Origin of the sequence: Mesorhizobium sp. M0800 (assembly GCF_040320095.1) — a bacterium.
Taxonomy (GTDB): domain Bacteria; phylum Pseudomonadota; class Alphaproteobacteria; order Rhizobiales; family Rhizobiaceae; genus Mesorhizobium.
The window spans coordinates 1-57,671 of record NZ_JAMYOZ010000018.1; the positions used below are offsets into that span (position 1 = coordinate 1).

Sequence of the window (57,671 nt, forward strand, 5' to 3'; positions counted from 1 at the left end):
GACCGCGATCTGCATCCCGCGGGTTCCTTCCTTGGAGGCTTCCGGACGCCGGCCCCGGCGCACGGCGCCTCTCGCAGAAGGCCGGCATCCGCAATCCTTCACAGGAGCGGAAGCTTAGCAGGGGTCACGCCAGCGCCCAGTTAGCGCTACGAAGCAGACCTTCAGCCTGTGCCGGAAGCGGGGCCCGGCTTACCAAGTGGCATATCCAGGAAGCGCGTCCCCCTCCTCAGCTAGGCACCGTTTTCGGCTCTACGCTATACCTGCGCGACGAGCCCCTTCCTTAATCGCAGCGAGGGCCAGAGGATTGGTGACGGGATAGGTTCGGATGAAGTTCTCGACGGTGAACCTTGGAAACTCGACGGCAATCCGCCTGGCGATCGACTGCGCCTGCGCCGGCTCTTCGAGCAGCGCGTGACACAGGGCACGGAACATCAGAGTGACGGGAATATCCGGCGGACTTTGGCACAGCGACGACAGACTGTCGGCATAGCGACCGGCGACGAACCGCGCCCGGGCGAGCTGCGCGTAGTACCAACTCGGAGCCTGCGGATTGAGGCGAAGCGCCCGTTCGGCAAGAGCACAGCCTACTTCCGGATTTCCACACACGAGAGCTCGGCTTGAGGCAAGCATCGACAGCACATCGGCGTCATTGGGTGCCAGGGCCAGCGCCCGGTCGTATTCCTCTGCGGCCCCGCTGATATCGCCGTCAATGGCGCGGAGAGCGCCCATGTAAAGGCGCGTCATCGGATCGGTAGGATCGAGCGCCAGAGCCTTTTCCACGCATTCTCGCCAGCGCTCGACCGAAGCGGCTGAATCTGGCGTGAAGGCATTGAAGGCATCGACCGCATGTGCCAATCCCAACGTCATCCAGGCCCGCGCGAAGCCGGGGTCGAGTTCCACGGCGCGGGACAGCATGCGTATGGCTTCTGCCCTCGCATCGGTCGTGAATCTGTCGTGCAGTTCCACCCCGAGTAGATAGCAGTCGTAAGCACCCAGGCTCGAGGGAGGCTTCCGCCGAGCCACCTCACGCCCGAGATTGGCGAGCTTGCCGAAAGTGCCTGCCAGGGCATTGATGACGTTCTGTGTGATGCTGTCCTGCATGAGAAAAAAATCATCGGTCGACTCGTCGAACCGCGCCGACCAAAGGTTGGCTCCGGTCCGGGCGTCGACCAGTTGCACCGCGACGCGGACACGCTGTCCGATCGCCTGGAGGGTGCCTTCCAGCAGGTAATCGGCGTTCAGTTCCCGTCCAACCGAGCGTGTGTCGCTCGCCCGTCCCCGATAGGACTGCATGGTCTGGCGCGAAATGACCGCAAGGTCGGGATAGCGCGCTAGGTCGCCGATCATGTCGGCCGACAGGCCGTCTGCCAGCCGCGTCCAGCCGTCGTCGGCGCTCAGGTTTTCGAACGGCAAAACCGCAATTACCGGCGGCTTACTGTCGTCGCCGGAAGAAAGGCCTGGTTTGGCACCGACGATCTTGCCCGCAGTAGCGGGGTCGATCAAGACACGGTACACGCGAACCGGCTCGGCGATACTTTTCATTTTCTGCTCGCCGAGTGAGGCAAAGCCGATCGGCACCTTTCCCCTCACATGGTCGCAGGCGGTGGCGGAAATCGCGATTCCTCCAGGTTCCGCCAGCCCTTGCAGCCGATCGGCGATGTTCACCGCATCGCCGTGGATGTCGTCACCCTCAACGATAACATCGCCCAGATTGATGCCGATGCGGAAATCAAGCCGCCGTTCTGGCTGCGTGAGAACGTTCACCTCCGCCTTCTGTTGCTGGATTTCGACCGCGCAGCGTAGGGCGTCGACCACACTGTGGAACTCGACCAGCATCCCATCTCCCATGGTTTTCACCAGTCGACCATGGTGCGCAGCGATCCTTGGCTCGAATACTTCGTTCAGGTCGGTTCGGAAAAGCGCACGCGTACCCTCGTCGTCGATCTGGCTCAAGCGGCCATAGCCGACGACATCGGCAATCAGGACGGCTGCGAGATGACGTTCCATCCCCCAATCCTTCGCGGATTGTTACCCGCTTTCCAAGCTTACAGCAGGTCGCAGGTTGATGCCATTGCCGCCGCCCCTGAAAGACAGCTTTTCGGGTCTGTGTACCTTGCTGCATGAGAGCCCGAATGTCGGACAAGGGTCAGATCGCGTCATGCGACGCTCCCAACTGGATGACGGCAAAGGGTCGAACTCGGTCGTTCAGAGTGATTGGGTTTTGACCCAAGCATTTTGCAGCCAAGCGGAAAAACGCGTCTAGATAGAGCGGAATGCTCGGTTCAACTTGAACGCATCCCGCTCTAGCTGAAACGGCTCCCGATAAGTCGGCTCCACTGCTCGCCGGCAAGACCGTTCAGGAAGGCTTGCGAGTTCTTCATCGCGTCCAAAAGCTCTGGATCACGTGAATGCACCACCGTTGAAGCAACGGTCAGGAAAGCAATGCGTCGTCCAAGCATCGCCTCCAGAAGCGCAGGTTGAATACGTCCGCGCAGGCCGCTGACGCCGCGCGCGGCGGCGTGATCGATCAGGCAGTCAATCACCGGGCCCGCCTGGCCGGGGAGGGCGAAGATCTGCAGCACGCGACCAATTTCATACTTTCGTGCATAATAGGCGAAAGCGCCGACATTGGTGCCGACTGGTGACGTCACACAAACGTAGACAAGCTCGCCCAGATCCGGCTTTTGTGCCGCATCGGTCAGGATGTGGTCGAGTTGGTCTTCCGTCCATTCCGGGCGCAGGGCGAATTGAGCGGTAAACGGTTCGATGAGCCTGGCAAATGCGTGGCTGTCGATTTCGGATGTACGAAATGCTCCGTGGCCTGCTCCGTCCACCGCCACACCCGACCAGCGTCGTTCGCTGGACGTCATCCTTCTGCAGTAAAATCGGTCGACTGTACGCGCCAGCGGATTGAGCATTCGCGCAAGCGCCATGCGATTGGCGGAAAGGCTGAGCATGAAGGCCGCGGGGCGCATCACGCGGACCCAGTCAAGGCTGTATTGCGGCAGGACCACGCCGCGCAGCCGGGTCCACAATTTCACGGAAATATCGTTGGCCGTCTCGCTGAAGGAGATGTCCTGCGGACCATCCAGGTAAGCTTTCAGCAAGCGGGCGCCGGCCAGCGGGTCGTGCTCACGGTCCTCGACCATGAGCGAGCTACAGATGGCCGCGCGTAGTTGTCGGCCGTTGAACGTCATCGGCAGGACGTGGACGCCGACAAATCCGGAGACGCGACCGGCGTCGTTGACATGGACAAGCGACCGGAGGTTGTCTGCGCAACCGGGCGCATCCAGATAAAACCGTTTCATGTATTCCACGAGAGAGGCCGGCGCTTCGGTCCTCTCCTTCAACAGCACGCGCTGAAACATGTTCGCAACTGCCGGGAGGTCGGCGCCTTGCAAGGCGCGAATGACGCTCAAGCCCGGCTCCCGCCACCAAAGTCCCATCTACCGAGCTTCCGGGCCAGGGCGACGCGAGGCACGAGAACATCGGGCGCGCGTTCCAACTCGACGCCCATGAAGCCGTGCAACCTCGGCCAGTTGCGATCGCCCCGGTGACCGAACGGAGTGCTGAATTGCTGCGGCAAGGTGGAACCCTTTGCTTAACCGACGAAAAACCGGCGTCATTGCTGCTAGCAGATTCAGGTAAACCGATATTAAAGTCGTTGCTTTGAATGGTAGCGAACCGGGTTTGTCCGGCGCGCTCAGCGAACGTGGATTTATTACGCATTCCACGGCGAACCATAGCGGCTACCCCAAAGTTTCCGGCCGATCTAGCAAGAACGCTCGGGGGGCAGCAGCATGTGTCATCGGATGTGATCGGCCCTCGCCGGCGCCGTGCGGCAGTGACCAGTTGACAAGATCATCAATTTACATCTGACATGTTAGCGTGCTAACGCTACGCCCACATTGATTTCAACGGAGATCGCATTGGCTTCCCGCTTTGGTCTTTCGGTTGCCCTGACCACACCCTTCGACCCGTCGGGGCAGATAGCGCTCGCGCCGATGATCGCGCATGCGCGAGCCTGCCTTGGCGCCGGCTGCAGCAGCGCGACGCTGTTCGGCACCACCGGCGAAGGAGCCTCGGTCGGCACCGACGAGCGACGGATCGTCACCGAGGCCATGCTGGCTGCCGGTATTCCGCCACATCAGCTCGTCGCCGGAGTGCTGGTCGATGCAGCCGAAGATGCCGCCGATCAGGCCCGGCACGCTTTGCAGCGCGGCGTTCGCAACATTCTGCTTGCTCCGCCGAGCTACTTCAAGAATGTCGGCGAGGACGGGCTGTTCGGATGGTTTTCCGCCGTCTTCGCCGCACTCGGTCCGCTGGCGCGCGACGTCCTCCTCTATAACATCCCCTCAGTCACCATGGTGCCGCTCCCGCTTAGGCTGATCGGCCGGCTGCGCGCCGCTTTTCCCGCTGTGGTGGCCGGGGTGAAGGATTCCGGCGGGGACTGGAGCTACAGTGAGGCGCTGCTTGAGGCGCACGGCGATCTGGTGATCCTCATCGGCGACGAACGGCATCTGGCGAGAAGCGTGCGCCGCGGCGGACAGGGCGCGATTTCCGGCATGGCTAATTTTGTTACCGGCGAAATCCGGGCAATGGTCGAAAACGGGGGCGACGACCCACGCGTCGAAGACTTCGTGCTCGAATTGCTCAAATACCCGGTCACGCCGGCGGTGAAGGTCATGGTCGCGCGCAAGACCGGCGACGAGCGCTGGCTGGCGGTCCGCCCGCCCCTAGAGGCGGTCGATCCGCAGGGACAGCGGCAGCTTGCCGCTGCCTACGACAGGCTGTTTGCGACAGAGGCGGCCTGACCGACAAGGCCGGGCTGACCGACAAGGAAGCGAGCTGAAGTGGAAGACGGCAGCGAACCGATCACTCTCCGGGAGAAGGCCTATGCCAGCTTCACGCGGCATTTGCTGGCCCGCGATCTGCGGCCGGGGCAGTTCGTGTCACAGCGCGAACTGGTCGCTTTCACCGGGCTGCCGCTGGGTGCCATTCGCGAGATCGTCCCGCGTCTCGAGGCCGAGGGACTGCTGACCACCATCCCGCAGCGCGGCATGCAGATCGCGCATATCGATATCAATCTGATCCGCGAGGCGTTTCAGTTTCGGTTGTTCATGGAACGCGAGGCAGTGGCGCTATTCACGACCAGCGCTTCTGATGCCGAACTTGCTCGCATGCGGCGCGAACATGAAGAAATGCTGGCTCAAGCTCTCGGGCAGGCGCCGACGCCGGAAATGGAAGCCAAGGCCCAGAACATCGACTGGGCGATGCACGACACCTTCATCAATGCGCTCGGCAACGAGATTATCGCCAAGGCCTATCTGGTCAACTCGGTGAAAATCCGGCTGATCCACCAGGAGCGTTTCCGCATCGAGGGTCGTGTGGTGCCGGTGATGCGCGAACATTTGGCGGTCATCGAAGCCATGGAGAGCCGCAATCCGCAAAAGGCGGTTGAAGCGATCAGTCTGCATATCGACAATGCGCGCCGGCTGGCGCTCCAGATCTGAGGAAATATAGCCGCGCCGCGGTTCGCGGTGCATCCACAACGACAGCAACCGGGAGGAAGAAATGTCGTCCAATCTGTTCAACCCAACCAGGAGGCAACTCCTTGCCGGAACCGCGGCGCTAACCGCTGCCGGCCTTGTGGGGCTTCGCCCCGGCTTTGCCGCAGGCGTTGACTGGAAACGCTTTGCCGGGACGACGCTTGACGTCAATCTGGTGAAAAGCCCGCGCAGCGACACCATCCTGAAATATCTCGCCGAGTTCGAGGAACTGACCGGCATCAAGGTCAATGCCGAGGCAACGCCCGAGCAGCAGCAGCGCCAGAAGACGGTGATCGAGTTGAGCTCGGGCAAGCCGAGCTTCGACGTCGTGCATCTGAGCTACCACGTGCAGAAGCGCCAGTTCGAGAAGGGTGGCTGGCTGGCCGACATCGCCGGCTATCTCGCCGATCCGTCGCTCACCGACCCGGCGCTGGTCGAAAGCGACTTCGCCGAAGCCGGCATGCTGTTTGCCAAGGACGGCCAGGGCGTGCTGCGCTCGCTACCGTTCTCGGTGGACTACTGGATCCTGTATTGGAACAAGGAGCTGTTCGAGGCCAAGGGCCTCAAATACCCAGAGACCTTCGAGCAACTGGTGGCAGCCGCCGAAGCGCTGACCGACCCCTCGACCAATACATACGGCTTCGTCGCCCGCGGGCTCAAGAACGCAAACACGCCGGTGTGGACGTCGCTGATGCTCGGCTACGACATGACGCCGCTAGATGACAAGGGCAAGCTGCGCACCGAGGCTCCCGAGGCGATCGAGGCTGCCGCGCTCTATCAAAGATTGATGACCAAGTCCGCCCCTCCGGGCGTTACCGGGTTCAACTGGGCCGAAGCACAGTCGGCCTTCCTGCAGGGCAAGATCGGCATGTGGCTCGACGGCGTGGGTTTTGCCCCGCCGATGGAAAATCCGGAAAAATCGAGGGTGGTCGGCAAGGTCGGTTACGGCGTGATGCCCAAGGGTCCCAAGGCGCATGCCTCGGGCACCTTCGGCGACGGGATTGGCGTTACCGCCGCCAGCGAGAAGAAGGAGGCTGCCTATCTGTTCTGCCAGTGGGCGGTATCGCCCACCATGGGTGCACGGCTGTTGCAGGCCGGCGCCGGCGTTCCGTTCCGCAAATCCGTGCTGGAGGATCCCAAGGTGCGCGAAGGCGTCACCATGCCGGCAAGCTGGCTTGATGCCGTGGTCGGCTCGGGCAATATCAGTCGGCTGGCACTGCCGGTCATCATCCCGGTCACGGAATTCCGCGACATCTATGGCGTGGCGCTGACCAACATGATTGCCGGCGCCGATCCAGCCGCGGAGCTGAAGAAGGCCACCGAACAGTTCCAGCCGGTTCTCGACAGGAGCGAGCAGGGCTGATGTCGGCCACCACCCCAGAACAGACCGGGGTGACGATGCCGGTTATCGACGGGAGCCAGACGATCCGGCTGGCTCCCAACTACTGGCCTTTCGTTGTCCCCGCACTCGTCGTCGTCGGCGCCGTCATCGTTTTCCCCTGGGCTTTCACCCTGTGGATGAGCGTCAATCGCTGGACGCTCGGCCAGTCGCGGAGCTTTGCCGGTATGGAAAACTATCTCCGCCTGGCCAGCGACCCACGTTTCTGGGAATCCCTTGTTCATACGTTGACCTACACCTTCCTCTCGGTTGCAGCGCCGATGCTGCTGGGCACTCTGGCCGCCCTGATCTTCGATGCCAGGTTTCCGCTGCGCGGCTTGCTGCGCGGCGTCTTCGTCATGCCGATGATGGCGACACCCGTTGCCATCGCACTGGTTTGGACAATGATGTTCCATCCTCAGCTTGGCGTGCTCAACTACCTGCTGTCGCTGGTCGGCATCCCGGCTCAGGAATGGATATTCAACGCCAACACGGTCATCCCGTCGCTGGTTGCGGTCGAGACCTGGCAGTGGACGCCGCTGGTCATGCTGATCGTGCTTGGCGGGCTGGCCTCGGTGCCGCGCGAGCCCTTCGAAAGCGCCGAGATCGACGGCGCCAATGCCTGGCAGCAATTCCGCTATCTCACTCTGCCGATGATCGCGCCGTTCCTGATGATCGCGGTCATCATCCGCACCATCGATGCGCTGAAGAGCTTCGACATCATCTACGCGATGACCCAGGGCGGGCCGGGAACGGCGTCGGAGACCATCAACATCTATCTCTACAACACCGCCTTCTCCTACTACGATATCGGCTACGGCTCGGCCATGGCCGTGGTGTTCTTCATTGTCATCGTGGCCCTGTCGTTTGTCCTGCTGATGCTGCGCCAACGCTCGCAGTGGATCGATACGGAGGGCAAATAGATGAGTTCACGGCTGCTCAACCAGATCGGTCTGTTTTTCGCTGCCCTGGTTTTCGTCTCGCCGGCGATCCTGTTCTTCCTCTGGATGATCTCGCTGTCGCTGAAATTCGAGATCGACAACGGTGCCTATCCGCCGATCCTGATCCCCGAACGCTTCGCCTGGTCGAACTATGTAAAGGTGTTCGAGGAGAACAATTTCCTGCTCTATCTCTGGAATTCGGTTCTGGTGACCGGCACGGCGACCTTGCTGGCGCTGCTGATCGGCGTACCGGCCGGCTATGGCATCGCACGGCTCAAGGCTGAACGATCGGCGGTCGTCATCATGATCGCCCGCATGACGCCTGGGCTGTCCTATCTCATCCCGCTGTTTCTGCTGTTCCAATGGATCGGGATACTCGGCACGCTGTGGCCGCAGATCATCATCCATCTGGTGGTGACGGTGCCGATCGTGGTGTGGGTGATGATCGGCTATTTCGAGACCACGCCGATGGAACTGGAAGAGGCGGCCAACATCGACGGCGCCAGCTCCTGGCAGGTTTTCCGGCTGGTTGCCCTGCCCATCGCCAAGCCGGGCATCGTCGTCGCGTTCATCCTGTCCGTGATCTTCTCGTGGAACAATTTCGTCTTCGGCGTGGTGCTTGCCAGCCGTGAGACGCGCACACTGCCGGTCGCCGTCTACAACATGCTGTCCTACGAGCAGGTAAGCTGGGGGCCGCTCGCCGCGGCGGCGCTGGTGGTGACGTTGCCGGTGCTGATCCTGACCATGTTCGCGCAGAGGCAGATCGTCGCGGGGCTGACCGCCGGCGCCGTCAAGGGCGGCTGAGGGCGCGCCCTGACATCACTCTTTTTCCAGGAAAGATCCAATGGCATCGGTAACAATCAACAACGTGCAGAAGGCCTTCGGGGCCACCAAGATCATTCACGACGTCAGCGTCGACATCGCCGACGGCGAATTCGTCATCCTGGTCGGCCCGTCGGGATGCGGAAAATCGACGCTGCTGCGCATGATCGCAGGCCTTGAAACGATCTCCGGCGGCAAGATCGCCATCGGCGAACGTATGGTCAACAATCTGCGCGCGCGGGACCGGAACATCGCCATGGTGTTCCAGAATTATGCGCTCTATCCGCATATGACTGTTGCCGACAATATGGGCTTTGCCCTCAAGATCAAGAGGGCCGATCCGGCCGACACCGCTGGCCGGGTCCGGAAGGCAGCCGGCATTCTTGGCCTGGAAAAGTTGCTTGACCGCTATCCGCGCCAGCTTTCTGGCGGCCAGCGCCAGCGCGTCGCCATGGGCCGCGCGATCGTACGCGACCCACAGGTCTTCCTGTTCGACGAGCCGCTCTCCAACCTCGATGCCAAATTGCGCGTCCAGATGCGCGGCGAGATCAAGGCCCTGCACCAGCGGCTGGGTACCACGACGATCTATGTCACGCACGACCAGATCGAGGCCATGACGATGGCCGACAAGATCGTCGTGCTGCATGACGGCCTGGTCGAGCAGATCGGCGCGCCGCTGGACCTCTACGACCATCCGGCCAACCTCTTCGTTGCCGGTTTCATCGGCTCGCCCGCCATGAACTTCATTGCCGGCCGCATCGAGGAGGGCGTGTTCCGCAGCGCCGGCGGGTTGATCCTGCCGTTGCCGGAAGGCGCCCAGCCGGCGGATGCCGCGGGACGCGAACTCGTCTACGGCATTCGCCCGGAACATATCCGGGCAACCGGGCAGGGCGTGCCGGGCACGATCACGCTTCTCGAGGCGACCGGCTCGGAAATCTTCGCCAGGGTCGACTGCTCCGGTGAAGAAATCTCCTGCCTCTTCCGAGAAAGGCTTGCGCTCAAGCAAGGCGAAGGGGTGCGGATCGAAATCGACCGCGCCTGTGCGCATCTGTTCGACGCAGCAACCGGTCGGCGCATCTGACCCGATGGTTTGGTGAATGCGTGGTCGGCCTTAGGTCGGCAAGGCGAATTCACCGGCGAGTTCGATGGCGCGGCCTTCGCGGGCCGATCTCTCGGCGGCGAGACCCATGACGACGGCCCACCAGCCGTCTTGCAAGGTCACTTCAACCTTGCTCTGTCCGCGCACCGCAGCGGTGAAGCGGGCGTGCTCGAAATAGGTCGAACCGTTATGGTCGCCTGCCTCGAGCAGCCGGGGGTCGACGGGAATCTCCAGCAGTCGTGGTCCAGGCGGATTGCGCGGGCTGACGATCAACTGGGGCACTGGCGCAGGGCCAAGGTGGGTCGGCCAGAAACGGCCTGGTCCGGGCACCAGACATTCGATCTTTCCGTCGCCGCCGACAGCGCAGAGTTCCTCCTGGTAGCGGCTGCCCTCGGCAAACATGCTCAGTTCCAGCATGGCGCGCGCGCCGCTCGCGAAGTCAACCAGCACATAGCCATGGTCAAGGATATCAGGCCTCTCACCGCCGTAGCGTTCGTCGAGATGGTTTACGGCCTGTCCAGCGCTCGCCATCACGCGGACGGGGTCGGATCCGAGGATCAGCCGCATCAGGTCGAAGAAGTGGCAGCACTTCTCGACGAACGTGCCGCCGGTGTTGCGGTTGAAGCGGTTCCAGTCGCCGACTTTGGCCAGAAACGGGAAGCGGTGCTCGCGGACCGTCAGCATGCGGATGCCGCCGGTGGCGTGGCGCGCCTGCTCGACGAATGCGGCGACGGGCGGCATATAGCGGTATTCCATGGCCACCCAGACGAGCGGAAGCCGAGCTTTCAACGCCGCGATCCGCCTCTCGTCGGCGCCCTCGGTGAAGAGCGGCTTTTCCACCAGCACCGGCAGTGGTCGAAGTGCGGCGATCTCCTCCATCTGACTGAGGTGATGGTGGTTGGGGCTGGCAATCAAGACGCAGTCCACCTCGTCCATCGCCAGCAGTTCGGCGATCGATGCCGCCGATCGCGCGCCCGACGCCGTCGCCAGCGACGCCGCCAACATGCCGGGGTCCGGCTCGACGATCGCGGCCACATGCGTGTCGGGCAACAGAGCGATATTGCGGATATGCTCGCGGCCCATCATGCCGCAGCCGATGATGCCGTAGCCGATCGATGATTTGGTCACGCTGCGTCTTCCTCCGGCCTATCTGAAACGCGTGACGTACCGCGCCGCGCCCGGATCGAACCAGCTGCGGGAATATTCCGCGCTGACGCCGTCGCCAGCCCAGGCGATACGTTCTATGAACCCCACGACCGTCCCCGGCGGTGGCCTGAATTCGAGCGGGGCCCAGTCCGGCGCGGGTGCGACGGCAACATGGTCTTCGGCGCGAACGATCGAAAAGCCGAGAGCGAGCCGGTAGTGGAGATAGAGGGATTCCGACAAATCCTCGCGCTTGAGCCGCTCGGCGCGGCTGACGTCCAGCCAGATCTCCTCGACCGCGGCCGGCTCGCCGTCGAGCCGCCGCAGCCGGCGTATACGGTGGGCTTCGCCGGCGCTGCCGAATTGCGGCAGGTCGGCGGGCTTGGGCAGTCGCTCGACGGACAGCACGTCGGCGCTCGGCAGGCCGCCGCCGCCGATGCGCTCCAGGCGAAAAAAGGCATAGACCCCGAGCAAGTCGCCGCGCGCCCGCACATAGTTACCCGAGCCCTGGATGCGGTCGAGAAGGCCCTTTTCGGTCAAATCTGCCAGCGCCCTCCTGAGCGTGCCGACGGCAATCCCAAGGCTCGCGGCCATCTCGCGCTCGGGCGGCAGCCGCGCCCCGTCGGCCAGCCGTCCGGCCGCGATTTCGCGGATCAGCATTTCGCTGGTCTGCAAGTGCACAGGCAAGGGCCCACGCATCTGGCTGGATCGGTGGCCGGGGTCAGCCCTTGTCAAATGCATCCCGCGTTCCAATCACATCCCGGTTTCGGGTTTGCTCAAATTGATACAGTATTGATCTACAACAAAACGAATGCTACGCAAGCCCTATTCGCAGCTCCGGACCTCTTTGAAGAATGGCCCGGGCTTCTTTTTTGAAGAGTGGCAATGAGCATCGTCCCAATCACCTCGCCGGATCTCGATGCAGCCGAAGTCTCGTGGTTCGCCGCACTCTGCTCGGACGACTATCGCTATCTCGGTGTGCCGGACGGCGCGTTGCGCTCGAGCTGGGCGCATTGCTCCGAGATCGTGAAGACATCCGAGGAACTAGGTTTCCGCAACATCTTGTGTCCGTCGTCCTATCAGGTCGGCCAGGACACGCTGAGCTTCGTAGCCGGCTGCGCGCCGATCACCTCGAAGATCAATCTGCTCGCCGCTGTGCGCTGCGGCGAGATGCAGCCGATCATGCTGGCGCGCACGATTGCGACGCTGGATCACATGCTGGAAGGCCGGCTGACGGTGAACATCATTTCGTCGGACTTTCCGGGCGAGACAGCCGACAGCGCCTACCGTTATCAGCGTTCGCGCGAGGTTGTGCAGATCCTGCGCCAGGCCTGGACCAGGGACAGCATCGATTTCGAGGGCGAGGTCTATCGCTATAAAGGACTCTCGACGGCGCCAGCGAAGCCCTATCAGCAAAATGGCGGCCCGCTGCTCTATTTCGGCGGTTATTCGCCCGACGCGCTCGAGCTTTGCGCCGAACAGTGCGATGTCTACCTGATGTGGCCGGAAACCAGGGAGGAACTTGCCGGCCGCATGAAGGCCGTCCACGAACGCGCCGAGCGCCATGGGCGGACGCTCGACTACGGCCTGCGCGTCCACATGATCGTGCGCGATACCGAGGCCGAGGCAAAGGAATATGCCCGGGAGCTGGTTTCGAAGCTGGACGACGAGCAGGGCAGGGCGATCCGCGAGCGCGCGCTCGACGCCCGATCGCTCGGCGTATCGCACCAGGCCAGGAACCGCCAGATCGCCGATGCCGAAGGCTATGTCGAGCCGCATCTGTGGACGGGCGTCGGGCGCGCGCGCTCTGGTTGCGGCGCGGCGCTGGTGGGCTCGACCGATCAGGTTCTGTCGGAAATCGAAGCGTATATGAAGATGGGGATCCGCGCTTTCATCTTTTCCGGCTACCCGCATCTCGACGAGGCGCGTCATTTCGGCACCAAGGTGTTGCCTCAGCTCAAGACATGCTCGCTCCCGCACGCCTATGGCCGTGTGCCGGAACGGATCCCGGCGACACCATTGGGAACAGGGAAGCGCCGCTGATGGAGCATGTCGTGTGCGATCCACGCCTTTTGCGCAATGCCTTCGGGCGCTTCGCCACCGGCGTCACGGTCGTCACCACCGGCACGGCCGACGGCCCGGTCGCAATCACTGCCAACAGCTTCTCATCCGTGTCGCTCGATCCGCCGCTGGTGCTCTGGTCTATCGGCCGCCACTCGCGCCGGTTCGAAGCCTTCGCCAATTCCGCGCACTACGCCATTCACGTGCTGGCGGAAGATCAAATCGATCTGTGCTGGCGTTTTTCGAAGTCGGGGACGGACTTTGCCGATCTTGACCTGTCGTGGAGCGAGCACGGCGTGCCATTGCTGCCGCGCGCACTGGCGCGGTTCGAATGCAGCGTCGCCGACCGCTTCCCGGCTGGCGACCATATGATCCTGCTTGGACGCGTCCTTGAACTGCAGACGCAAGAGGGTTTGCCGCTGCTCTTTGCTGGCGGCAAGTCGCGCGCTCAAGAGGCCAGTTGATGACCGCCGGCGCCGCTCCGGGCTGGTGCCGTCGACTGGCGCACCACGAGATTGCAGGCAAGTTCGACGCGACGCGGCGGCGACCCCGAATGGGCCATATCGTCGAGCAGCAGGCTAAGCGCCGCCGATCCGATCTCGCGCATGGGAATGTGCATCGCCGTCAGCGGCGGGTTGCAGAAGGCAGCGAGCGGCAAGTCGTCCATACCGACCACGGACACATCGCCAGGCACCGAATATCCGGCCTCCTGGACGCCGGCGATGGCACCAAACGCCAAGCTGTCGCCGGCCGTCAGCACGGCGGTGAAATCGAGGCCACGGGCCGCGATGCGCTCGGTCACGGCCCTGCTCGCAAGTTCCGGCAGCCAGTCCTGCACCTCGACCACGAAGTCGTCGAAGCCGGCAATGCCGGCCGTGATCAGCGCGTCGCGCCAACCTTCATAGCGCCGCTCGATCGTGCGCCGGCCACGCCGCATCAGGAACAGGATGCGGCGGTGGCCGAGGCCGATCAGATGCTGCGCCGCAAGCATGGCGGCAGAGCGATTGCAGGGCGTCACGCTCGAATGGCGCATCGAGGGATCGTCGCCGTTGACGAGCACGATCGGCTTGGCGAATCCGGCTGTCAGCGTCAGCACATCGTCATCGTCCAGCGTCAGAAACAGGCAGCCGGCGACGCTGTCGTCGCGCTCGGATTCACGCAGCAGCGCGATTTCGTCCTCGGGCGCCGAAACCGGGCGGGTCACGAGTTCGACGCCCAGCAACCGGGCGCGCTCGTTGAGTCCATCAAGGACATGGTAGGTGAACTGATTGCGGGCACTGTCCACCATTGCCACGCTGCTTGCGGCCAGGATGACCTTGCGGCCGGCAACCGAGGCGGGAATGGCATAGTTCATCGACTTCGCCGTTTCGATGATCCTGGTGCGAAGCTCGTCCCTCACGCCGCCGACACCGCTCAGCGCACGGGAGGCGGTGCTGACCGACACGCCGCAACGCGCCGCTATCTCTTCAAGTCGAATGCGGCGGCTGGGGCGACCGCGCTTGCACTGGATATTCATCCGCTCCGTCACCTCCGGCAAAGTCATCCAATTAATGCAAAAAATTTTCAGATTGCGCAAGAAAAATGGCTGTGAAACAGTTCCGATGAAGCGGGAGAAACGGGAGGAGTGATGCCGCTATCGGCCGAACGCCTGAATTCCGTGCTTGCCAGCCTTGTGGCCGGCATGACCGGCTTGCGTCATGACGGGCGGTTCCATGAGCCGAATCTCGACGGCACGCCGGGCGACTATGTCAGCTTCGACAGCTGGGAATGGCCGCAAGGCGTCGGGCTCTACGGGCTGGTTCGGCTGTGGGCGCAAACCGGCGACGATCGGCTGCTGCAGACGATCGAGGCCTGGTACGACCGACGCATCGCTGCCGGTCTCCCTGCGATGAACGTCAACACCACCGCGCCCCTTTTGGCGCTAAGCGAATTGTGGCGGCGCCGGCGCCAGCCGCGCTTCGAGCCGGTGCTGCGCGAATGGGCCGAGCGGGTGGCCACCGCCTTGCCGCGGACGCCCGAAGGCGGTTTCCAGCATGATGTTTCGGACCGGGTCAACGACGACGAATTGTGGGACGACACGCTGTTCATGGTGGCGCTGTTCCTCGCATCCTACGGCCAGGCTGCCGGCCAGCGTCGCTTCGTCGAGGAAGCAGAAAGGCAATTCCTGGTCCACGCCCGTTATCTCGCTGACCCGGCATCAGGGCTGTGGTTTCACGGCTGGACGTTCGCGGGACGGCACAATTTCGCCCGCGCCCGTTGGGCGAGAGGCAATGCCTGGATTACCGTCGGCATCCTGGAACTGGTGGAGCTCGCCGAAATTGCACCTTCGGTCCGGGCCTATCTGCTCGGCGTGCTGGACACGCAGATCAACGCCCTGCTCGAGGTGCAGGCAGGTTCGGGCGCATGGCACACTCTGCTCGACGACCCGACGTCTTACGAGGAGATTTCCGCCACGGCCGGCTTCGGCTACGGGTTGATGAAGGCCGCGCGGCTCGGAATCGGCTCGACAGAGTGCCGTGCCGCCGGCCTCCGCGCCTTGGAAGCCGTGGTGGCCAACATCGATGACAAAGGTGTGGTGGCGAACGTGTCCTATGGCACACGCATGGGCGCCGACCTGCAGTTCTATCGCGATATACCCATCCATCCGACGGGCTACGGGCAGGCGCTGGCCATTCTGTGCCTGACCGAAGGGGCGCGGCATCTGCAGTCGAAGGTGGAGGCGGCATGATGCGGACGCTCTTTGGCGCGTCGCCGGGCGATATTGCCGGCATGGACACGGACCGGCTGAGGGCCGAGTTCCTCGTCGACGGCTTGTTCCGGCCTGGCGCGATCGAATTCGTCTACACCCATGTCGACCGCATGATCGTCGGTGGCGCGGTGCCGCTGGCCAACCCGCTGGCATTCGGCAACGGGGCCGAAGTCGGCACCCCGCTCTTCTTTGACGCGCGCGAGATGGGCATCGCCAATCTCGGCGGCAATGGCGCGGTCGCGGTGGACGGCCGGCGCTTTCACGTGGCTAACCGCGACATCGTCTATGTCGGACGCGGAGCGCGTGAGGTGACGCTGGAGAGCGACGATCCGGAGAGGCCGGCACGCTTCTACATGAACTCGGTGCCGGCCGGCGCCGATGTTGCGCACCGTCTCATCGTCAGCAGCGAAGCCAAGCCGCTTGTGCTCGGCGAGGAGGCCCGCGCGAACAGGCGCACGCTGCGCATGTACATCCATCCCGAAGTGGCCCCGTCCTGCCTCTTGCTGATGGGGATCACCGACCTCGCGCCGGGCAGTGTGTGGAACACCATGCCGCCGCATCTGCATGAGCGGCGCATGGAAGCTTATTGCTATTTCGACCTCGCCGAGGCCGACCGTGTAGTCCATCTGATGGGCCGGCCAGACAAGACGCGCCACCTGATGGTCGCTGACGGCGACGTCGTCCTGTCGGCAGCCTGGTCTATCCATATGGGTGCTGGCACCGGCCCCTATGCCTTCGTCTGGGGCATGACCGGCGAGAACCAGGCCTACACCGATGTCGATCCAGTTGCCGTGAAGGATTTGCGATGAGCGAGGCCGCGCAAAGCGTTCGGACGGATTTTACGCTGCGCCGGCCGCTCATGGCGGGGCAGCCAATCGTCTATTGGCGGCTCGGGTCTATCGCCGAGCAACGCTACGACGTGGCCGACCAGCCTATGCAAGGCGAGATGGATCCCTTCTTCTTCCTGACCAAGCACAAGAATTTCATTCCCCATGAATATCCGTGCCGCACGCAGTTCGCAGCGGAACGACGCGGCAAGCGACCACAGGTCAGCGCCGAATTCGGCGCCGAGCGCATCTGGCTGCCCTTCGCCTCGCCGCGCATCGACCTGTCAGGCTTCTGGTTTCGGCCGACGGTGCTTGGAACCTGGGCCGAGACCACCATCGAGGCGGCCTCGACTGGCGAGGTGATGGTGCGGCTGCGCACATGCGGCGGCGCCATACTCTTTGCCAATGGCGAGGAAGCCGGCTGGATGGCGCCCTACGGCCGCAACCTGGAAAGTGCCGAGCACTTCAAGATCGCGCTGCGGGCCGGCCGTAACGACATTCGCGTGTGGTTCGACGATCTCGCAGAGCGCGACGCCCGCTACTATTTCCAGCTCGATTATCTATCCGGTCCGGCTGCTTCGGTGGCACTGCCGATCGAAGTCGAGAGCGGCGTTGCCGATGCGATGGAAGCAGCCCTTGACGACATGCGTTTCGACCGTCCCGCCTATGACGGCGGCGAGGTGGCGCTCGTCACCGGCGTGGCCCTGCCGCGCGACGCGCAAGTCGAGATCGAGATCGAAGGCGATTTCATGTCGATCGAGACGCCGGTGCGCTTCGCCTTCGATCTGCCGGCGGGCCAGACGCGGCTGCCGATCGCCGATACCGAGCAGCTGCCGGCCGACTTTCGCCATTTCAAGGTGGCGCTGACGGTCGCAGACCATGCCGTATCGCGTGTCTTCGGCGTCGAGATATGCCACGCGCGCCGTCAGGGCGATGCGCCGGAAACGCTTACCGCGCGTATAGATGAAGCCCTGCGCGAGGTCGCCGGTCACGCCGAGGCCGATACGGTGCGCGCGCTGGCGCGCCTTGCGATCGGGCGGCAGGGCGCCGAGACCGACGCCATGATCTCCGGCACGCTGCCGGCGATCGAGGATTGTCACGATTGCGCCGACTTCATCCTGGTGCCGCTGCTGTGGTGCCGCAAGGCCTATGGCGATCGGCTGGAAGCGAGCCTCCGCGCGCGCGTCGACAACGCCATCCTCGGCTATCGCTACTGGATGGACGAGCCCGGCAATGATGTGCAGTGGTACTTCTCCGAGAACCACGCGCTGCTCTTCCACACCGCCGCCTATATTGCTGGGGGCCTGTTGCCTGATGTGCGGTTCGTGCGGTCGGGCCGCCTTGGCCGCGAACAGTCCGCGGTTGGAGCCGCGCGTGTACGCGCCTGGCTCGACCATTTCGAGGCATGGGAGATGGCCGAGTTCAACTCGGCGCCCTATTTTCCGATCGATCTCAAGGGCCTGTGCGCGCTTTACGCGCTGGCCCCGGACAAGGACATCGCCGAACGTGCCGGCAAGGCAATCATACGCCTGCTTGAAATCGTCGCCCGCTCGGCGCATCGCGGCATCCTCACCGGGGCGCAGGGCCGCTCCTATGAGCACACGCTGCGCGCCGCGCGTTCCCTGGAATTATCCGGCATCTGCCGCATGCTTTGGGGCAAGGGCAACTACGGCATGCGCTTTCACGCGCTGCCGCAGCTGGCATTGTGCCTGCGGGATCACGATTTGAGCGTTCCGGACGGGTTGGCAGCAATTGCTTCCCTCACCGCCGATACGGCGTGGGAATGGACTTTTGCGCAGGGACAAGATCGCTTCGCGCGGCTCTACCACTACAAGACGCGCGACCATGCGATGGGCAGCGCCGCTGGCTACCGCTGGAACCAATGGGGTTATCAGGAGACCGTCATTCACGCCCGGCTGGGCAAGAATCCGGATGCGCAGATCTGGATCAACCACCCCGGCGAAGTGCTACAGTCGGGATATGGCAGACCATCATATTGGGGTGGCTCAGGCACGTTGCCCCGGCTTCACCAATACCGCGACCTCGCCGTCGTCAGCTTCTCCTGCTCGGATGAACAGCCCGACTTCACGCACGCCTGGTTTCCCGCACGTGCCTTCGATGCCGTGCAAGTGGGTGGCGATCGGGCGTTCGCGCAGTCGGGCGACGCCTTCGTCATGCTGAAGACGGATGTGCCGCTCATGCAGGTAGTGGCCGGCCCGACCGCCGGCAACGAGCTGCGGGCGGCGGGACGCAGGACGACATGGATCGTTCGCCTCGGTGACCGGAATGCCAATCGGCCGGCCCTCGACGCCTGGACTGCCGTTTTTGGGGACCTGTCGGTGCGGCCAGGTATCGACGGCGAGTTGATCGTCGAGGATCCGGAATACGGCACGGTGCATTTCCTCGCCGACGCAAGGATCGTGGCTGAGGGACGTACACTCGATCCGGCCAACTGGACCGTGCGCGGTGAGGCGATGCGCATGAAGCACAGAAAGTAGGGAGGAGATCGGCTGCGACGCTCAAGAGGAGAGGGCGTAGCAGGCTTGAACCATCGGGGCGCCGCCCCGCTAAAGGAGGAGACGAAGCATGAATAAGACCCGCACTTTGCTGGCCGCGCTATCGGTCAGCCTGCTCGCATCGACCAGCGCGTTTGCCGGCGACGTGCGCATCATGTGGTATTCGGACGGTGTCGAGGGCGATGTCATCCAGGACATTCTGAACCGCTTCATGAAGGACAATCCCGACATCCACGTCACGCTCGACAACGTCGCTTACAAGGTGATCCAGGAGCAGTTGCCCATCCAGCTCGAAGCCGGCCAGGGTCCGGACATCGCCCGCGTCACAAACATCAAGGAGCTTGCCCAGCACTGGCTCGATCTCAGGCCACTGGTGGCCGATCCGAAATATTGGGAGGACAATTTCGCTGACACGCTGGACTGGATGCGCCCCGACGGCTCCAACGCCATCCCGGGTTTCATGACCCAGCTCACGCTCACCGGCGGCTTCGCCAACAAGACGCTGTTCGAACAGGCCGGCGCGCCGCTGCCCGGTGACAAGGCGACCTGGGACGACTGGGTCAAAGCCGCCGCCGAGGTGGCGAAGAGCCAGCAGCTTCCGGCTGCCTTCGCCATCGACCGTTCCGGTCACCGCATTTCGGGCCCGAATGTCTCCTTCGGAGCGAACTATATCGGCCCCGATGGCATGCCGGCGAAAGTGGACGACGGCACCAAGGCTTTCGTCGGCAAGCTCGTCGACTGGACCGCCAAGGGCCTGATGCTGAAGGATACCTGGGTTTCGGCGGCAGGCTCGACCTATCGCGCGGCCGCCGACGACTTCATCAACGCCCAGATCCCGTTTTATTATTCGGGTAGCTGGCAGGTCGCCAATCTATCGACCAAGATCGGCGATAGTTTCGACTGGGTGGCGACCGGCTCGCCTTGCGCTACCGCAGGCTGTTCGGGCGTGAAGGGCGGCGCGGCGCTGGTCGCCATCAAATACACGAAGAATCCCAAGGACGTCGCCAAGGTCATGGATTATCTGGCCCGTGAAGACGTGGTAAAAGAGTTCAGCGAGCGCACGCTGTTTCTGCCCGCGCACAAGGGCGTCGTAGACAAGGGCGGGCTGAAATGGGTCTCGGCCGACAAGAACGTCGGTCCGGCGCTCGACAAGTTCGTCAAGGCGGCGGGTGAAACCCTGCCGGCGGCCGATGCGCTGCCGCCGTGGAAGTGGGCCAACGCTTACTTCGCCGCGCTGGTGACGCGCGTCAGCCAGGTGATGGCCGGCGAGCTCAGCCTCGACGATGCCTGGGGCAGGATCGACCAGGATATCGCCGACAAGGTTGCCGAGGCGAAGTGACCGCCGCCGCGACACTGAAGGCAGGGATTGGCGCCGCCCTCGCGGCGCCGGTCGTGTGGCTGGCGTCGATCGTCAACGTGCCGCTGAAGTTCTGGCAGCGAGCGACGGGCACCGGCGGCATGGCCGCGTTCTTCCTCGCCCCAAACATGGCGATCTTCGGCATTTTCGTCCTGGTGCCGATGATCATCAACTTTTTCTATTCGGCCACGTCGGGAACGGCCTACTTCCTGCAGGACCGAACCTATGTGGGGCTCGAGCAATATCAGCGCCTGCTCGATTGCGGCAACTACCTGGACACTGCCACTTGCCACGAGGATCTCTTCTGGAAGGCCGTGCACAATACCGGCCTGTTCGTCGTCGTGCAGGTGGCGCTGATGACGGTCGTGTCGATGGCGACAGCGTTGATCCTCAACCGCGAGATCGTCGGGCGCAGCTTCTGGCGCGCGGTGTTCTTCTTTCCGGTGCTGTTGTCGCCCGTCGTCACCGGCCTGATCTGGCGTTGGATCCTGCAGCGCCAGGGCCTGCTCAACCTGATCGTCCATGATCTGGGCGGCGAGCCGCACAACTGGCTGACAGACCGTTTCTGGGCTTTCACCGCCGCGGTCAGCGTTTCGGTTTGGGCACATATGGGCTTCTATACGCTGATCTTGCTTGCCGGATTGCAGGCGATCCCGCGCGACCTTTACGAAGCGGCCGAGATGGACGGCACGAAGCCGGCGCGGGTGTTCTGGCGCATCACGCTGCCGCTGCTGATGCCGAATCTGCTTGTCGTCATCGTACTGGCGCTGATCCGCGCTGTGCAGATCTTCGACGAAGTCTATGTGCTGACGGGTGGAGGGCCGGGAACCTCGACCCTCTATATCACGCAGTACATCTATGAGATCGGCTTCGCCTCCCTGCTGCGCAATCCGGGGCTGGCTTCGGCGGCTTCGATCCTGATGGGGTTGGTGCTGGTCGTGCTCACCTTGGTTCAGCTGCAGGTCGGACGCCGGGGTGAGCGGAAAGGAGCCCGCGAATGAGCGGCGTGATGACATTCCTGACCCGCCGGCGCGGCGGTCGCGGCTGGCACTGGACGGATATCGTGAGCTGGCTGTGGCTGCTCGGCGGCGTTGTCATCATGTTCGGCCCGGCCGTCTGGCTGGTGGGTTCGTCATTCAAGACGCCGGCACAGCTCGCCGAGTTCCCGCCGACCATAATGCCTTATGTCAGCCAACACGCGAGGGTCGAAGGCTACGACAAGCCGCTGACCCTCTACAGGGTGAAGTTGCCGGATGGTTCGACCAAGGTGCTGGCCGAGGTGCGGCGCATCGGCATCATGGCGCAAATGGTGGATCCGCAGGCGCCGAACGATATCGTGAAGGCCAACATCGCCGACCGGCAGCCGGTGCGCGAAATCGGCTTCGCGACGGAGAATTACACCGAGCCCTTCGTCCATTTCGACTTCCTGCGCTATCTGCGCAATTCGGTTTTTGTGACGGCAATGGCAACGCTGATCACGCTGCTCACCAATTCGATGGCCGCCTTCGCCTTGTCGAAATACAAGTTCCGCGGTCGCGATCTGACGATGCTTGTGATCGTCGGTACGCTGATGGTGCCGCTGTCGGTCATCCTGGTGCCGCTCTATTCGGTGGTGGGCGCCGTCGGACTGCTCGATTCGCTGTGGGGCGTGATCTTGCCGACGGTGGCGACGCCAACCGGCGTCTTCCTGCTGCGCCAATATATGCTGACCATCCCCGACGAGCTGCTCGATGCGGCGCGCATGGACAACGCTTCCGAATGGCAGATCTACTGGCGCATCGTATTGCCGCTTGCAGCACCGGCGCTCGCCGTGCTGGCGATCTTCTCGGTCGTCTGGCGCTGGAACGACTTTCTGTGGCCGCTGGTGGTGCTGTCGCGCAAGGAACTCTACACACTCCAGGTCGGCCTCAACACCTATGCCGGCCAGCTAAACGTGCAGTGGCACTACATCCTAGCGATGACCGTGGTGACGATGATCCCCGTCGTCCTCGTCTTCGTCTTCCTGCAGCGTTACATCACTTCCGGCATTGCCGGCACCGGGCTGAAGTGAGGATGTCATGGGACGGATAACGCTGACCAACATTGATCGCGCTTACGGCAAGATGAAGATCTTGCACGGTATCAACCTCGACGTCGGTGACGGCGAGATGCTGGTCCTCGTCGGCCCGTCGGGTTGCGGCAAGTCCACGCTGCTGCGGTTGATTGCCGGGCTCGATCGGCCGACCGACGGCAAGGTCGAGATCGACGGGGTCGACGTCACCAACGTTTCGGCCGCGCAACGCGGTCTGGCGATGGTGTTCCAGTCTTACGCGCTCTACCCGCACATGAGCGTGCGCCAGAACCTCGCCTTCGGGCTTGAAAACATTCGTATGCCGAAGGCCGAGATCGACGCGCGGATCACGGAAGCGACGCGCATGCTGGAAATTGCTCCCTATCTAGACCGCCGGCCCGGTCAATTGTCGGGCGGCCAGAAGCAGCGCGTGGCGATCGGCCGTGCGGTGGTGCGCAATCCGACCGCCTTTCTGCTCGATGAACCGCTGTCCAACCTCGATGCCGAACTGCGCATCACCATGCGCGCTGAACTGGCGGGCCTGCACCGGCGGCTGGCAACCACGATGGTCTACGTCACCCATGACCAGATCGAGGCGATGACGCTGGCGGACCGCATCGTGGTCATGCGCTCGGGGCGGATCGAACAGGTCGGCCGGCCGCTCGATCTCTACAACGCGCCGGCCAACCTGTTCGTCGCCGGCTTCATCGGCGCGCCGCGGATGAACCTGCTGCCGGTGAAGGTGCGTTCGGCAAGCGGCGCCGAGGTGCGTGTCGAAGGTCCAGGCGGGCTGTCGGCCTCGATCGCCGCCGACGGGGTCGCGCTGAAACCGGGAGACGACGCGACGCTTGGCATCCGGCCACACGACATCCAACTTTCGAATGGCGGCAAGGGATCGGTGGAAGCGCGGGTAACGCTGGCCGAGGCGTTGGGACCGGAAACAGTTGTCCACGCCACCATTGCCGGCGACAGCAAACTTATCGCCGTTCTCAAGCAGCAGGGCGTTGAATCGCAAGGGCCGCCGATCAACCTCGCTCTGCCGCCGGAGCGCATGCATCTCTTCGATGCCGCCGGGCTGCGTGTCGCACCGCGTTAGCCGGCGGCAAGATAGCGGGATGCTTTTCATGACCGTCGCAACTGCCGCACAGCGAATGCGTGTTGCGCGCTTGTCAAAATAGGTGAACGTTAAGACAACCGAACTCTTCAACAGGGCGCTCTCTGCGATCATTGCTGCCACGGTCTTCGGCAATACGGAGGTTCGCGCCGGCACGTTCGCGCGCCTGAGGAATCCGGCTGACTGATAATACGACCTGTGCTGAGGTTCAGTACGAACTACCGATCAGGTTCTGTTGTCCGGCTTCGTCATCCAAAGGACCGGGATGCGCCTGATCACGCTTGCGCCATTTGGCATTCTGCTCTTCGCAGGCGCGATGTGGCTGCTGTCTGCTTCGACGAGCGGTAGCGTCTTACCTGTCCGGCTCGTATTCCCAGTGTCGGTGTTGATGCATCGATCCGCGTCGCTCCTCGCGCGAGGCCATCGTTAGGGCCCCCGTAGCGGCGATATCTCCGCGCAATGCATGGATTTCCATGAGATGCAGCCGAGGCATGGCGGAACTAGATTTAGGCGGTGAGTTCGCCTGTCCAGATATTGAAAACAAGTGCTATATCAAGCGCTGACCGTCCCCAGGCTTTTTTGTCCGACAGGAGAAGCCAATGACAGCAGCGTCCAACTCACTTGGCGAAATCGACCCCGAAGCAACGCTTGCGCTGCAAATCATCGAGAGCATGCCCGGCCACGCGTGGGCAGCCGATGCCGCCGGAAGATTCACCTATGTCAGCCCAAACACGCTGGCGTTCCTCGGCAACACGCATGAGGGTCTCAACACTTCCGAAGACAACGATGAGTTCGGCTGGCGTCGAGCCATCCATCCCGACGATTATGATCCTGTAGCCGCCAGATGGCGGCATTGCCTCGAAACCGGCGATCCCTATGATACCGAGCATCGCCTGCGGCGCGCCGATGGCGTCTATCGCTGGTTTCGAAGCTCAGGACGACCTTTTCGCGATAGCCAGGGGCGCATCGTTCAATGGTACGGCACGACAATAGACATTGAGGACCAGAAGCGGGCCGAGTCAGCATTGCGCGACCGGGAGCGGGAACTCTCGCAGCTCGTGGACATGGTCCCGAGTCACATTTGGCGGCTCGATCCCGACGGCGAGCCGATCTTCTTCAATGGGCGCATGGTCGACTTTCTCGGCCTCGATGTAGCGGATCTGGACCGACCGGGTATGAGCCGGCTGGCGGTGATGATACAGGCCGCCGTTCATCCGGACGACGCGGCAGCATTCGGCGATGCACTCCGTGGTTGCTTCGCTACCGGTGCGAGCTTCGCGATGCGCTATCGCCTGCGCCGTGCCGACGGCGTCTATCGCTGGATGTCGAGCCGGGCGGAGCCGATGCGCGATGACGCTGGCCGCACCGTCCAGTGGTACGGCCTCTGTCACGACATAGACGATCAGATGCACGCCGAAGCGGCGTTGCGGCAGAGCGAGCAGCAACTTCAGCACATGATCGACGCCGTGCCGGTCCGCATCTGGAGTGTGATGCCGACCGGCGGGCCGGTCTACTTCAACAAGCGATACCAGGACCATTTCCGCTCCGTTATCGCGAACTTTGATGCGCTCGGCGAGCCGGGCATCGAAACGTTGCTGCACGAGGTGATTCATCCCGAAGATGCGCCCGAGGTGCAGCGCACGTTGTTGACCTGTTTCGAAACTGGCGGCGGCTCCGCGATGCGGTTTCGCTGGCGCGAAAAAGACGGCACCTATCGCTGGGCTGAGTGTAGGATCGAGCCGCGACGCGATGACGACGGAACGGTCGTGCAGTGGTACGGGGTTTCTCTCGACATTGACGATGAGGTGCGCGCGCAGGCGGCGTTGCGCAAAAGTGAGCGGCGCCTTCAGCAGCTGATCGACACCGTGCCCGCTTTGATCTGGAGTACGACACGGGAAGGGACGCCTTCCTACGTCAACAAACGGTTCACCGATGTAACCGGGGCCACGCTCCACGACATCACCGCCCCGGACGGGTCGCCGTCGCTGAGCGTGATCCATCCAGACGATATCGACACCGCACGGCAGGCGATCCGCCATTCATTCGCAACGGGCGTGCCTTACGTTCAGAGATATCGCCAGAGGCGGGCCGACAGCGGCTATCGCTGGACCGAGACTCGCGCCGAGCCGCTGCGCGACGAAGATGGCAGCATTCTCCAATGGTACGGCGTGAGCGTCGACATCCATGACCTGGTGACCACGCAAGCCGCGTTGCACGACCGGGAACGAGAGCTCTCGCAACTCGTCAACATGGTTCCGAGCTACCTCTGGCGGCTGTCTCCCAACGGTGAGCCGACCTTCTTCAACAAGCGCCTGATAGATTTTCTCGGCCTGGACATAGCGGACGCGGAAAAGCCGGACACGAGCCTGCTGGCGGCCTTCATTGCCACCGTCGTCCATCCCGACGATGCAGCCAGCCTGAAGGAAGCACTCGACAGCTGCTTTGCCACCGGCGAGCGCTTCTTCATGAAGTATCGCCTGCGCCGTGCCGATGGCGTTTATCGTTGGATGGAGGGCCGCGCGGAGCCGCTGCGGGACCAGGGTGGACGCATCGTCCAATGGTACGGCCTTACGCACGACATCGACGATCAGCTGCGCGTCGAAGAGGCGCTGCGCGAGAGAGAACGGGCTCTCTGGCAGCTCGTTGAAACGCTGCCGGCAATGATCGATTGCGCCGCGCCGGATGGCGAACCGATATATCGCAGCCAGCAGCTCCGCGAATTCCTCGGATACAATCTTGAGGAATTGGACGAAGCGGGAAAGTCCCGGCTGGCTGGCACACTCGACGCCGGTGTTCATCCCGACGACCTGACAGGTGTCAAAGAGAGATATGCCCATTGTCTGTCCACAGGCGAGCCGTATGCGCGACGGCACCGTCTGCGGCGCTTCGATGGTGAATATCGCTGGGTCGAGACGCGCGCCGCGCCGATGCGCAACGCTGAAGGCGCCATCGTGCAGTGGAACGTTATCTGCCTCGACATCGAAAATGAGATGCGCACACAAGAGGAGCTTCGGCTGGCACAAGAGAGACTTGCGCGTGCGAGCCAGGCGGCGAGCCTTGCCGAACTCTCCGCATCCATCGCTCATGAGGTGAATCAGCCGCTGGCCGCCATCGTCGCCAACTCCAACGCATGCCACCGTTGGCTGTCCGCCGAGCCCCCGAACGTCGAGCGCGCGAAGATCACGGCCGAGCGTATCGTCCGCGATGCTAACTCGGCGGCGGATGTCGTCAGCCGCATCCGTGCCTTGTTCAGACCTTCGCTTGAAATGAGAACCAGCACACCGATCCCCAGCGTCGTTGCCGAAGCACGTGACCTTATGGCCGAGGAAGCCATGCGGCGTCGCGTTCGCATGGACATCGACGTCGAAAGCGACCTTCCGCTGGTTGCGTTCGATCGCGTCCAGATTCAGCAGGTCCTGGTCAACCTCATTCGCAACGGCATGGAGGCGATGGACACCACGGCGGGCGACAAGGTTCTCGCAATGCGCGTGCGCCGGATAGAGGACACGATCCAGACCGAAGTCCGCGACCAAGGCCCGGGTATCGAACGTCCCAAAAAGATATTCGAGCCGTTCTTTACAACGAAAGGGAACGGAATGGGCATGGGGCTCGCGATCTCCCGCTCGATCATCGAGTCTCACGGCGGACGCCTTTGGGCGGAGAATAGCATGCCGCGTGGGGCGACATTCATCTTCACCCTCCCGGTTGAAGCGAAAGCTGCGCAATAACTGGCGGCGCTCAGTAAGCGCTTGGTTTTTCGGCTCTCGGTGAAGGGGCGCCGCCGCCCCGTGCAATGCATGGATTTCCATGAGGTGCGGTTGGGGCGTGGCGGGATTAGGGTGGCGACGTGAGTCCGTCAGCCCAGTCCAGCTATCAAGAGCAAGTGCTACACGAAGCGCCGACAATCTCCAGAGTTTGTTTGTCCGTCAGGGGCACCCGATGACGATAGCGCCCAACTCACTTGGCGAGACCGATTCCAGCGCAACGCTCGCGTTGACGCATGACTTGGACCGATCCGGACCGGGAAGCGGCCGACCTTTCGCGACGAATGAACCGGGCCTGATTCGCGGCAACATGATCAGCGATCTTGAAAGAGGCAGGTTGTCGCGCGTCTGGTCGCACCGTCCCCAATTCTTGCATCTGGGGCTTTTTATTACGGCCTATGTCCTGGGCTGCGGCTTCGCCCAGTCGCTCGCAATCATACCTGGAACAGGGATTTCCATTTGGCCTCCGAGCGGGCTCTTCATCGCTACGCTTGTCTTCGCCTCCAGGTATAGCTGGCCGTGGTGGGTGCTGGGGGCCTGTGTGGCAGAACTGTTCAGCAACTTCTTGTGGTTCCACACTCCGCTGCCCGCGGCCTTCCTGATCTTTGCCGGCAACGCTCTTGAAGCGGTGGCCGGCGCATGGCTTGTGAACCAGACCTGCAAGCGCCCAGTTCGGCTGGAAACGTTGCGGGACGTTCTCGCATTCGTCGCACTGGCCGCTGGAGTTGCGCCAGTTGCAAGCGCGACGGTGGGAAGTGCGGCGCTTGCGTGGTTTGGCATACAATCGCAAACCTTTGCGACGGCTTGGCCGCTGTGGTGGATCGGAGACGCGACGGGAGTCCTGATCGTAGCGCCACTGGCGCTGGTCGTGTTCCAGAACTGGCGCGGCAAGGCGCAGCTCTCGGCGGCGCGGTGGATGGAAGCTTGCGTCCTAGGGCTGATCTTTCTTGGTATAGCCGCCCTTTCCTTGAGCGGCTATCTGCCCTTCGCCTACATCATCATGCCGCCTCTTCTTTGGGCCGCGGTGCGCTTTGAGTTCCGAGGCGCCGCCGTAGCATTGACCGTTCTCGCTCTGATCACGGCGGTATTCACGATATCCGGCGCCAGCCAATTTGCCGGCGATCCCGAGTCCCAGAAGCACAACCAGATCATGCTGCAGCTTTTTCTGGCCATCTCTGCATTTTCGGCGCTCGTCGTGGCCGCCATTTCCAGGCAGCATCAGGCGGCGGTGTTCACTTTGCGCCAAAGTGTGGAGACCTTGCGGGAGCGGGAGCGAGAACTCTCGTTGCTGGTCGAAATGATCCCCGCTCACATCGCCCGTATGGCGCCCAACGGCGAACCAACCTTCTTCAGCAAGCGCACGACAGACTATATCGGCCTCAACGACATCGCGGGCTGGGACAAGCCGGGCACGAGCCGCCTGGCGACCGTGGTCGCGGCAGCCGTCCATCCCGACGATGGACCCAGGATGAGAGAATGGCTCAGCCGCTCGCTCGCCACCGGCGAACCCTATCCCATAAGGTATCGCCTGCGTCGCGCGGATGGCGTGTACCGCTGGAGGGAGGGCCGCGCCGAGCCGCTGCGGAACCAGAGTGGAGCGATCGTCCAATGGTACACGGCCAGCATCGACATCGACGATGAGGTGCGCGCGCAGGAGGCATTGCGCGACCGGGAGCGGGAGCTCTCGCAGCTTGTCGACATGGTTCCGAGCCACGTTTGGCGCCTGACGCCGGACGGCGAGCCGACCTTTTTCAACAAGCGAATGGTCGACTTTCTCGGCCTTGACGTAACGGATTTGGACAAACAGGGCATCGGCCGGCTGGCGGCGATGATAGCGGCCACCGTCCATCCGGACGACGCAGCAGCATTCGGCGATACGCTCAGTCACTGCCTTGCTACCGGCGAGCGCTTCTCCATGAGGTATCGCCTGCGCCGCGCCGATGGCGTCTATCACTGGATGTCGAGCCGGGCAGAGCCGATGCGCGATCACGCTGGCCTGATCGTGCAGTGGTACGGCCTCTGTCACGACATAGACGATCAGATGCAAGCCGAAGAGGCGCTGCGGCGGAGCGAATTGCAGCTTCAGCAGATGATCGACGCTGTGCCGGTCCGCATCTGGAGCGCGGTGCCGACCGGCGGGCCGGTCTACTTCAACAAGCGATACCAGGACCATTTCCGCGCCGTCATCGCCAATTTCGAAACACTCGGAGAGCCGCGCATCGAGGAATTGCTGCAAGAACTGGTTCATCCCGAAGATGCTCCCGAGGTGCTGCGCACGTTGCTGAGCTGTTTCGAAACAGGCGGCGGTTCCGCGATGCGGTTTCGCTGGCGCGAAACAGATGGCTATCGCTGGGCGGAGTGCAGGGTCGAGCCGCGGCGTGATGAAGACGGGGCGGTTGTGCAATGGTACGGGGTTTCCCTCGACATCGACGAAGAGGTGCGCGCCCAGGAGGCGCTGCGACAAGCCTCCGACAAACTCGCGCAAGCCACTCAGGCTGCAAGTCTCGCCGAGCTTTCCGCTTCGATCGCGCACGAGGTGAATCAGCCGCTGGCCGCGATCGTCGCCAATTCCCATGCATGCCACCGTTGGCTGTCCGCCGCCCCTCCGAACGTCGAACGCGCGAAGATTACGGCCGAGCGCATAATCCGGGACGCCAATTCGGCGGCGGACGTCGTCGGCCGCATTCGCGCGCTGTTCAAGCAATCCACCGAGACGAGGACCAATGCGACGCTCAGCAGTGTCATCGCAGAGGCACGCGACCTCGTGACCGAGGAAGCGATGCGGCGGGGCATTCGCATCAGCGTTGATGTCGGAAGCGACATTCCGCTAGTCGCGTTCGATCGCGTCCAAATCCAGCAGGTTCTGGTCAATCTCATCCGCAACGGCATGGAGGCGATGGACTCTGGTACGGATGACGGAGTTATCAGCATCCGCGTGCGCCATATCGGGGATGTTGTCCAGACCGAAGTCAGAGATCGCGGCCGGGGCGTCGAGTTTCCCGACCGGATATTCGAACCGTTCTTTACCACGAAAGAGCAAGGGATGGGCATGGGACTGGCGATCTGCCGTTCGATCATCGAGTCGCACAGCGGGCGTTTATGGGTCGAGAAGAACGAACCACGTGGAGCGACGTTTATCTTCACGTTGCCGATTGAAGCGAAAGCGGCGTCATGACGACGGACGGCCAAATTGTCTTCATCGTAGATGACGATGAACGCATCCGGGAGGCGCTCAGTGAGCTGCTGGCCGCACATGGCATGCGTGCCGTAGCGTTCGGATCGGCGGGCGATTATATCCGCGCTGACAAGCCGGACGTCCCTGCCTGCCTCATCCTCGATATCGAGTTGCCGGATATTAACGGCCTCGATCTGCAGCGGCAGATTGCCGAGGGTGATCATCCGCCGATCGTTTTCCTGACGGGACATGGCGATATCCCGTCCTCAGTGCGTGCGATCAAGCACGGCGCCGTGGATTTCCTGACCAAGCCCTTCAGCGATGCAGACCTCATGGCCGCAATCCATACGGCGATTGCCCAGGATCGGGTACAGCGATCGGAGCGCGCCGAGCTGGGCGTGTTGAAGCAACGTTATCTCGAGCTGACGCCGCGCGAACGTGAGGTGCTGCCGCTGGTGGTCAGCGGCCTGCTCAACAAGCAGGCCGCCGCTGAACTGGGGATCAGCGAAGTTACGCTGGAAATTCATAGAAGGAACGTCATGCAGAAGATGGTCGCGGCGTCGCTCGCCGACCTAGTGCGCATCGCCGAGCGATTGGGAATACCGATCACGCACTCGCGCCGGGCAGGGGGGAGCTGAGCGTGAGCAAGCGGAGGCCTGTCGTGGCGATTGTCGACGATGACCCAAGACTGCTCGAGTCGCTGGAGGACCTTCTGGAGTCCGCCGGCTATGTGGCCCGCAGCTTCTCGTCGGCAGGGTCGTTGCTGGTCAGCGGCCTGTCTGGATTGGACATGCTTATCACCGACATCGGGATGCCCGGCATGGACGGCTTTGAACTTCGTGACTTGGTCAAGAAGGCGCGTCCGGACCTGCCTGTGTTCCTGATCACCGGCCGCCACGAGATAGTGGATCAGCACCGCGCCAAGGGCATTGGCGGGCTTTTCCGCAAGCCGTTCGATGGCCAGGCACTGCTTGCGGCGATCGGCGACGCTTTACGCAACCCAGAAACGGAGGCTAAACATGAGAGTTGACCAATTGCCCTTACCGAGATCGACGCCATCATCACAGCAGCGAAGGGCTGAAGCCGAGCAGCCGCTGGTCATTATTGTCGATGATGATGCCTCTGTTCGGGAGGCGCTGTCTGAATTGATCCTGTCGGCGGGTTTCCTGCCGGTGTGCTTTACCTCAACCCGTGAATTGCTTGACGCCGACGTGTTGGAGAGCCCCGGCTGCTTGATCCTCGACGTGCGCATGCCGGGGACGAGCGGTCTCGATCTGCAGCACCATCTTGCGAAAAACGGCAACCCCAAACCCATCATCTTCCTGACCGGGCATGGCGACATCCCGATGACTGTCCAGGCGATGAAGGCCGGCGCCGTGGACTTTCTCACCAAACCGGTGCGGGATCAGACGCTGCTTGACGCTGTGATCGCCGGCATTGCGGTGGATGCCAAGCGGCGGGCGGATGCCGTGATCGTCAAGCGCAACATTGAGCGCGTCGGGACGCTGACGCCGCGCGAGCGCGAGGTCCTGCGTGAAGTGGCGCGCGGACGCCTCAACAAGCAGATCGCCTTCGACCTCGGCATCAGTGAAGTGACGGTCAAGCTTCACCGCGGCAATGTCATGCGCAAGATGGAAGCCGCTTCCATCGGTGAGCTGATCCGGGCGTGGGAAACGCTGCCCGCGCCGATGCGCGAGGTCTAGAATTTGGCACAAGCCGATCCATGCCCCATCCAATAGGATCGCCCGGCGCGCCCGGCCATTTCAGGTGCTTTCTCAGCGCGCCCAGGCCTTCCTGCCTGTTGGTACGCTCGTGCTGCTGCGGGTGATCCCGATGTACATCGGTGGTCCTGTTGGTGTTTCGCGGCAAGGCCGCGCCAAACATCGGTTACCACTGAGCGGCGCCCTTTGGCGGCGCCAGTCTGACCGACAAAGTCGCAACATTTCATGCAACAGCAACTGACGCCGGCCATGCCGCGTCGGTCCCCGCGCCGCTACCCAAGCCTAAATTGACGTGTGTCTATAAGAGCTTGCCTCAGCCCGGCCCTATCTTCGGCGTGCCTGCCCTGCACTTTGGCATCGTATGACAGATGCTTCCGTAGAATAGGTTCGCGGCCCGGATCGGTGCATCCTGTTCCTCGCAAGCCATCACGACCGTCGCGTTTCTACCGCTCCTCGCTCGCTCCTCCCCGAACGCGACCGCACAGGCCGACTCGACGGTCGTGATGGTGAGCAGGATGTTCAAAGCACATGGATGGACATGATGAACAAAGACGGACTTTTCTCCGTCGGCGGATCTCGCCGCGATGTCTTGTTGGCAGGCCTGATCTCTACGGTTGCCGCCGGACTGCCCCGCGCTGCTTCGGCAACGAGCCGAAAACAAAACCTTCCCTCTTCCCCCTCAATCAAAGGAACCAAGACGATGAGCACCATCACGACCAAGGATGGCACCGAAATCTACTACAAGGATTGGGGCAAGGGTCCTGTCGTCACGTTCTCGCACGGCTGGCCGCTGAATTCCGACGCCTGGGACGGCCAGATGCTCTTTCTTGCCCATAACGGCTTTCGCGTCGTTGCGCATGACCGGCGCGGCCATGGCCGATCGAGCCAGGCCACGTCTGGCAACGACATGAACGGCTATGCGGACGATCTTGCAGCCGTGATCGAGGCGCTGGATCTCCGGGACGCCACGCTGGTCGGCCATTCCACCGGAGGAGGCGAGGTTGCTCGCTATATCGGACGGCACGGGACGAAGCGGGTGGCCAAGGCTGTTCTTATCGCCGCTGTTCCGCCGATCATGGTGAAAACGCCGGCCAATCCGGAAGGTCTGCCAATCGAGGTATTCGATGGCATAAGGGCTGGCCTCGTCAAGGATCGTTCGCAGTACTACCGGGACCTCGCACCGTTGTTTTATGGCGCGAACAGGCCAGGCGCCAAGGTTTCCCAGGGGACTCTGGATCAGTTCTGGCTCTGGAGCATGCAGACGGGTCTCGTGAACGCGTACGAAAGCGTCAAGGCGTTCTCCGAGACCGACTTCACCGAAGATCTCAGGAAGTTCGATGTGCCAACTCTGGTCTTGCATGGCGAGGACGACCAGATCGTCCCCGTCAAGGACTCGGCAGTCAAGTCGGCCCGATTGATCAAAGGCGCAAAGGATATCTATTACCCCGGCGCGCCCCACGGGATCACGGCCACGCACCAAGATCAGGTCAATGCTGACCTGCTCGCCTTCATCAAAGGATAGCACGCCCTCAGTCACGACCGCATGTTGTCCGCAATTCCTTGGAGCCGCCGATGACCACTTTTGGCAATACTTCGCGCGCCCTGAACCGCATGTCGGGTGGCGCGCCAGGTCAAACCTTGTGCGCTCGCATAGCCGAGCGGTGGCCTGAATGCTGGTTCTGTCGGCTCATGTCCCGGATTGTGGAACCGAACCACTGCGCCATCGAGCTGGAGCGCTGGCAGAGGCGCGAAACATATGCTGCGCCACGGCTGCCACTCGGGCAACTGCGGCTGTGCAGCGCGGAGGCGATCGCCGGCGTTCGACACTACGTCGCGCTGTCGGGGGTCGCCGCCGCGCGCTTGTTCTGCCTTGAAGGCCAAAGCGCTCTCCAAGACGTCAAACTGGCTAAGCGCCGGGAGTTTATCAATCGGTAGCCGTTTGCGATTGCCGCTCATTTTGGCGGTCTCAATTCGGCGTGAAATTTTCTTGGCCAGCAGTTGCGACTATCGCAGCAGCACCGGCACTATTTTTCGAAGGCAGGAACGAAATGGGCGCACTCTCGGGCAAGATCGCGGTGGTCACCGGCGGAAACAGCGGGATCGGACTATCGGCTGCAAAAATCTTTGCGGCCGAGGGCGCGCAAGTCGTCATTACCGGCCGCCGGCGGCAGGCGGTCGAGGAAGCGGTCGCACAGATCGGGGCAGGCGCGCTGGGCATTCAGGGAAATGTGGCCGACGTGTCGCACCATGACGAGGTAGCGCAACAGATCCGCCAGAGGTTCGGGGCGCTCGACATCTATATGGCGAACGCCGGCATAAACACCATCACGCACTCGGCCGACGTCTCCGAGGCAGAATATGATGCGCAATTTGCCGTCAATACGCGAGGCGTTTTCTTCGGCGTCCAGAAGCTGATTCCGGTCATGCGGAATGGCGGCGCAATCATCCTCACAGGCTCGCTGGCCAGCGAGAAGGTTCTGGACGGTCATGCTGTTTACGCGGGCTCGAAGGCGGCCATAAATGCCTTTGCGCGCGGTTGGGCGATCGAACTGAAGTCTCGCGGCATCCGGGTCAACGTGCTCAGCCCAGGTCCGGTGGATACGGCTATTCTCGATAAGCTAGGCGTACCGTTTGAGCAGCGCGGGCTGTTTGAAAAGGCGATGGCGGAGGCAATACCCCTGGGCCGGATGGGGCAGCCGGAAGAGCTGGCAAAAGCTGCTCTGTTCCTTGCCTCGGACGCGAGCAGTTTCGTCACGGGCATCAATCTGCGGGTCGACGGCGGGATGGCAGTGCTCTGAGCCACGACTGCGATGTCGCGCCAATAGACTGGCGAATAACGCCGGAGCAATCGGTCTTCCTCACGACGATTTTCCGGGAAGCTGCCGCACGAATCCCGCCAAATAGGTCGGAGGCGAGACGTTTTGTCGACGTGGTGCAAATTGAGCCACGTAAATGACAAGTCGCATTGCAGGGATCGACGCGCAAGAGAGAAGTCGGCTCGCCGATACGGCGGAAGGACCGAGGTCACGCCCCGGTCCTTCAAATTTTTCTGTAGGTCGGGATCAGTGACCCCAGATGCCCTGGCCATATTCATCGTTGGGAACAGTCGGCTTGCGTGCGGTTTTCGGCACCCCGATATCGTTGTTCATTTTTTTGATCGAGGATGTATACATGTTGTCAGACGCAGTCGCAGGCTGCTGGGCTCCGTTTGATCCATAGTGGTCGCTTCCGGCAGTGGCGCTTCCTGCTGTAATAACAAGCACGGCGACAGCAAGGACTGTCATTTTCATTTCAGTAACTCCATTGATGGCTTGGATGGTATTCACCCATACAAATATAAATGTCGTGACGCAGCGACACGATCAGACGGTCCGGCTGTTTGACCCATACCAAGGCATTGGGCGATGCGGGCCGAAGGCCAGGAACTATGTCGTTGACGAGAGGAGGCTTTGCCGCCGTGTTCGATCCGGCCGGCTCACCAGCGCTCAACGGATCGACCGCGCCAGGTTCTCGCCACGGCGGCAGCGGCGTCTTGCAAACACAACTCTCTGGCCGCGCGCCCTCAGTGTCTGTTCCGGCGACCGCCGACAATGCACACCCCGCATAGATACCTCAATCATGCTGCAGGGCACCTGATCTCCCTGGTGACCTACCCTGCACCTTGGCATTGTATGACAGACCCTTCCGCACAATAGGTAGGCGGGCCGCGTCGGCGCATTCTCCTGAGCATTGGTCACCCCAGGCCACACGGGAGAAAGCAAATGCGAAACATAACTCGAGTCCTGGCCCTCACCGCAGCGCTTGCCGCGTCGGGCGGCGGGATGGCGCAGGCCGCGAATTCTCAGCCCAAGCCGACGATCGTACTGGTGCACGGCGCCTTCGCGGAATCGTCGAGCTGGGATGCAGTCATCACCAAGCTCAGCAAAGACGGTTATGTTGCGATAGCCGCAGCTAATCCGCTCCGCGGCGTTGCCAGCGATGCGAAAGCAGTCTCAGCCATCGTCCGGTCGGTTTCCGGGCCGGTCGTGCTGGTGGGGCATTCCTACGGCGGGCCTGTCATCACCGAGGCCGCCAATGGCAATCCCAATGTGAAGGCATTGGTCTACGTGGCGGGTTTCGCGCCGGATACCGGCGAATCGAGCCTTACGTTGTCCAGCATGTTTCCCGGCAGCACCTTGGGGAGCGCGCTGGCTCCAGTCGCGTTGCCGGACGGCGGACAAGACCTCTTCATCGAGCCGGCCAAGTTCCGGGCCCAGTTCGCCGCCGATGTTCCGCAAGAGCAGACTTTGCTGATGGCTGCCACTCAACGCCCTGTTGCGCAGGCGGCTCTGGCTGAAGCCTCGGGCGTCGCCTCATGGAAGACGCTGCCGTCCTACATGATCTACGGCTCGGATGACCGGAACATCCCGGCAGCCGTCATGAGCTTCATGGCCAAGCGTGCGCATGCGGTAAAGACCGTCGTCATCGAGGGTGCGTCCCATGCGCTCATGGTTTCGCATCCCGACGAGGTCACGTCACTCATCGAGGATGCTGCTGCATCGGTCAGTCAGTAGCAGGCCGGAAACGCCCAGCATCCGATCGAGCAACGAAAATAGACACGCAACACCAGGAGACCAGACATGAAGATCGTCGTCATCGGCGGAACCGGGCTGATCGGTTCAAAGACCGTGGAGAGACTGCGAAACAAAGGACACGACGTGCTTGCGGCGTCGCCGAATTCGGGCGTCAACACCGTTACGGGAGAGGGTCTGGCGGCCGCGCTTGCCGGTGCGCAGGTCGTCGTCGACCTCGCGAACTCGCCGTCGTTCGAGGAAAAGGCTGCCCTGGAGTTCTTCGAGGCATCCGGGCGTAATCTTTTTGCCGCCGAAACGGCCGCCGGCGTCCGTCATCACGTGGCGCTGTCGGTCGTCGGTACCGACCGGCTGCAGGGCATGGGCTATTTCCGCGGCAAGTTGCTTCAGGAAAAGCTGATCAGGGGGTCCGGAATTCCCTACACCATCGTTCACGCCACTCAATTCTTCGAATTCACCGCCGCCATCGCAAACACGGGCGCCGTCGGGGATACCATTCATATGTCGCCGGCCTACTTCCAACCCATGGCGGCTGATAATGTTGCCGATGCGATGGCGGACGCCGCGCTTGCCGCGCCGTTGAACGGCATGATCGAAATTGCCGGCCCGGAGCGTGTTCGCATGAGCGAACTTGTCGAGCGCTTCCTGAAGGCCACCAACGACCCGCGCAAAGTCGTCCCGGATCCCGGCGCGCTCTACTACGGCCAAGTGGCAATCGACGATCGAACGCTGGTGCCCGGCGAGAACGCGCGCATCGGCGCCGTGCGTTTCGATGATTGGCTCAGCCGATACACACCACCGAAGTAAGTAATCATCGGATAGGCCCGCCATTCGCACAACAAGGAGACCAGACATGATCAAAACACTTCTCTGCGCCGCGCTCACCTCCGCTTCCGTCACCGCAGCAATGGCCAATGACGCCGCCAGCGTGAAGCTTGTATACGACCAGGCTCTTCCAAACGTGCCCGGCAAGAGCATGAAAGCCGTGCTCGTCGAGTACGCGCCTGGGGGTACGTCGCCGGCCCATACCCATCCCAAATCCGCGTTCATCTATGCCACGGTCCTGGAGGGGGCGATCCGAAGCCAGGTCAACGACGGGCCGGTGAAGACTTATCGCGCCGGCGAGAGTTTCTCGGAATTCCCTGGCGACCGTCATGCCGTCAGCGAAAACGCCAGCAAGACGGAAGGCGCTCGTCTGCTTGCTATTTTCGTCGTCGACACCAGCGAGACGGAACTGACGACGAATGCGAAATGAAATCGTAGCCCCCGGGACCATCGGGGCGTACGCGAAGGGACGGTCAGTGACATGAATTCGATCGCCATCCGCACACTTGCGGGGATTTTGGTCCCCGATACTCCGCTTGTTGGCCGAGCGATCGAACATGCCCGCCAGCGATGTGAACCCTACCTGTTCAACCACGTTGTCCGATCCTGGCTTTTCGCGGCCCGGATCGGACAGATTCAGAATATCCAGCACGACGCGGAGATTGTTGCCGTTGCAACCCTGTTGCATGACGTCACGCTCAATGAGGACTTCGCCGGGCCGCGCCGTTTCGAAGTGGAAGGCGCCGATCTTGCCCGCACCTTCGTTCGGGAGGGCGGCTTCGACGAGCGGCGCGCCCAATTGATCTGGGACAGCGTCGCCCTCAACTCGACGCCGTCGATCGGCCTCTACAAGGAGGCTGAGGTGGCGCTGTGCACAGCCGGCATCTGCCTCGATGTCGTCGGCTTGCAATACAGCCTCGTTTCGTCAGCCGAGATTGCAAAGATCGTTGGCGAATTTCCGCGCCTCGGGATGAAGCGGCGGATGACGCGATGCTTTTGCCATATCGCCGAGATCAGGCCCGAAACCACCTACGACAACTTTGCCCGGGACTTCGGCGAGCGCTTTGTTTCAGGCTACAAGGCGACTTCGGCAGTTGATCTTGTGATGAACGCTCCCTTCGAAGAGTGAACGCATTTTCGATCCAGGTTCTATCGACACCGGTCGGTTCAGCCTCGCCCTTCAAGTGACCCAAACGCTGTGCGCCCGTCGCATGCCTGCGCCAAAGCGAATTGCCGAGGGCAGCGGTCAGGTGCCAATTTCCACCTCCTATACTTCGGTTTAGGCGCCACAACCCAATCGAGTGGCAATACATATCATCGGCACGATAGCAACAGTTCGTCTCACCGGTCATCCTTACGCTGCAATGGATTGCAAACACCTCAAGGAGATAAGTAATGAATATTGCAGCGTCACCGGTCGCTCCGAAAGGAAAAGCCGTCGCCCAACGCGCGAGTTATGCGGAGCAGTCGCCGGAACTTCTGAAGAAATTTATTGAATTTCTTGGTGCGACGCGAGAGGGGTCGATCGAAGAACCGATCCGCGACCTTGTTGCAATCCGAGCCGCGCAGCTGAACGGGTGCACCTTCTGCCTCGATATGCACGTCAAACAGGCGAAGATCCATGGCGAGCGCGAACTGCGCCTTTACCACCTGGCAGCCTGGCGGGATTCGACCTTGTTCGTTCCTCGCGAGCGCGCAGCCTTGGCATGGACGGAAGTCTTGACCAAGCTGCCCGAGCAGGGTGTCCCGGACGAGATCTACGATCGGGTCAGGTCGCAGCTTTCCGAGAAGGAAATCTCCGATCTGACCTTCGGTGTCATGGCGGTCAACTCTTGGAACCGTCTGAATATCGGCTTCAAACCCGTCCCGGGCTCGGGCGATGCGAAGTTTGGCCTGAGCAAAGCAGCACTGAGCTAATCTTTGGAATGGGTCAGAATGGCGCTTGTTTGTGCGCCATTCTGACCGGCCGGGCGAAGGCGCCGAGCTCGGCGACCAACACTGGAACCGATCTCAGCCTCCCGGCCGCGGCCGCGAGGCGCTCTCAGGAGGGCGTCATGCGAATTGACAGTCTGCATCCAGTAATATCGGCCCGTCTCATGGTGGTCGATGTCGACGCTCCACTCCGCAGTGCGGCACTCTCACTTTCCAGGCCCGCAATAGGCCTGGTCGTGGTGTGCCACGGCAGTGGGGAGGCGGCAGGCGTGCTGAGCAAGTCCGACCTTGTCCGCCATCTGGCGAATTCAGGGCCAACAGAAGCGCCGATTGCGGCATTGATGAGCACGTCCATCGTGTCCTGTGGTCCCGATGACGACCTTCATTCAGTCTGGCAGACCATGGCCGCGCAAGGCCTGCAGAATGTGCCGGTGCTCGGGGCTGACTCGAAACCGCTAGGCGTCCTCGATATCCGTGATGCGATGAAGGCGCTCTTCAAACAAGAGGAACTGCAGGAACGGCTGCTTGCCAACTACATCAGCGGGATTGGCTATCAATAGAGCATGGTCTCTCGTTCGGATATACAGAAGTATGTATCGGCGTCTTCTTAGATATAATTGACAATAAATGCCATAGATTATAGCGTATTGAAGAAAATAGGTGCCGACTGAGCCAAGCGGGGGCATGAAATGTTTTGTCCGGACATAAAAGAAGATGTCTTCGACGGCCCGCCCGATGGTCCTGGAAGTGGTATGTCCGTGCAAATGTCGACGGCCGGCATCGTCCATGACCTGGGCAATCTCATTCAGGTCGCCTCGTCGGCGTTGAACCATCTGGCCCGCGATCCGAGCATCCAAGCGACTCCGGCGCTTGGGCCTGTAATTGCCGGCGCCAAAACGGCTTTGGAACGGGCTGGCGGCCTTGTCCGGCAAACCATCAGCCTGGCCCGAGAGAGCCACGCGGAAATCGAATGCACAAACGTAGGTGCTTGCCTGGCTGAGATCGAATCCCTCGTGCGGAGCGCCTTGGATGCCAATTTCGGTCTTGAGCTTCGGGTTGGGTCCGACCTGCCTTTGGTGAGATGCGATCGCTTTGGGTTGCAAAATGCGGTTCTGAATCTTCTGTTCAACGCGCGCGATGCAATGCCTGACGGCGGTTTCATCTCGATCGATGCCGGTTTGGCCTCTGAAAGCTCTACCGCCGGTCAGGTAGATATCCGTGTCGCGGACAACGGTATCGGGATGACCAGCGAGACGATGGTCTGCGCCTTCGATCCGTTCTTCACCACCAAAAGCGAAGGCCTCGGCGGCGTCGGTCTGCCGATGGTGAAGCGCTTTGCCGAGCAGTCAGGCGGAAGCATCGATATTCAGAGCACACTTGGGGCAGGCACGACCGTCACTCTGCGGTTGCCTGCGGTGCGATAGCGGCCGGCCAATCTCCCTCCGGTGACAGACGTGACATACAATCGAGAGATAGAGATGGATGCACAAGTCGTTGAAGACGTCCAACAGCACCGTTTCGAACTGCCGATCGCCGGCGATATGTTTGCGGCGGCCTACTTATCGGCTCGAGGGCGGGAAGGTCGCGCTGATTCACACCGAAGTCCCGTCGGAATTTTCCGGACAAGGGATCGCGTCGCGATTGGCCCAAGGGACCTTCGAACTGCTCCGCAAAACCGGCCGTAAAGCGATCTTGAAATGTCCCTTCATGAGCCGCTTTTTCGCCAAGCACCCGGACTATGCAGATGTCGTCGACGGCTAGTCAGGGCACCAATGTTGAGGGTTTCCCAAGGATATATCCAAATGCCTGACGAGTATGATTTGCAGAGGTTCGTCAGCGCACAGGATCCGGTCTACGACGACGCGCTGGCCATTCTACGTCGAGGGATGATGTGCACTCCCTATATGGAGTTCATCTTCCCAAGGTTGGCCACCAGGCGAAGCGGTACTGCGCCTGAGCCATATGCAATCACATCGCTCGACGAAGCCAGCGCCTATCTGTCATTTCCGATCCTAGGAGGCCGTTATCGGGAATGCGTTGGCACCCTGCAGCGGCTCTCCGGCCTAAGCGCTCGCGCTGTCTTCGGTGACGTTGATGCGAAGAAGTTGCACGCGTCCCTCACGCTGTTTTCCGAAGCAAGCAATGACGAGTTCCTGCTCGAGACAATCTTCGACGTCTGGTTCGACGGTTTGCTCGATGAGGAAACGATGAACGATCTCTACTTGATGTCGTAGTGGTCTGCCTGCGCCACCTGGCGTAAAGCTGTCGCGGCGCTGAGGTCACCATCCGCTGCCTTATCCCTCACACGCTGCCATCTGGCAGAGGCATGAGCTCGTGCTCTCCCGGCACGCCGGGGAAGCGGCGTTCGCGCCAATCCGCCTTTGCCTGCTCGATCCGTTCGGCTGAAGAGGAGACGAAGTTCCAAAAGATATGACGTGGCTCGGCCAGGGGCTCACCTCCTATCAGCATCAGTCTCGCCGCATGGAAGGCAGGCACCTGGAGCACAATCTCAGCGCCGGGCGCCAGAGCTACTAATTCGGCCTCATGAAACGTACCGAGCTGGCCGACAATTCCAACCTCACCGGCGACGATGTAGATCGCACGCTCACGGTGTTCGGGTTTCACCTGGTAGCGCGCACCGCTCGTGAGCACAATTTCGGCATAGACCATGTCGGAGAACGTCCTTACCGGCGAGACCAACCCGTCGGACGCGCCGGCGATCAACGTAAACTCGACGCCGTCGGCACAGATCCTCGGTATTTCGGGAGCGCCAAAATGTGCGACGTCGGCGGCAATTTCTTCATAGCGGGAGGGGAGGGCGATCCAAGCCTGAGCGCCGAAGAGATTGCTTGCCAACGCCCGGACTTCCGGTGGCGTGCGCTCGGAATGGACGATGCCCGACCCGGCCGTCATCCAGTTGACCTGGCCAGGACGGATGGTCTGCACTTTACCCAAATTGTCGCAATGGACGATCTCGCCATCGATCAGGTAGGTCACGGCCGCAACGCCGATATGCGGAGGCGGTCCCATATCGAAACCGTGACCTGCGTCGAACATAGCGGGGCCGAAATGGTCGAACAGGATGAAGGGCCCGATCATCAGGCGATTCGAGGACGGCAATACGCGCCTTATCTTCAGTCCGTCCGCAAAATCACGGATAGCCGGCTGGATGAGTGTATCGATGCCTGTGATATCGCTTTGGCGGATGGTCATGGATCTCTGCCCTTCTGCATGCCTTATCAGCCAGGTGCTCGAACGCGCTTGAACGGAGCGGCGCGAAAGACTGTCTGAATGGCTTTGAGGAGCGCGAATTTGGAGTTCGCGTGGTGCTGTTCGGCGATGCCGCTTTCATTAAAAGCCGACACCCTCATCGACAGGGTCGCGGCAAGATCTTCGGCCATTTCGGGCCTGTCGTGCAGCAGCGGCGCAAAGCTTTCCTGGTCTATCTCGCAAACCGTGATGGGGGTCATTGCCCGCAAACTTGACATCTCGCCAATGCCCGCGAGCAAGCCGGTCTCGCCGAAGAAATCGCCAGGTGCAAGCCGGCCGATCTCCTGCAGTTGATCATCGCCCTCGCCAATTTGCCGGACGATGACTCCCGTCCGTACGATCATGAGCGACGGCAGCATCTCTCCCTGTCGTGCGATGATTTCGCCCTTATGGTAGGTGCGAACCGAGGCCGCTTTGGCGAGCGACTCCTGCTCGGTATCCGTTAGCGCCGAGAATACCGGTATGGAATTGATGAGTTCGATCGGGGTGAAGCCTTGGGAGGCCGCCGTCTCGTGGCCCGGCCGGTTGGTCATGGCAATCGAGCCCGAAAATGGCTCCGCCAGCAGCATGCCGGTCGACTTTGAATGGCGATAAATGAGATCGAAGATTTCGTTCCGAGCGGCACTTCGCTGGTCGATACTTGCGATGCGAAAAAACAACTCGATCTCGATAGCTGCGGCATCCAGGCTTCTGATGGTGACCGAAGGCGAAGGCTCCTGGAGGATTGAATTGCAGCTCAGCAAGACAGTGCGCATGAGGTCTACGATGATCGCCGGCGTCTTCGTTGGCGCCACCTTGACGGTTACGGCAAGTCCATGGCTCTCGTCCGGACCGCTTAGATTTGTTACCCCGATCTTGGCGAGAAGGCTATTTGGCAGCGCCACGACATTGTGTGTCGGGGTCAGAAGTTGGGTCGACCGCCAATTGGTCTCGACAACGCGGCCTTCGGTTCCGTCGCCCAGAATGATCCAGTTTCCAAGCACGTAAGGGCGGCCGAGGTTAAGCGCGATCGCCGAAAATACGTCACCAAGCGTATTCTGGAGCGCCAGTCCCAGGATGATGGCAAAGACGCCCGACGTGGCAATGAGCGTTCCGACCGGCACTGCAAAGACAAACGCCAGGATCGACAGGAACATTCCAGCGTAGACGACACCGACCACGACGTCCTGCAGGAGACGTGCCTCGCGCGGCTTTCGCTCGAAGACGAGATAGATACGGACAAATCCGATTAGCGCCCAGGCAAGGTGAACCCACCAGAGCAGCTTGACCGAGCCGATGAGGATCGCTCCTCCGGTTGTCTCGTTGTCCCCTGCGGTCTCGTATGGCACGACGCGCAGGTCGAGAACCATGGCCGACATCGCGAGGAAAAAGCCGAGTTGGACGACCAGCTTCGCATTGGCGAAGCGTCTGGGGATGAGGGACCAAACGACGATCCCGGCAAGGCCGAGCAACACGATGTAGACCAGAGGAGAGTTCCACCAGTTCATGAACGATCACCGCCATGCCAGTTCAACGTTTGGTCTCCGGCCCAGCGATCGGGCCTCTGCCGCTGGCCTTGTCTTTTTCGAGAACTGCTTCGGTGATCGAATTCGGCAGCCGTCGCGGCTTTTCGATCAGCCCGAGCACCGGCATCGCGATGATGAAGAACGCAAAATAGTAAAGCGTCGCTAGTTGGGACATGACGACGTATGCGCCTTCCGCCGGCCGGGAGCCGAGCCAGCCGAGAAAGAGGGCATTGGCAACGAACAGCCAGAAGAGCACCCTGTACCAGGGCCGGTAGACCGCCGAGCGCACCTTCGAGGTGTCGAGCCACGGCACCAGGAACAGCACGGCGATCGAGCCGAACATCGCGAGCACGCCGCCGAGCTTGGAATCGATCGGCCCGATATTGAAGGTGATGGCGCGCAGGATCGCGTAGAACGGCAGGAAGTACCATTCCGGCACGATGTGGGCCGGTGTCTTCAGCGGATTGGCGATGCTGTTATTGTCGGGATGGCCGAGATAGTTCGGCAGGTAGAAGACGAAATAGGCGAAGAAGAACAGGAACACGAGTATGCCGAAGGCGTCTTTGACGGTGGCATAGGGCGTGAAGTCCACGACATCGGTTTTCGATTTGACCTCGATGCCGGTCGGATTGTTCTGGCCGACGACGTGAAGCGCCCAGATGTGCAAGGTCACCACGCCCGCAAGCACAAATGGCAGCAGGTAATGCAGCGCAAAGAAGCGGTTCAGCGTCGGATTGTCGACCGCGAAGCCGCCGAGCAAAAGCTGCTGGAGCCAGTCGCCGACCAGCGGGATGGCGGTGAAGAAGCCGGTGATGACGGTGGCACCCCAGAAGCTCATCTGGCCCCAGGGCAGCACGTAACCCATGAAGGCCGTCGCCATCATCAGCAGGAGATTGGTGCAACCGAGCACCCACAGCAGTTCACGCGGCGCCTTGTACGAACCATAGTAGAGTCCGCGGCAGATGTGGATGTAGACGGCAATGAAGAAGAACGACGCGCCGTTGGAATGGAGATAGCGCAGCAGCCAGCCCGAATTCACGTCGCGCATGATCTCCTCGACTGAATTGAAGGCCAGCCCCGTATCAGGAGCGTAATGCATCGCCAGCACGATGCCGGTCAGGATCTGTGAAACCAGCATGATCGTGAGAATGCCGCCGAACGTATAGGCATAGTTCAGGTTGCGCGGCACCGGATAGACAATGAAGCTGTCATAGACCAGCCGCGGCAGCGGCATGCGCGAATCGAACCAGCGTCCGATGCCGGTCTTGGGCGTATAGGTCGAGTGTCCCTCGCTCATGGAAAATATCCCTTGCCTCAGCCGATACGGATCTTGGTGTCGGAAACGAATTGAAACACCGGCACCGCCATGTTCTCGGGCGCCGGTCCCTTCCGGATGCGGCCGGCGGTGTCGTATTGCGAACCATGGCAGGGGCAGAACCAGCCGCCGAAATCGCCTTCCTGGCCGAGCGGGATGCAGCCGAGATGGGTGCAGACCTGGATCATCACCACCCAGGCTTCCTTGCCCGGCGTGGTCCGGTTGGCGTCGGTTGCCGGCGCATCGGCCGGCAGGTTGGCGTTGCGGGCAATTGGATCCTTGAGCTCGGCGAGACTGACCGCCTCGGCGTCCTTCCTCTCTTTTTCGGTGCGGTTGCGCACGACCACCGGCTTGCCGTGCCAGTCGACGATCAGCGACGTTCCCGGCGTCAACGAGGAGACGTCGACCTCGATCGCGGCGGGCGCCTCGACGCGCAATGTGTGCTCGGCTGTGGAGGTTTCGGAAAGGTCGGCCATGATGGCGACTCCTATTGTCGGAAGCTGCGTCATCGCGTTGGGTGGCAATCGAGCAAAAGCAGACCATGGCTTTCGCGTTTCCAGTCTGCTCATGCCGCGCGGAATATGCCGGCCGTGGCCGGATGTGAGCCATCGTGCCAACGGCACGTGCGTCCAATACTTTCGTTTAGGATTTCCTGAGCGAAGGACTGGCTGGCCTGGCGATGCCATCATGGAAGGTTCTGGATTCCTCCAGATAACCGTTGACCACTGAGCTGGCATACGCCCCGGCATTGCGCACGGCGATCCCGAACTTAACCCCGACCATACCTCGGCATAGGCACGTCTAGCTGTCGGTGTCGTAGTCGTCGTCCCCGCCAAGTGCGAGTTCTTGGAGCGGTTGTCTCGCGTGGCCGGTTTTCCGCCCGGCGACGACCAGCGCGATTCAATCGGGTTCAGAAAAGGGAAAAGCGGTGAAACTCTACTACAGCCCTCTCGCCTGCAGCCTGGCGGACCACATCGCTCTGGAAGAGGCCGGTGTTTCCTTCGAGCGCGAAAGTGTGAACCTCAAGACCAAACGGACAGGCTCCGGGGATGATTTCACTACCGTCACGCGCAAGGGCTATGTTCCAGCCCTCGTGCTGGATAGCGGCGAAACGCTGACGGAAAATATCGCCGTCCTCGACTGGATTGCGTCGCAATACCCGCCACTGGGAGTGGCGGGGCCGTTGGGCCGTACCCGCCTTCTCGAAGCGCTGACCTACGTCTCAACTGAAATACACCGAAGCTTCAAGCCGATGTGGCACCAAAGCAGCGATGCCGAAAAGGCCAGGGCGAGCGCGACGATTACGAGCCAACTCGAGTTCTTCGCTGACGGGCTCGAGACCGACTATCTGTTCGGCGACAAACCCAGCGTCGCGGATTTTTATCTTTTCGTGATGCTGCTTTGGGCGGCCCGCTTCCACGTCCCTCTTCCCGCGCGTTTGCAAGCCCTTCGCGTCCGAATGGCTGCCCGACCGGCCGTGCGCATCGCAATGGATCGCGAGGGCCTCGTCTGAAGCCGAGGGCGACTTCGAGCATAAGATCAGATGCAACATGTCCTCTCGCCCAAACAGAAGATCAGGAGTCATTCTCATGCTGCCGTTCCTGCGGATGCTACATCCAGCCGGTTCCAAGCGCGGGGACGGCCTAAGTCTCGAATTTCTGAGGAGGGAAATCGAGGAAACGCTTGACCTGACCGACATTCAGTCAGAGCTCGCCCCACTGCCTCCTGGCCGAGTGGTTACAATCCTGGATTCGCCGCAGTCACCGTCGAAATAAGCGCAATGTTTCCTGTTGGCCGATGCGGCGGCCGGTCTAGTTGTTCCCGCTTGTTGGTCATCATAGAGGCTTCATCATGAATGCGAGTAAGGCTCCCGAGACGGTCGATTATCGCCGCCGGCGCATTGTCGGTGCGACAGCAATGACGTTCGCCGCCACCGAACTCGGCTTGAGCGCGCCGGCAGCCACTTGGATGGTCGAGGCGAGGGCGTCCGCGACGCAAGCCAGGCCGGAATCATTCTGCTCGCTCAGACAGGTCAATGCCGGAAAACTGAGCGTCGGATATGCGGAGCTGGGGCCTGCCGAAGGTGCTCCAGTGATCCTGCTTCATGGCTGGCCCTATGACATTCACACCTACACCGGCGCCGCTCCTCTGCTTGCCGCAAAGGGGTACCGCGTGATTGTGCCCTACCTGCGCGGCTACGGCACCACGCGATTGCTGTCGGACGAGACGATGCGCAATGGCCAGCAGTCGGCGCTCGCCGCGGATGCGATCGCCCTGATGGATGCGCTGGGGATCGAAAAGGCCACGATCGCCGGCTGCGACTGGGGCGCCCGAACGGCCAATGTCGTTGCGGCGCTCTGGCCCGAGCGTTGCAAGGCGATCGTCTCGGTGAGCGGCTATCTCATCGGAAATCAGCAGGTCGGCATGGTGCCGCTGCCACCGGAGACGGAGCGCCAATGGTGGTATCAGTATTACTTCGCCACGGATCGCGGCCGCGCCGGCTACGAGAAATACACGCGCGATTTCGCCAAACTCATCTGGCAACTCGCTTCGCCGCAGTGGAATTTCGACGATGAAATCTTCCAGCGCAGCGCCGCAGCCCTGGACAACCCGGATCACGTCAGCATCGTCATTCACAATTACCGCTGGAGGCTCGGCCTGGCACAGGGCGAGCCGGAATATGACGGTCTGGAAAACCGGCTGGCCGAAGCTCCCGTGATCACAGTGCCGACCATTACCCTTGAGGGTGATGCCAATGGCGCACCCCATCCCGACAGCAGTTCCTACGCCAAGAAATTCTCGGGCAGATACACGCACCGGATCATCACCGGCGGTATCGGCCACAACTTGCCTCAAGAAGCCCCGCAAGCCTTTGCCCAGGCTGTCATCGACGTCGGCGAATACTGATCAAAATCCATGACGTGCCCCGACCGTAAGGAATAACACGGGAAGATTCCTGGTTCTCGGCACAGCCTCCCGTCCGCTTAGGCGAGAACAGCTCTCCCGCCGACCCAGACCGACGCGATGTTGGCCCTGGAAGCGGAGTAGACGATCTTCTGAAGGATGCCGTCGCCGTCGTCGAGTTCGTCCCACAGGTGAATTGTGCCTCTGGGCGCGGCGGTGTCGACCAGGATCGCATCGAAATGGTAGCCAGGCGAGAATCGCCCCACAGGCAAGCCGAGTGCCGCGCCACCGCCTGCCGTCGCCAAGTGGAAGGACTCGCGAAAGTCGACGCGTGCTGTTCCGGCCGTGCCGCGCGTCTCGGCCGCTAGCGCCGGGTCGGTGCCGGTTTCCAGCATGCGCGACGACATGACCGTCGCGCGCATCGCATCGAACATCGAGGCGCTCGGTCCCCCGGAAATGTCGGTGCCGAGCCCGACCTTGACACCCTTCTCGAGGGCCGCCCTCAATGGGAACACGGCGCCTGCGAAATAGGCGTTGGAGACGGCGCAGTGCGCCACGGCCGCCTTGCGCACGCGGATCATCTCCATGTCGGCAAGCGTAATGAAATTGGCGTGCGCGAGCACGCTGCCGGTGCGCAGCAGGCCAAAGCGATCAAGGCTAGACGTGTCGCTGATCCCGTGGCGCTGCAGCACGTAGCCATGCGCCCAGTCGCTCTCCGAGCAATGCGTCTGCACATGGCAGCCGCATTCCTGCGCAAGCGTGCCGAGCCCTTCGAGGGCGGCGTCGGTACAGGAGGGGATGAAGCGCGGCGTAATGACCGGCTTTACCCGTCCCGTGGCATTGTCTGGATTCCCATGCACGTAGTCGATCAGAGCGCGCGTGCCATCGATGGCCGCGTCCGCCGAGGTATCGCGATAATAGGCCGGGCACTCGTCGGGATTGTCCATCGCCACTTTGCCGACCAGCGCACGTTGCCCGCGTTCGAGGCAAATGTCGACGAGCAGCTTTGTCGCGTCCTGGTGGATGGTTGCGAAGTAGAGCGCTGTGGTCGTGCCGTTAGCGATCAGGTCGTCGACCAGCAGGCCGTAGCTGCGCCGCGCGAAGGCGAGATCGGCGTAGCGCGCCTCCAGGGGAAACGTGTGTTTGTGGAGCCAGGCCTCGAGCGGCACGTCCAGAGCCCGGCCGAGCTGCGGATATTGTGGCGCGTGCACGTGAAGATCGACGAAGCCGGGCAGCAGATAACTCTGCGCCGGCAAGGTCGCCAGCGAACCGGTTCGGCGCGCGGCCTCCAGCGCCTCGTCATAGCCGGCATCATGCGGATGCAGCACCGAGGCGATGATGCCTGATTGATCGATTGCGATCAGGGCATGGCGCAACTCTTCCACGAGCCCGCGCTCCGGAGCGTGAAAGCCGCTGGCCAGAAGCGTCTTGCCGCTCAGGTCGCTCACCTGTCCTCCGCCGAAGAACAGCTACGCACTGCCGTCGCGAAGCGCCAGAGCGCGATTGCCTGTCCGTCGATGCCGATGACAATACCGGAAGGGTTGCCGCTCATGCGGCTTGCGCCGTCGTGCCGTAGGTGATGCCCTTCTCCTTCAGCCAGCGGCGATAGGCGATCGACGAGCCGTCGGCCCGCGTCGGGATTTCCGCGCGCGGCTCGAGCGGCAAAAGAAGTGGCCGCTGGTTCTCCAGGATGATGCGGTCCTGCAGGAAGATGAGCTGCTGGAACTGCACCAGTTCGGTCGTGGTCGATACGTCGTCGATCAGGAACATGACGGGGTGCGCGCGGCAGCGGTCCGGATCGAGGGGCTGCACGAACAGACAGATCACGTCCCACCGGGTAGCCGAGTTGGGGCAGGTCTTGTAGAGCATCACCGCGAAAGGATTGGCGACCCGGTACATGTATTGGGTCATGATGCCACCGGTCGCCGAGAGTGCCGCCTGCGGCTGGAAGAATTCGCAGTTGGTCGCCCACACCTCATCCACGTCGCGGCGGATTTCGGTTGTGTAATGCCGCACTTCCGTGTGCGGCTCGGCGCCCAATATGTCGGTATGGACGAAGGGGAAATGCGCCATGTCGAGGAAATTCTCGACGATGCGCAGGCCGGACGCCTTTACCGCGATCGCTCCGCAAACGACAGGCCGGCGGTCGTCCTCATAGGCCTCCGGGATCGACGGCACATCGCCGGCCGGCATGCCGAGCGTGATCCATAGATAGCCGTAGCGTTCCCTGGCCGGGACTTGGCTGCCGTCGCCGGCACGCGACACATTGACCGCGCCTGCCGTATCGCGGACTACCAACAGATCGGTGCCCAGAAGCCGGTTCGCCATCGTGCCGACCGGAATCTCGTTCAGCGCGTCAATGCAATACCATTGATCGAGGGCCGCCTGCTCCGCAGCTCGCTTAATGGTCATTGTTGCGTCCTTCCTGTGCTATCTCACTGCCGATAGATGCGGTCCATCACAGCCCGGTGGTCGGCTATTGCCGCCTCGACATCGAAAGAGGCGAAGTCGCCTCTCGCGATAATCTGCCGGCCGTTGATGTAGGAATAGTCGACCTTGAAGGGTCCGCAAAGCACCAGCGCGGCGAGCGGGTCGCGCTCGGTCCCGGAAAGGCCGAGTTGGCTGCGTTTGACCGCGATGAAGTCGGCGCACATGCCGGGCGCGAGATGGCCGATGTCATTGCGACCGAGCAGGGCAGCGCCGCCGCGCGTCGCCATTTCGAGGGCCTCGCGCGCGGACAGCGCCGTCGGCGTGCCGCCGAAACCGCCGCGGCCGCCGGGCTTTTCGGAGAGGTAGTGGTGCGGCGCGACACGCTGAAGCATCAGCGCCAGCCGCGCTTCCATGAACAGGTTCGACGTGTCGTTCGAGGCCGAGCCGTCGACGCCAAGGCCGACCTTCACGCCCTTGTCGAGCATCTCGCGGATCTTCGCGATGCCCTGGCCGCAGCGCATGTTAGCCGACGGGCAATGGGCGACCCCGGTGCCGGTTTCGGCGAAGCGGTCGATCTCGTCGCTGGTCATGAAAATCGAGTGGGCGAACCAGACGTCGTCACCGAGCCAGCCGACGGATTCGGCGAACTCGACCGGCCGCTTGCCATAGATTTCGAGGCAGTACTTCTCCTCGAAAAGCTCTTCGGCAAGGTGCGAATGCAGGTTCACGCCCTTGTGGCTGCGCGCCAGCGATGCCGCATCGCGCATCAATTCCGGAGTCACCGAGAACGGCGAGCAAGGAGCCAGGATGATTCGGCTCATCGAATGCCGCGACGCGTCGTGATAGCCGCCGATCAGCCGTTCGGCATCCTTCAGGATATCCTCTTCCTTTTCGACGCAGCGGTCCGGCGGCAGGCCGCCCTGGCTTTCGCCGCGCGACATGGCTCCACGCGCAGCGTGGAAACGCAGACCGATATCGCGGGCCGCACCGATCGTCGCGTCGAGCGTGCAGTTGTTGGGCAAGATGTAGAGGTGATCGGAGCTGGTCGTGCAGCCCGAATGGATGAGCTCGGCCATCGCTACGCGCGCCGAGACGCCTATCGCATCGTCGTCGAGCTCGGCCCAGATCGGATAGAGCGTCTTCAGCCAGACAAGCAGCTCGTCGTTCTGAGCCATCACACGGGTGAGGTTCTGGTACATATGATGATGCGTGTTCACCATGCCCGGCATGACCACATGGCCCGATAGGTCGAGCACCTCGTCGGCACTGGAGGCACTGAGTTCCGCGGTGGTGCCGACCGCTTCGATGACGTTGTCGTCGATCAACAAGGCGCCGTCGGAAATCTCGCGGCGCGTACCATCGAAGGTGGCGAGCAGATCGATGTTCTTGACAAGCAGGCGGGGCATGATGGTCTCAACGCATGTCGCGGAAATAGGGTTCGCCGAGAGCAGCTGGCGCGGCCATTACCCGGCGCATGCGCTGCCAGGCAAGCACCGGCACGATGATCAGGGCGATCGTGCCGAGATAGGGCAGCATCGACAGGATCGGCGCCGCGATCGGCCAGTTGCGTGCTTGGCCGACGAAGCCGAGAGAGGTGATAAGACCGAACAGCAGAGCCGCCAGCACGGCGTTGAGGGGCCGGTAGCCTGCGAAGATGACGAGAGAGACGGCAATCCAGCCGCGGCCGGCCACGACGCCTTCCGACCAGGAGGGAACGAAGGCAAGCGTGAGGTAAGCGCCGGCGCCGGCCGCCAGCGCCGAGCCCGCGGCGACATACCAGAAGCGGATGCTTTGCACCGAAATGCCGGCGGCGTCGGCTGCCGCGGGGTTTTCGCCCACCGCGCGCATGTTCAGCCCGTGGCGCGTGCGGAACATGATGTAGTGCAGCACAACCGGCAGGACGATGTAGATCAGGTAGACAAGGATGTTCTGCGTGAAGATCGCGCGACCGAGCAGCGGGATGTCGCTAAGATAGGGAATAGCGATCGGCGCGAAGGTCGCCGGCGCCGGCATGCCGGAATAGGCGCGACCGACCGTTGCGGCCATGCCGGTGCCCATCAGCGTCAGCGCCAGGCCGCACAACACCTGGTTCGCTTTGACGACGACGGTGCCAAGAGCGAAGACGCAGCCAACGAGGAAACCGACGGCAAGCGCAAGGACGAAGCCGAGCATAGGGTGCGGCGTGGCGACGACGACCGCGATGCCAGTGATTGCACCGAGTGCCATAAGCCCTTCGACGCCGAGATTGACGACGCCGGCGCGCTCGGAGAGCGTCTCGCCCAGCGCCGCCAGCGCCAGCACGCCGCCGGCGAGAATGGAGGTCTGGATCAGTCCGGCGATCATGTCCATGGGTGTTTCCTCAGCTCGCGGCCGGTTCGGTCCGCGTGATGCGGTAGTGAGCGAGTTCGTTGCCGATCGCCGTGAAGAACAGGATCAGTCCGGTGATGGCGAGCACGGCCGAGACGGTGATGCCTTGCGTCTGCAGGATGATGCCCGAATTCAGGATGACGCCCATCAAAGCCGCGCCTGCGAGCACGCCAAGTGAGGAACCGCGCGCCAGCACCGCGACCATGATGCCGAGATAGCCGAAATTGTTGGAGATGCCGCCCTGCAGGCGATGCACCGTGCCAGCTACTTCCAGCATACCGGCGATACCGGCGATCGCTCCCGACATCAGCAGGACGACGATCAGGCGGCGGCGGAACGGCATGCCCGCATAAAGCGCCGCGCTTGGATTCGACCCAGCGATCCTTACCTCGTAGCCCCAGCGCGTGTAGTTGAGCAGTCCTGCGATGACAAAGGTGAGCAGGATCGCCAGCGGGAAACCGTAGTGCACGATACCCCAGAATTCAGGCACGTCATGCGGCAGACGTGCGGTGGTCGCGAGCGCATGGCCGCTCGGGTCGAGCCATGGGCCGGTAGCGACGTAATAAACCATCAGCGTCGCCACGAAATTCAGAAGCAGGGTGGTGATGAGTTCGCTGACATCGGCGTAGGCGCGCGCCAGCGTCGGCACCAGTATCCAGAGCAGCCCGCCGAGCGCGCCAGCGGTGAACATAACAGGCAGGATCAGCCAGGTCGGGCCGGGAATGAACAGCGCGACCGCCGTGGCGCTGAAGGCGCCGGCATAGAATTGGCCCTCCGCGCCGATGTTCCAGGCGCCGATTCTCAGTGCTACCCAGACCGACAGGCCGGTCAGGATCAGGGGAGTGACCAGAAGTCCGACGTCTTCCAGCCCGAAGCTCGAGCCAAAAGTCGAGCTGAGCACCTCCCAGGCGAGTTCGACGGGAGCATTGCCGCGAGCGGCCAGAACCAGGCCGGCGACCCCCAGCGCCAGCACGATCGCCAGGGCACGTGCCGCAAAGGCAACGGAGGGCTGCGCGGATGGAACGCGCTGAAGCTTGATCGCCAAGGTCAGTGCTTCCCGGCAGCGGCCTGGGCGCCAGCACTGGACCGCATCTGCCCGCCCATCATCAGGCCGATTTCCTCGATGTCGGTGGAGGCAGTCTCCACCGCGCCCATGATTCTGCCATGGAACATCACGGCGATGCGATCCGACAGGTTGAACAGCTCTTCCAGCTCCTCGGAAATGAAGAGCACACCGACGCCGGCATCGCGCAATTCGACGAGGTAGTGCATCATCGTGTTGATCGCTCCGACATCGAGGCCGCGGCTCGGATAGGCGGCGATCAGAACCTTGCTTGCGATGCGCATCTCGCGGCGTGCGACGAGGCGCTGCTGATTACCGCCGGAAAGGTTGCGCATGGGCATGCCGAAATCGGGCACCGCAACGGATGCCGCTTCGGCGATCGTGCGCGCGAGAGCAGCCGCAAGGCGCGGTCGGAACGCGAAGCCCTTTGAAACAGGCGCCGACGCATATTCGCGGATTATGGCGTTGTCGGTGATTGAAAGCGCCGGCGCCAGGCCGCTGTGCAGCCGGTCTTCGGGAATGTGGCCGACGCCGAACTTCGCGTAATCGACCGCGCCGGCGGTCGTGACGTCCTTTCCGCCGAGCAGTATCTGGCCGGAATGGATCAGCCGTAAGCCGGTGACGGCCTGGGTCAGCTCCTTCTGGCCGTTGCCGGCCACACCGGCGATGCCGAGAATCTCGCCGGCATGGATGTCGAGCGAAACCTCGTCGAGAAGGATGCCGCCCGCGTCGTCACGCGCGACGACAGATTTGAGGCTGAGCACCGGCTCGGCGGAGATGCCGGCCGCGCCTGGCTGCCTGGCACGCAGATTGCTAAGCACGATCTCACGGCCAACCATCAGGCGCGCCAGCATCTTCTCGCCGCAGTCCGCAGTCTTTTCGGTGGCCACCTTGCGGCCGCCGCGCAGCACGGTGATGCGGTCGGATATCTCCAGGACCTCGTCGAGCTTGTGGCTGATGAAGACCACCGCATTGCCCCGGGACACGAACTGCTTGAGCGCCTTGAAGAGCTCGCGCGCTTCCGCCGGAGTAAGCACGGCAGTCGGCTCGTCGAGGATCAGAACGCGAGCGTTGCGCGCGAGCACGCGTAGGATTTCCACGCGCTGCTGCTCGCCGGTCGAAAGATCGGCGACGCGTGCGGATGGCCGTACCGCGAGGTTCAGCTTCTCGGCCAGTGCGGCAGTCCGCGCCTCGAGCACCGACGAGCCAATACGCTTGGGCGTTTCGGACCAGCCGAGATGAATATTCTCGGCGACCGTGAAGGCGGTCACCAGCTTGAAATGCTGGTGGACCATACCAATACCGGCGGAGATCGCATCGACTGGAGATGCGAAACGTTTGGCATAGCCGTCGACGACGATCTCACCGGCATCCGGCTGATAGATGCCGGTGAGGATGTTCATCAAGGTCGACTTGCCGGCGCCATTCTCGCCGAGCAAGGCGTGGATCTCCCCCGGCATCACGTCCAGGTCGACATCCTGGTTGGCAACGACGCCGGGGAAATATTTGCTGATGCCCTTGAGCAGCACGAGCGGCGGCGCGCCGGAGCCAGGCTCGTAACGCCCCGGGGAGGTGGACGGCACCTCCATGCCGCCGTAGCGGTGCTCGCTCGAAGCATGATGAACTGGAACAAAATCATTCATCCCGCTTAGCTCTTTGCCTTCTGCCGCATAATCTATCCGAAAACTCTGCAATCTTTCGGGATCACGCTGGGAGGCCGCTGACGCCTTCGATCGACCAATCCCAGTTGTAGAGTTCCTCTTCGGTCATGCGTTGGCCGGCAGCCACCTTGACGTTGCCCTTGGTGTCCTTGATCTCGCCCTCGAACGGGCTCCAGCCGCCGAGAATCTTGTCGCGCACGGCATCGGCCTGCTTTGCGACCTCGGGGGGCACCGTCTCGCCCCAGGCATCGCGGTCGATACCGCCGCCCATCGGCAGGATGGTCTGCGAGGGCGTCCACTTGCCTTCGAGGCGCAGGCGCACCTGGTCGACATAGAATTTCTTGAAGTCGATGGCGATCGAGGAGACGTAGGCCTTCGGCCCGTAGCGGCGGATGTCGGTATTCCACATGACGGCCTTCGCGCCGCGCTGCTCGGCCACCTGCAGATAGCCTGCTTCGTCCATGATGCCGAACAGAAGGTCGGCGCCGTTGTCGATGAGTGCGGTGCCGGCCTGGGTGGCAGCCTGCGGATCGAACCACGAGTTGATGACGATGGTCTGCACCGTGGCGTTGGGATTGACCGAACGGGCGCCCATCAGGAAGGCGTTGGTGCCGGAAAAGACCGACGGAACAGGGAAGGAGGCGACGTAGCCGAGCTTGCCGCTCTTGCTCATCAGGCCCGCGGCGACACCGGTGACGTAGGTCGGGTACCAGTGGGCAAGGTAATAGGTCGAGAGATTTTCGAGCGGGTTGCGGCCATCGCATTCATAGAAGGCGACGTCCGGCGAACGCTTGGCCACGTCGTAGAGGAAGTCGCCATAGTTGGAGGTGGCAAACACCATGTTGGCACCTTCCGAGACGAACTGGCGGAAGGTGCGGGTCGCGTCGGCCGAATAGGGGATGCTTTCGACGAACAGCGTCTTCAGCTTCGGGAACGCTTCCTGCACGGCCTTCATGCCCTGGTCGTGGCTCCAGGTCCAGCCTTCATCGGTCACCGGACCGGTGTGGCCGAAGGCGATGACCGCGTTTTCCTCGGCGACGGCGGCGAGCGGCGTCTGTGCATGGGCGGGCGTGATAAGGCCGGATTTCGGCAGAAGCAGCGAGGCGCCGGCCGCGGCGCCCATGTTGAGGAAGCCTCGGCGGGAGAGATTGCGCAGGTCGATCATGCGTCGGTCCTTTGTTCCGTGTTGTGCTCAGTTCGGGAGAGACAGTTCGGTTTCCAAGAGGCGGTCGATTTCTGCCGACCAGTCGGCCAGCCATGCCTGCTGAATGTCGTCGTCGAGCCATGCGGCGGACAGGCCAGCCAGCGCGATCCGCTTCAGTGCCGGCGGCCCGAGCGCGAAATTCTCCGCGATCAGCGCGTATTCGCGGTCGAGCGTCGTGGCGAACATGGGCGGATCGTCGGAGTGGATCGTCACGGTAAGCCCGGCCTCGATCATGCGGCGGATCGCGTGGTCGGGCGCGGAAAGGTCGCGCCAGACAGTGGTGGCCAGCGTCGTGCTCGGACAGCAGGTGAAGACGATGCCCATTTCCCTGCACTGTTCCATCAGCGCCGGGTCGTCG

General features: G+C 62.2%; 53 protein-coding genes (1 of these 53 running past the window's edge). 35 read left to right on the forward strand and 18 right to left on the reverse strand.

Going from position 1 to position 57,671, the window contains the following annotated elements; translation table 11 throughout:
- Positions 1-249: 249 nt before the first annotated feature.
- Together NKI18_RS20390 and NKI18_RS20395 are read right to left on the reverse strand one after the other, a co-directional pair.
- Positions 250-2,007: an adenylate/guanylate cyclase domain-containing protein gene (locus NKI18_RS20390; RefSeq protein WP_352622459.1), complete on the reverse strand. Its 1,758-nt coding sequence runs from the start codon at positions 2,005-2,007 to the stop codon at positions 250-252.
- A 296-nt stretch (positions 2,008-2,303) separates the two neighbouring features.
- Positions 2,304-3,419 carry a hypothetical protein gene (locus tag NKI18_RS20395; protein ID WP_352622457.1) on the reverse strand — a complete coding sequence of 372 codons (1,116 nt, stop codon included), beginning with the start codon at positions 3,417-3,419 and terminating at the stop codon, positions 2,304-2,306.
- Positions 3,420-3,929: 510 nt separating this feature from the next.
- Between NKI18_RS20395 and NKI18_RS20400 the strand changes: the two genes are divergently transcribed.
- The 6 genes from NKI18_RS20400 (at position 3,930) to NKI18_RS20425 (ending at position 9,771) form a co-directional block, all read left to right on the forward strand.
- Positions 3,930-4,814 (forward strand): dihydrodipicolinate synthase family protein, encoded by an 885-nt coding sequence (locus NKI18_RS20400; protein WP_352622456.1) that lies wholly within the window; start codon positions 3,930-3,932, stop codon positions 4,812-4,814.
- A 39-nt stretch (positions 4,815-4,853) separates the two neighbouring features.
- A complete protein-coding gene (locus NKI18_RS20405; protein ID WP_353020322.1) occupies positions 4,854-5,513 on the forward strand; it encodes a GntR family transcriptional regulator in 660 nt (219 codons plus the stop codon).
- Between the two features lie 61 nt (positions 5,514-5,574).
- Positions 5,575-6,912 (forward strand): extracellular solute-binding protein, encoded by a 1,338-nt coding sequence (locus NKI18_RS20410; protein ID WP_023674177.1) that lies wholly within the window; start codon positions 5,575-5,577, stop codon positions 6,910-6,912.
- Positions 6,913-6,947: 35 nt separating this feature from the next.
- Positions 6,948-7,850, forward strand: a complete 903-nt coding sequence (locus NKI18_RS20415) for a carbohydrate ABC transporter permease (protein WP_352622461.1) — start codon at positions 6,948-6,950, stop codon at positions 7,848-7,850.
- Positions 7,851-8,672, forward strand: a complete 822-nt coding sequence (locus NKI18_RS20420) for a carbohydrate ABC transporter permease (RefSeq protein WP_023674179.1) — start codon at positions 7,851-7,853, stop codon at positions 8,670-8,672.
- 40 nt (positions 8,673-8,712) lie between these two features.
- The gene (locus NKI18_RS20425) at positions 8,713-9,771 is read left to right on the forward strand and encodes an ABC transporter ATP-binding protein (RefSeq protein WP_352571378.1); all 1,059 of its coding nucleotides are present in this window, start codon (positions 8,713-8,715) and stop codon (positions 9,769-9,771) included.
- Positions 9,772-9,801: 30 nt separating this feature from the next.
- Here NKI18_RS20425 and NKI18_RS20430 read toward each other — a convergent pair whose 3' ends face one another.
- Positions 9,802-10,875, reverse strand: coding sequence for a Gfo/Idh/MocA family protein (locus tag NKI18_RS20430; protein WP_502900726.1), 1,074 nt, complete (start codon positions 10,873-10,875; stop codon positions 9,802-9,804).
- 60 nt (positions 10,876-10,935) lie between these two features.
- On the reverse strand, positions 10,936-11,631 hold the full coding sequence (locus NKI18_RS20435; RefSeq protein ID WP_353020324.1) for a GntR family transcriptional regulator: 696 nt from the start codon (positions 11,629-11,631) through the stop codon (positions 10,936-10,938).
- Between the two features lie 186 nt (positions 11,632-11,817).
- Here NKI18_RS20435 and NKI18_RS20440 point away from each other — a divergent pair, with 186 nt between their 5' ends.
- Positions 11,818-12,975 carry an LLM class flavin-dependent oxidoreductase gene (locus NKI18_RS20440; RefSeq protein ID WP_352622450.1) on the forward strand — a complete coding sequence of 386 codons (1,158 nt, stop codon included), beginning with the start codon at positions 11,818-11,820 and terminating at the stop codon, positions 12,973-12,975.
- The gene (locus NKI18_RS20445; RefSeq protein WP_023674185.1) at positions 12,975-13,457 is read left to right on the forward strand and encodes a flavin reductase family protein; all 483 of its coding nucleotides are present in this window, start codon (positions 12,975-12,977) and stop codon (positions 13,455-13,457) included. Before NKI18_RS20440 ends, NKI18_RS20445 begins: the two co-directional genes overlap by 1 nt.
- Here the strand turns inward: NKI18_RS20445 and NKI18_RS20450 are convergent.
- A complete protein-coding gene (locus NKI18_RS20450; protein ID WP_353020326.1) occupies positions 13,442-14,509 on the reverse strand; it encodes a LacI family DNA-binding transcriptional regulator in 1,068 nt (355 codons plus the stop codon). The genes NKI18_RS20445 and NKI18_RS20450 overlap by 16 nt on opposite strands.
- Between NKI18_RS20450 and NKI18_RS20455 the strand changes: the two genes are divergently transcribed.
- The 16 genes from NKI18_RS20455 to NKI18_RS20530 all read left to right on the forward strand — a co-directional run bounded on the left by NKI18_RS20455 (position 14,424) and on the right by NKI18_RS20530 (position 35,064).
- Positions 14,424-14,621, forward strand: a complete 198-nt coding sequence (locus NKI18_RS20455) for a hypothetical protein (protein WP_352619247.1) — start codon at positions 14,424-14,426, stop codon at positions 14,619-14,621. The two genes, NKI18_RS20450 and NKI18_RS20455, sit on opposite strands and share 86 nt — an antisense overlap.
- Entirely contained in the window at positions 14,621-15,721 is a 1,101-nt protein-coding gene (gene bglB / locus NKI18_RS20460; protein ID WP_352619249.1) for a beta-galactosidase BglB, read from the forward strand. The genes NKI18_RS20455 and bglB overlap by 1 nt, the downstream gene beginning before the upstream one ends.
- Positions 15,718-16,551: a 5-dehydro-4-deoxy-D-glucuronate isomerase gene (gene kduI / locus NKI18_RS20465; RefSeq protein WP_352619251.1), complete on the forward strand. Its 834-nt coding sequence runs from the start codon at positions 15,718-15,720 to the stop codon at positions 16,549-16,551. Before bglB ends, kduI begins: the two co-directional genes overlap by 4 nt.
- Positions 16,548-19,067, forward strand: a complete 2,520-nt coding sequence (locus NKI18_RS20470; RefSeq protein ID WP_502900725.1) for a hypothetical protein — start codon at positions 16,548-16,550, stop codon at positions 19,065-19,067. Before kduI ends, NKI18_RS20470 begins: the two co-directional genes overlap by 4 nt.
- Before the next feature lie 88 nt (positions 19,068-19,155).
- Entirely contained in the window at positions 19,156-20,424 is a 1,269-nt protein-coding gene (locus NKI18_RS20475; protein WP_352619253.1) for an ABC transporter substrate-binding protein, read from the forward strand.
- On the forward strand, positions 20,421-21,443 hold the full coding sequence (locus NKI18_RS20480) for a carbohydrate ABC transporter permease (RefSeq protein ID WP_023674191.1): 1,023 nt from the start codon (positions 20,421-20,423) through the stop codon (positions 21,441-21,443). Before NKI18_RS20475 ends, NKI18_RS20480 begins: the two co-directional genes overlap by 4 nt.
- The gene (locus tag NKI18_RS20485) at positions 21,440-22,492 is read left to right on the forward strand and encodes a carbohydrate ABC transporter permease (RefSeq protein WP_352619255.1); all 1,053 of its coding nucleotides are present in this window, start codon (positions 21,440-21,442) and stop codon (positions 22,490-22,492) included. Before NKI18_RS20480 ends, NKI18_RS20485 begins: the two co-directional genes overlap by 4 nt.
- A 7-nt stretch (positions 22,493-22,499) precedes the next feature.
- The gene (locus NKI18_RS20490) at positions 22,500-23,588 is read left to right on the forward strand and encodes an ABC transporter ATP-binding protein (protein ID WP_023674193.1); all 1,089 of its coding nucleotides are present in this window, start codon (positions 22,500-22,502) and stop codon (positions 23,586-23,588) included.
- Between the two features lie 617 nt (positions 23,589-24,205).
- Positions 24,206-27,334: a PAS domain-containing protein gene (locus NKI18_RS20495; RefSeq protein ID WP_352619258.1), complete on the forward strand. Its 3,129-nt coding sequence runs from the start codon at positions 24,206-24,208 to the stop codon at positions 27,332-27,334.
- Positions 27,335-27,707: 373 nt separating this feature from the next.
- Complete coding sequence (locus NKI18_RS20500) at positions 27,708-30,545, forward strand: sensor histidine kinase (RefSeq protein WP_352619332.1); 2,838 nt, start codon at positions 27,708-27,710, stop codon at positions 30,543-30,545.
- A complete protein-coding gene (locus tag NKI18_RS20505) occupies positions 30,542-31,183 on the forward strand; it encodes a response regulator transcription factor (protein WP_353020329.1) in 642 nt (213 codons plus the stop codon). Before NKI18_RS20500 ends, NKI18_RS20505 begins: the two co-directional genes overlap by 4 nt.
- A gap of 2 nt (positions 31,184-31,185) precedes the next feature.
- Entirely contained in the window at positions 31,186-31,575 is a 390-nt protein-coding gene (locus NKI18_RS20510) for a response regulator (protein ID WP_352619259.1), read from the forward strand.
- Positions 31,565-32,248 (forward strand): response regulator transcription factor, encoded by a 684-nt coding sequence (locus tag NKI18_RS20515; RefSeq protein WP_352619333.1) that lies wholly within the window; start codon positions 31,565-31,567, stop codon positions 32,246-32,248. Before NKI18_RS20510 ends, NKI18_RS20515 begins: the two co-directional genes overlap by 11 nt.
- Positions 32,249-32,807: 559 nt before the next feature.
- A complete protein-coding gene (locus tag NKI18_RS20520) occupies positions 32,808-33,788 on the forward strand; it encodes an alpha/beta fold hydrolase (protein ID WP_502900727.1) in 981 nt (326 codons plus the stop codon).
- Between the two features lie 50 nt (positions 33,789-33,838).
- Positions 33,839-34,201 carry a hypothetical protein gene (locus tag NKI18_RS20525; protein WP_352619261.1) on the forward strand — a complete coding sequence of 121 codons (363 nt, stop codon included), beginning with the start codon at positions 33,839-33,841 and terminating at the stop codon, positions 34,199-34,201.
- A 113-nt stretch (positions 34,202-34,314) separates the two neighbouring features.
- A complete protein-coding gene (locus NKI18_RS20530) occupies positions 34,315-35,064 on the forward strand; it encodes a glucose 1-dehydrogenase (protein WP_023674202.1) in 750 nt (249 codons plus the stop codon).
- Positions 35,065-35,328: 264 nt separating this feature from the next.
- Here NKI18_RS20530 and NKI18_RS20535 read toward each other — a convergent pair whose 3' ends face one another.
- A complete protein-coding gene (locus NKI18_RS20535; protein ID WP_352619262.1) occupies positions 35,329-35,556 on the reverse strand; it encodes a DUF680 domain-containing protein in 228 nt (75 codons plus the stop codon).
- A gap of 471 nt (positions 35,557-36,027) precedes the next feature.
- On the opposite strand from NKI18_RS20535, the gene NKI18_RS20540 reads away from it, so the two are divergent.
- The 9 genes from NKI18_RS20540 (at position 36,028) to NKI18_RS20580 (ending at position 41,828) form a co-directional block, all read left to right on the forward strand.
- A complete protein-coding gene (locus tag NKI18_RS20540) occupies positions 36,028-36,819 on the forward strand; it encodes an alpha/beta fold hydrolase (RefSeq protein WP_352592496.1) in 792 nt (263 codons plus the stop codon).
- A 66-nt stretch (positions 36,820-36,885) separates the two neighbouring features.
- Positions 36,886-37,644 (forward strand): SDR family oxidoreductase, encoded by a 759-nt coding sequence (locus tag NKI18_RS20545; protein WP_352619263.1) that lies wholly within the window; start codon positions 36,886-36,888, stop codon positions 37,642-37,644.
- A gap of 46 nt (positions 37,645-37,690) precedes the next feature.
- Positions 37,691-38,092, forward strand: coding sequence for a cupin domain-containing protein (locus NKI18_RS20550; protein ID WP_352449836.1), 402 nt, complete (start codon positions 37,691-37,693; stop codon positions 38,090-38,092).
- 51 nt (positions 38,093-38,143) lie between these two features.
- Positions 38,144-38,791: an HD domain-containing protein gene (locus NKI18_RS20555; RefSeq protein WP_352619264.1), complete on the forward strand. Its 648-nt coding sequence runs from the start codon at positions 38,144-38,146 to the stop codon at positions 38,789-38,791.
- A 266-nt stretch (positions 38,792-39,057) separates the two neighbouring features.
- Positions 39,058-39,579 carry a carboxymuconolactone decarboxylase family protein gene (locus NKI18_RS20560; protein WP_352619265.1) on the forward strand — a complete coding sequence of 174 codons (522 nt, stop codon included), beginning with the start codon at positions 39,058-39,060 and terminating at the stop codon, positions 39,577-39,579.
- A gap of 137 nt (positions 39,580-39,716) precedes the next feature.
- On the forward strand, positions 39,717-40,154 hold the full coding sequence (locus NKI18_RS20565) for a CBS domain-containing protein (protein ID WP_352619266.1): 438 nt from the start codon (positions 39,717-39,719) through the stop codon (positions 40,152-40,154).
- A 129-nt stretch (positions 40,155-40,283) separates the two neighbouring features.
- Positions 40,284-41,018 (forward strand): sensor histidine kinase, encoded by a 735-nt coding sequence (locus NKI18_RS20570; RefSeq protein ID WP_352619267.1) that lies wholly within the window; start codon positions 40,284-40,286, stop codon positions 41,016-41,018.
- 70 nt (positions 41,019-41,088) lie between these two features.
- A complete protein-coding gene (locus NKI18_RS20575) occupies positions 41,089-41,355 on the forward strand; it encodes a GNAT family N-acetyltransferase (protein ID WP_352619268.1) in 267 nt (88 codons plus the stop codon).
- 41 nt (positions 41,356-41,396) lie between these two features.
- The gene (locus NKI18_RS20580; RefSeq protein ID WP_352592508.1) at positions 41,397-41,828 is read left to right on the forward strand and encodes a DUF1810 domain-containing protein; all 432 of its coding nucleotides are present in this window, start codon (positions 41,397-41,399) and stop codon (positions 41,826-41,828) included.
- Between the two features lie 67 nt (positions 41,829-41,895).
- On the opposite strand, the gene NKI18_RS20585 is transcribed toward NKI18_RS20580, so the two are convergent.
- From NKI18_RS20585 to petA, 4 genes are read right to left on the reverse strand one after another with little or no spacing between them, the layout of a single operon-like run.
- Positions 41,896-42,807: a pirin family protein gene (locus NKI18_RS20585; RefSeq protein WP_352619269.1), complete on the reverse strand. Its 912-nt coding sequence runs from the start codon at positions 42,805-42,807 to the stop codon at positions 41,896-41,898.
- Between the two features lie 26 nt (positions 42,808-42,833).
- On the reverse strand, positions 42,834-44,351 hold the full coding sequence (locus tag NKI18_RS20590) for a mechanosensitive ion channel family protein (protein ID WP_352619270.1): 1,518 nt from the start codon (positions 44,349-44,351) through the stop codon (positions 42,834-42,836).
- A 22-nt stretch (positions 44,352-44,373) separates the two neighbouring features.
- Entirely contained in the window at positions 44,374-45,666 is a 1,293-nt protein-coding gene (locus tag NKI18_RS20595; RefSeq protein ID WP_352619271.1) for a cytochrome b, read from the reverse strand.
- Positions 45,667-45,683: 17 nt separating this feature from the next.
- Positions 45,684-46,160: a ubiquinol-cytochrome c reductase iron-sulfur subunit gene (petA, locus tag NKI18_RS20600; RefSeq protein WP_352455798.1), complete on the reverse strand. Its 477-nt coding sequence runs from the start codon at positions 46,158-46,160 to the stop codon at positions 45,684-45,686.
- 452 nt (positions 46,161-46,612) lie between these two features.
- On the opposite strand from petA, the gene NKI18_RS20605 reads away from it, so the two are divergent.
- Both NKI18_RS20605 and NKI18_RS20610 read left to right on the forward strand, forming a co-directional pair.
- Positions 46,613-47,197: a glutathione binding-like protein gene (locus NKI18_RS20605; RefSeq protein WP_352619272.1), complete on the forward strand. Its 585-nt coding sequence runs from the start codon at positions 46,613-46,615 to the stop codon at positions 47,195-47,197.
- A 338-nt stretch (positions 47,198-47,535) separates the two neighbouring features.
- The gene (locus NKI18_RS20610) at positions 47,536-48,591 is read left to right on the forward strand and encodes an alpha/beta fold hydrolase (protein WP_352619273.1); all 1,056 of its coding nucleotides are present in this window, start codon (positions 47,536-47,538) and stop codon (positions 48,589-48,591) included.
- A gap of 77 nt (positions 48,592-48,668) precedes the next feature.
- On the opposite strand, the gene guaD is transcribed toward NKI18_RS20610, so the two are convergent.
- The 8 genes from guaD to add all read right to left on the reverse strand — a co-directional run.
- Positions 48,669-50,036 carry a guanine deaminase gene (guaD, locus tag NKI18_RS20615; RefSeq protein ID WP_353020334.1) on the reverse strand — a complete coding sequence of 456 codons (1,368 nt, stop codon included), beginning with the start codon at positions 50,034-50,036 and terminating at the stop codon, positions 48,669-48,671.
- A gap of 100 nt (positions 50,037-50,136) precedes the next feature.
- Positions 50,137-51,000 (reverse strand): aromatic ring-hydroxylating dioxygenase subunit alpha, encoded by an 864-nt coding sequence (locus NKI18_RS20620; protein ID WP_352619274.1) that lies wholly within the window; start codon positions 50,998-51,000, stop codon positions 50,137-50,139.
- Positions 51,001-51,023: 23 nt separating this feature from the next.
- A complete protein-coding gene (locus tag NKI18_RS20625; RefSeq protein WP_352619275.1) occupies positions 51,024-52,424 on the reverse strand; it encodes an 8-oxoguanine deaminase in 1,401 nt (466 codons plus the stop codon).
- 7 nt (positions 52,425-52,431) lie between these two features.
- Positions 52,432-53,367, reverse strand: coding sequence for an ABC transporter permease (locus NKI18_RS20630; protein WP_352619276.1), 936 nt, complete (start codon positions 53,365-53,367; stop codon positions 52,432-52,434).
- A gap of 10 nt (positions 53,368-53,377) precedes the next feature.
- Positions 53,378-54,430, reverse strand: coding sequence for an ABC transporter permease (locus NKI18_RS20635; RefSeq protein ID WP_502897577.1), 1,053 nt, complete (start codon positions 54,428-54,430; stop codon positions 53,378-53,380).
- A gap of 2 nt (positions 54,431-54,432) precedes the next feature.
- Positions 54,433-56,037 carry an ABC transporter ATP-binding protein gene (locus NKI18_RS20640; RefSeq protein ID WP_352619336.1) on the reverse strand — a complete coding sequence of 535 codons (1,605 nt, stop codon included), beginning with the start codon at positions 56,035-56,037 and terminating at the stop codon, positions 54,433-54,435.
- A 115-nt stretch (positions 56,038-56,152) separates the two neighbouring features.
- On the reverse strand, positions 56,153-57,274 hold the full coding sequence (locus NKI18_RS20645) for a BMP family ABC transporter substrate-binding protein (protein WP_352619277.1): 1,122 nt from the start codon (positions 57,272-57,274) through the stop codon (positions 56,153-56,155).
- A gap of 27 nt (positions 57,275-57,301) precedes the next feature.
- On the reverse strand, positions 57,302-57,671 hold the 3' end of the coding sequence (gene add, locus NKI18_RS20650; protein WP_352619278.1) for an adenosine deaminase. 671 nt of this gene lie beyond the right edge of the window; the window shows 370 of its 1,041 coding nt (coding positions 672-1,041); the start codon falls outside the window, past its right edge; its stop codon occupies positions 57,302-57,304.

Coding starts and splice junctions, on each gene's coding strand:
- NKI18_RS20430 (WP_502900726.1), bottom strand. CDS start 10,875: ATGATGGGCCGCGAGCATATCCGCAATATCGCTCTGTTGCCCGACACG.
- NKI18_RS20625 (WP_352619275.1), bottom strand. CDS start 52,424: ATGCCCCGCCTGCTTGTCAAGAACATCGATCTGCTCGCCACCTTCGAT.
- NKI18_RS20585 (WP_352619269.1), bottom strand. CDS start 42,807: ATGACCATCCGCCAAAGCGATATCACAGGCATCGATACACTCATCCAG.
- bglB (WP_352619249.1), top strand. CDS start 14,621: ATGCCGCTATCGGCCGAACGCCTGAATTCCGTGCTTGCCAGCCTTGTG.
- NKI18_RS20580 (WP_352592508.1), top strand. CDS start 41,397: ATGCCTGACGAGTATGATTTGCAGAGGTTCGTCAGCGCACAGGATCCG.
- NKI18_RS20630 (WP_352619276.1), bottom strand. CDS start 53,367: ATGGACATGATCGCCGGACTGATCCAGACCTCCATTCTCGCCGGCGGC.
- NKI18_RS20470 (WP_502900725.1), top strand. CDS start 16,548: ATGAGCGAGGCCGCGCAAAGCGTTCGGACGGATTTTACGCTGCGCCGG.
- petA (WP_352455798.1), bottom strand. CDS start 46,160: ATGGCCGACCTTTCCGAAACCTCCACAGCCGAGCACACATTGCGCGTC.
- NKI18_RS20415 (WP_352622461.1), top strand. CDS start 6,948: ATGCCGGTTATCGACGGGAGCCAGACGATCCGGCTGGCTCCCAACTAC.
- NKI18_RS20490 (WP_023674193.1), top strand. CDS start 22,500: ATGGGACGGATAACGCTGACCAACATTGATCGCGCTTACGGCAAGATG.
- NKI18_RS20420 (WP_023674179.1), top strand. CDS start 7,851: ATGAGTTCACGGCTGCTCAACCAGATCGGTCTGTTTTTCGCTGCCCTG.
- NKI18_RS20440 (WP_352622450.1), top strand. CDS start 11,818: ATGAGCATCGTCCCAATCACCTCGCCGGATCTCGATGCAGCCGAAGTC.
- NKI18_RS20495 (WP_352619258.1), top strand. CDS start 24,206: ATGACAGCAGCGTCCAACTCACTTGGCGAAATCGACCCCGAAGCAACG.
- NKI18_RS20410 (WP_023674177.1), top strand. CDS start 5,575: ATGTCGTCCAATCTGTTCAACCCAACCAGGAGGCAACTCCTTGCCGGA.
- NKI18_RS20550 (WP_352449836.1), top strand. CDS start 37,691: ATGATCAAAACACTTCTCTGCGCCGCGCTCACCTCCGCTTCCGTCACC.
- NKI18_RS20450 (WP_353020326.1), bottom strand. CDS start 14,509: ATGAATATCCAGTGCAAGCGCGGTCGCCCCAGCCGCCGCATTCGACTT.
- NKI18_RS20445 (WP_023674185.1), top strand. CDS start 12,975: ATGGAGCATGTCGTGTGCGATCCACGCCTTTTGCGCAATGCCTTCGGG.
- NKI18_RS20485 (WP_352619255.1), top strand. CDS start 21,440: ATGAGCGGCGTGATGACATTCCTGACCCGCCGGCGCGGCGGTCGCGGC.
- NKI18_RS20425 (WP_352571378.1), top strand. CDS start 8,713: ATGGCATCGGTAACAATCAACAACGTGCAGAAGGCCTTCGGGGCCACC.
- NKI18_RS20565 (WP_352619266.1), top strand. CDS start 39,717: ATGCGAATTGACAGTCTGCATCCAGTAATATCGGCCCGTCTCATGGTG.
- NKI18_RS20610 (WP_352619273.1), top strand. CDS start 47,536: ATGAATGCGAGTAAGGCTCCCGAGACGGTCGATTATCGCCGCCGGCGC.
- NKI18_RS20435 (WP_353020324.1), bottom strand. CDS start 11,631: ATGCGTGGGCCCTTGCCTGTGCACTTGCAGACCAGCGAAATGCTGATC.
- NKI18_RS20555 (WP_352619264.1), top strand. CDS start 38,144: ATGAATTCGATCGCCATCCGCACACTTGCGGGGATTTTGGTCCCCGAT.
- NKI18_RS20505 (WP_353020329.1), top strand. CDS start 30,542: ATGACGACGGACGGCCAAATTGTCTTCATCGTAGATGACGATGAACGC.
- NKI18_RS20475 (WP_352619253.1), top strand. CDS start 19,156: ATGAATAAGACCCGCACTTTGCTGGCCGCGCTATCGGTCAGCCTGCTC.
- NKI18_RS20520 (WP_502900727.1), top strand. CDS start 32,808: ATGAACAAAGACGGACTTTTCTCCGTCGGCGGATCTCGCCGCGATGTC.
- NKI18_RS20640 (WP_352619336.1), bottom strand. CDS start 56,037: ATGGAGGTGCCGTCCACCTCCCCGGGGCGTTACGAGCCTGGCTCCGGC.
- NKI18_RS20515 (WP_352619333.1), top strand. CDS start 31,565: ATGAGAGTTGACCAATTGCCCTTACCGAGATCGACGCCATCATCACAG.
- NKI18_RS20540 (WP_352592496.1), top strand. CDS start 36,028: ATGCGAAACATAACTCGAGTCCTGGCCCTCACCGCAGCGCTTGCCGCG.
- NKI18_RS20595 (WP_352619271.1), bottom strand. CDS start 45,666: ATGAGCGAGGGACACTCGACCTATACGCCCAAGACCGGCATCGGACGC.
- NKI18_RS20535 (WP_352619262.1), bottom strand. CDS start 35,556: ATGAAAATGACAGTCCTTGCTGTCGCCGTGCTTGTTATTACAGCAGGA.
- NKI18_RS20560 (WP_352619265.1), top strand. CDS start 39,058: ATGAATATTGCAGCGTCACCGGTCGCTCCGAAAGGAAAAGCCGTCGCC.
- NKI18_RS20390 (WP_352622459.1), bottom strand. CDS start 2,007: ATGGAACGTCATCTCGCAGCCGTCCTGATTGCCGATGTCGTCGGCTAT.
- NKI18_RS20590 (WP_352619270.1), bottom strand. CDS start 44,351: ATGAACTGGTGGAACTCTCCTCTGGTCTACATCGTGTTGCTCGGCCTT.
- kduI (WP_352619251.1), top strand. CDS start 15,718: ATGATGCGGACGCTCTTTGGCGCGTCGCCGGGCGATATTGCCGGCATG.
- NKI18_RS20530 (WP_023674202.1), top strand. CDS start 34,315: ATGGGCGCACTCTCGGGCAAGATCGCGGTGGTCACCGGCGGAAACAGC.
- NKI18_RS20620 (WP_352619274.1), bottom strand. CDS start 51,000: ATGACCATTAAGCGAGCTGCGGAGCAGGCGGCCCTCGATCAATGGTAT.
- NKI18_RS20570 (WP_352619267.1), top strand. CDS start 40,284: ATGTTTTGTCCGGACATAAAAGAAGATGTCTTCGACGGCCCGCCCGAT.
- NKI18_RS20645 (WP_352619277.1), bottom strand. CDS start 57,274: ATGATCGACCTGCGCAATCTCTCCCGCCGAGGCTTCCTCAACATGGGC.
- NKI18_RS20525 (WP_352619261.1), top strand. CDS start 33,839: ATGACCACTTTTGGCAATACTTCGCGCGCCCTGAACCGCATGTCGGGT.
- NKI18_RS20545 (WP_352619263.1), top strand. CDS start 36,886: ATGAAGATCGTCGTCATCGGCGGAACCGGGCTGATCGGTTCAAAGACC.